Genomic DNA, 48,162 nt, shown 5'->3' on the forward strand with positions numbered 1-48,162 from the left:
GTCGTCGCCCCCACCGTGCCGCTGCCGGCGAGCGTCGCGCCGGACTGGACCGTCACCGCCGAGCCGGCGAGCGAGCCGTTCACCGAAAGCGTGCCCGCGATCACATTGGTCGGGCCGGTGAAGCTGCCAATGCCGGTCAGCGTCCAGGTGCTCGTGCCGGTTTTCTCGAGAATGTCGAAGTTCTGGTACTGAGCGGCCGGGCCGATGGCCGAGACGTCGAAGCTGGCGTTCGCCGAGCCACCGAGCCGCAGGACGTCGAGACTGCCCGTGGCACTTGCGATGACGTCACCGATGATCTGCGAACCGGCCTGAAGTTCCAGCGCGGCGATGCTCGAAGAACTTGTCCCGAACGCGATCGCCGTGGTCGAGCCGGTGCCGGCCTGGATCGTGCCTGAATTGACGAGGGAGACGATATTTGTGGCGCCTACGCTGGAGATCGCAGCCATGCCGTTTCCGCCGATCAGCAGGCCGGAGTTGTTGATGGTCGCCGCGTAGGTTGAACCGCCTTGAACAATAATCGCGGAGTTGCCGACGCCCGTGGCGACCGAGCCGCCACGGACCGTGCCGAAATTGGTGAAGGTCGCCGGTGCGGTCGACGATCGTATGTATACACCTGCACCGGCGGAACCCGTTCCCTGGCCACTGCCGCCCAGAATGGTGCCGCTGGCATTGTTGATGACCGTGCTGCCGGCGGTCTGATTGACGCCTGCGCCGTTACTTGACCCGCTCGTGCTTATTCCGGCTCCGCCGCTGACCGTGCCGTTATTGACGAAGGTTGCGGGGTTCCCAAGCGAGACGCCCACGGCGCCGCGGAGTCCGGTTGTCGCGGCACCGCCCGTGATCGAGCCATCGTTGACGAGCTGCGCGGTGCTTCCGCCACCAGCGTTCCAGGAGAGTCCGTTACCGGGGGCTATGCCGCCGCCCTGAGCCGCACCGACAAGGCTGCCGTTGATGGTCAGCGTGCCGCTTAAAGGAGCACCGCCAAACAAAACGCTGCCTGGAGAAGGGGCGTTAGGCGTCCCCGACAAAACGAAGCCCTGCGTATCGATCGTCAGGTTCTTGGTCGGCGTGGGCAGACTGGTGCTGCCGAGCACGCCGAAGCTGCCGGTCAGGCGGATTGTCGAGCTGACATCCGGGCTCGCATTCGCAGCGTTGATTGCGGCGATGAGGCTCGCCTCGTCCGAGGCCGTGAAATCCGCCGCCGAAGCCGACATTGGGAGCCAGTTCGCGACGGCGAGCGCGGCACAGCTGACGCCCGCCAGCAACGTACCCTTCCGCCGATGCCTGGGGCCACGAGGTTCGACCGCACGCGATTTCATAAGCCCTCCCTCGGGCATAGGCCGATCCGGGCACAGAATGACGGGATTCGATCGAATCCGACAATGGCGAAATCTGCAACACCGAGAACAAAACGTTACTGTGCGTCGATTGTAACAACGCCATGACGCCGGTTGGATGCAGAAGGTCCTCAACGGTGACGACGGAGAATAATTTTCACCACCCCGGAACCCGACATTCTCGCACCAGTTCAATGCGTGCGGCCGTCGCGGCACCCCTTCAACGGTCGCGGTGCAATCCTTGCCAGGGTGACCACCAGAAGCGAGCCGGCGTCATTCCCTCTCAGCCGGCTCGCTTCTTTCGCCTTCGATCGGAGCGAGCCGCGGATCTACCGGTAGCTCGCGATCGGGACCTTGGCGCTCACTTGAAGGAGAGCGACATGTGCTTTCGCGCCAGTGTCTTCGTCCTTGCGCTTTGCTGTTCGGCACAAGCTCAGATTTCGCCGACTGGACCGCCACAGAATGCGCCGCCGGCAGAGACCATACAGCCCGCGCCGGCTCAGTCTGAGGATCAGGCGAGGCAAAAGCTGGCAGACAGCGGCTATCCCGATGTCCGCGAGCTCGCACGTACCTCGGACGGTGGATGAACCGCCAAAGCGCTCGTGAATGGCCGCACCTCGACGGTTGATCTGAATCCCAAGGGCGAGGTTAGGAGCCGGGATTGATGTGCTCCGCAAAGCTGACGCTGCTGACGGCGAGCCACGGCCGATCGACTGGCGCCTAACCCGATCGTTCCCTTCGGCACTTATCGATCTGCTCATAGAACTCGTGCGTATCGTCCCGGCTCATGAGGTTCTTCGAGCCGCAGCGAGAGCAGACATAGCGGAGGTAAATATCCGGGATCGGCGTTTCGGGCGGCAGGTCGCTTACGTCGATGTCGTTCTTGTGGTGCTTGCACTCGTTGCAGAAAATCTCGACACAGTGCAGGCCCAAAGCGAGGCGGCTACCAACGGTGGCGGGTGGAATTTCCCGGCCATCCTTGTCATAGGCGCGCCGCCGGTTTCGCTTCATGGCTTGACTCTCCGGCCTTATGTTCTCATTCTGTTCTCATGTTCGGGAACAAGAACGATGTCAGCCCAGCCAGCCGATCAGCACGTCGAAGACACCACGCTGGACGCGGAAATCACGGGCGTTGTTTCCATGCTGATGGAGGAGCACGGCACCGAGGCCGCCGCTCTGCGCGCGTTGGCTCATGACTTCATCGTCCTGCTGGCCGATGCCGACCGCTCGACATCGCGAGGCTATCTCCGGGGGCTGTTTTCGCAGGGAGCGCGGCCTGTCCGCGATCCAGAATGAGCCTTGGAGCACCAAGCAGGACATTTGGTTCGCTTTCGGCGAGAGCGGTCAACGGCGTTCTTCGCCGGCATCTGGGCGCCGCAATGGACCAGCGTGCGCGAGATCAAGACAGGCGAGGAGACGATCGACCTCTACGCCTTTCTCACGACCGATCCGAATGCGGAGGTCGGTGCCGTCCACCCAAAGGCAATGCCGGTGATCCTGACGACGCCGGAAGAATGCGAGACTTGGATGACGGCACCGTTGGAGCAGGCGAGGGCGCTGCAAAGGCTCCAACCGGATGGCTCCCTCGATATCGTTGCGCGCGGCGTGAAGAAGGATAGCGACAGCAGCGAAGAGGACCGGCCGGCGCAAGCTTCGCTCCTGTAGATCAACCCGCGAACCGACCAAAGACGCACGAGCGACCGCTGGCTTGGCCAACCCGCGCTTGATATCAGCGACGTGACACGCCTGGGGGATTCGCCGAATGTTCCGATTTCCACCGCCACGGTGCTTATGCTCAGCGTCTCTGGTTGCGTGAGCACCCGCAGGTCTGGATCGTGGTGAACAGGCCCGATGGCGGGCTAAGATCGGCAGATCGACCAGGTGCGCACAGAAGACTCGTCTTGGCGCTTCGCATTCAGTCTAGGGCCGGCTAGATTGTCTAAAATCTGAGATTCAGATGATGCGTCAGATGGGGGCGGGTCGATGGCAATCCGGTTCGAAGAAATCGGTGAGCGGCTGAAAGCCTACCGCTTGGGGCGCGGGCTGCTGGCCGAGGACGTCGCCGAACGTCTCGGGATCTCGCGGGCGGCGGTCTACCGGATAGAAGCCGGGGGCGTGGTCAAGATCGAGACCCTGGAGCGGCTGGCGACGCTGCTGGAGACGACCGTCGCCTCGCTGCTCGGGGCAGGGGTCGAGTATTACTCCAGTCCGCTCAGCTATTTCGAGCGCATGCGGCAGATCGAGGAACAGGCGGATCAGGTCGTCGCGCATTTTCCGCCGCTGTCCTATCTGCTGACCTCGGACGGCTACTCCGCGCACCTACGGCAGACCCTGGTCGAGGCGCTTCCGCCCCATATCGGGCGCGATCAGGCCGTGGCCGAGATCGATGCCATCATCGCGATCCTCGACGAGCGCAAGAGTGCCCGCAAGCGCCGCCGCTTGAGCGTCGTCAATTTCGTCAACGTCCTCGAGATCGAGCGCTGGCTCAAGCTGGGCGTGGTCGGACGCTTCAACCTGCCGGCCGCCGAGCAGGCCCGGCGGCGTCTGGCGGCGCGCATGGAGGTCGAGCATCTGATCGGGCTGATCGAGAGCGAGCCGATGGGTGTGCAGATCGGCCTGATCGAAGAGGCGGTGCCGAACATCACCTTCCAGCTCTTCCGGACCGCGGAGAAGACGCTGCTGGGGCTAAGTCCGTTCCGCTTGGGTGGCGAATTGCCAAATCTCCGGTCCGGCATTGCCATGCTGACCGCGGATGAGGAACCGGTACGCCTCTACGAGGAGATCGCCGACGGACTTTGGCGCCGCGCCCTCAAGGGCAGCGAAGCCGGGGCGGTGCTGCGGGCGGCAGTCGATCGCTCGGGGATCGCGCAGCCACCGTTGAAGGAGGCGTCCTCGGAGCTGGTCTGATGTCGGCTCAAGCTTTGTCTCAAAATTGATATTCTTCTTGCAATTGAGATTTCCGCGTGACATAGGGGGGTGACACGATGGTACCGGATGTCCGGTGCCTTGGTGCATTTCTCGCGGTCGACCTCGATGTTCCGGCCGTCAAGCGGCGCAGCTAAGCGCCCTGAGAATGTGGGCGAGGGCCCAAACTCTGAGGAGATCAAGCCGGCCGGCAGCCGCGCGCGCAGGCGCGCGCTGGTGCTTTGGCGTTTTTGGTGCGCATCGCAAAGAAAAACAGAGACGGGGAACTTCGCCGTGAGTGACAACCAAGCCGCCATGGGCGGCTCCATCGCCCTATCGTCTCCGAGCGAGGTCGACAGCAAGGCCCGCAAGGCGCTCTGGGGCGCCGCCATCGGTTACGCCATGGACGGCTTCGACCTCCTGATCCTCGGCTTCATGCTGCGGGCGATCTCAGCCGACCTGCAATTGACCCAGGGCCAGGCCGCCTCGCTCGTTACCGCCACGCTGGTCGGCGCCGTGTTGGGGGGCATCGGCTTCGGCATGCTCTCCGACCGGATCGGCCGCGTCCGCGTCCTGACCTGGACGATCGTTCTCTTCGCCGTCTTCACCGGCATGTGCGCGCTCGCGCAGGGCTATTGGGACCTCCTGATCTACCGCACCATTGCCGGCCTCGGCCTCGGCGGCGAATTCGGCATCGGCATGGCGCTGGTCGCCGAAGCCTGGCCGGCCTCGAAGCGGGCGCGCGCCTCCTCCTATGTCGGCCTCGGCTGGCAGGTTGGCGTGCTCGCGGCAGCGATCGCCACCCCGATCCTGCTGCCGACGATCGGCTGGCGGGGCATGTTCGCGATCGGCATCCTGCCGGCGGTCGCAGCCTATTTCATCCGCCATTCGCTGCATGAGCCCGAGGTTTTCGTTGCCCGCAGCAAGGACCGGCCGAAGGAATCGGCGCTGCGCCTCCTGGTCAAGGATTGGGATACCACCAAGCTAAGCCTCGGCATGGTCGTGCTCTGCTCGGTCCAGAACTTCTGCTATTACGGCGTGATGATCTGGTTGCCGAACTATCTGGCGACCCGCTTCGGCTTCGCCCTGACGCAGTCCGCCGTCTGGACCTCGGTGACCATCGCCGGCATGGCGGTCGGCATCTACGCCTTCGGCCATATCGCCGACCGGATCGGGCGGCGCCCGGCCTTCTTCGGCTACATGCTCGGCGCCGCGGTGATGGTCGTGGTCTATTCGCGGTTGACCGACCCGTTCCAGCTCCTCGTCGCAGGCGCGGTGATGGGCTTCTTCGTCAATGGCATGCTCGGCGGCTATGGCGCGCTGATCAGCGAGCTCTTTCCGACAGCCGCTCGTGCGACGGCGCAGAACGTGCTGTTCAATATCGGGCGCGGTGTCGGCGGCTTCGGTCCGCTCGTCGTCGGGACGATCGCGGCAGCTTACAGCTTCGAGATGGCGATCGCGCTGCTGGCGACGCTCTACGTGCTCGACATCCTCGCCATGTGGTTCCTGATCCCGGAGCGGTGTGGCGCCGAACTCGCCTGAGCGCAGGAGCTTCGTGATGTCGATCCAACCCGATCAGTCCCTGGCGACACCCGTCGCCGCCATCGGCGGCGGGAGCTCTCCGGCGCCGTGGAAGGCGAGCGTCGTCGCCGAGCTCGCCGAGGTCGTCCGCAATGAGTTTGTGAACGCCGAATATCGGCATCTCGTGGTCAATTGCAGCGAGGAGGCCGCGGCGGCCCAGCCGGGGCAGTTCTTCCAGCTGCTCTGCCCGCAACCGGCGGGCGAGCAGCCCTTCCTGCGCCGGCCGATGAGCCTTTACGGGGCCGATCCCGGCAAGCGCCAGGTCGAGTTCCTCTACAAGGTGACCGGCGCCGGCACGCGCGGGCTCGACATGCTGAAGCCGGGCGACCGGCTCGACATCATGGGGCCGCTCGGCGTCGGCTTCGCGCTTGACCCGGACTGGCGCCATATCGTCGCCGTCGGGCGCGGCGCGGGGCTGGCGACGCTGGCTCCGCTCGCCAGAGCGGCGAAGGCCAATGGCACGCGGGTGACCGCGGTCTTCAGCGCCCGGCGGCCTGAGCTGCTGGTCTCGGTCGAGCTCTTCCAGCGCCATGGCGCCGACGTCATCGCCGTCACAGATGCTGAAGCGACCAGCGGCCCTGCCAATGTCGAGCGCATTCTGCGCCGCCAGATCGCCGAGGGGCGCTGCGACGCCTTCTTCACCTGCGGCTCAAGCCGGCTGATGCGGGTTCAGCAGCGCCTGGCGCGCGAGTTCGAGCTGCCCGGCCAGGTTGCGATGGAGCAGCAAATGGCCTGCGGAATCGGGCTTTGCTACTGCTGCGTGCGCGACTTCAACGTCAATGGCGAGATCGTCAATCGGCGCGTCTGCTGGGACGGTCCGGTCTTCGACCTGATGGAGGCGCTGCCATGAGCGCGGCCGGCAAAGTCGACCTCTCCGTCCGGATCGGCGGCCTCACTTTGCGCAATCCGGTCATGCCGGCCTCCGGCACCTTCGCCGAGGGGCTGGAGAAGGTGATGGACTTCAACCGGCTCGGCGCCTTCGTCACCAAGACGATCACGCGCGAACTGCGCGCCGGTAATCCGCTGCCGCGGGTGGTCGAGCGGCCGGGCGGGCTGATCAACGCCATCGGCATCCCCTCGAAGGGCGTACCCTATTTCATCGAGACGACCATGCCGCATTACGCGGCCTATGACACGCCGCTGGTCATCTCGATCTCGGCGCCGACGGCGGAAGGCTTCGCCAGCCTGGCGGCCGAGCTCTCGATCCCCGGCATCGCCGCGATCGAGGCCAACATCTCCTGTCCGAACATCGAGGAGGACGGCAAGGCCTTCGCCATGCGGGCAGAATCCACCGAAAACGTGACGCGCGAATTGCGCGAGGCGACCAAGCTGCCGCTCTGGGTCAAGCTCACGCCCAATACCGGCGACATGCCCGAGGTCGCGCGCGCTGCCGAGGCAGCCGGGGCCGACGCGGTCGTGGTCGCCAACACCATCCTGTCGATGGCGATCGACCTGAAGAGCTTCAAGCCCTGCCTCGGCAACATCATGGGGGGGCTGTCGGGTCCGGCGATCAAGCCGATCGTGCTGCGCCAGGTCTTCCAATGCGCCAAAGCGGTGAAAATCCCGGTGATCGGCTGCGGCGGCATCTCCACCGCCGATGACGCGATCGAGTACATGCTGGCCGGCGCCAGCGCCGTGCAGGTCGGCACCGCGACCTTCCTGCAGCCGGCGGCGATGACGACGATCATCGACGGGCTCGAGGCCTTTTGTCTCCGCCACGAGATCCCGCGCGTCGCCGACCTGATCCATGGTGTCGTGATCGAGGAGGCTGACGAGCCCGACCTCGCCTGGCTGGACCCGGTCTCGTGAACGCGCAACCTGCCGAGATGCGCAATATCTTCAGCGGCGACGCGGGCGACCGCGCCCTCGCAGAGGCACTGTTCGATGCCTTGCGCGAGGCGACGAGTGACGGCGTCGGCATCACCCGCGAGGCCTATAGCGAGCGCGAGTCGCTGGCGCTCGACATCGTCGAGGCAAAGGCGCACGAACTCGGCTTTGCGACGGAGCGCGATGCCGGCGCCAATCTCGTCGTCACGCTGGCGGGGAGGGAGCCGGAGCTGCCCTTCCTCGCTTGCGGCTCGCATCTCGATTCCGTGCCGCAAGGCGGCAATTTCGACGGGGCAGCCGGCGTCATCGCCGGGCTCGCCATCATTGCCCGCTTCAGGGAAGAGGGTTTCGTCCCGCGCCGAACGATCAAGGTCTACGGCCTGCGCGGCGAGGAAAGCTCCCGTTTCGGCCGGGCCTATATGGGCTCCAGCGCCCTGTTCGGGAAACTCTCGGCTGCCGATCTTGCGGTGTGCGACCATGCCAGCGGGCAGAGCCTGGCGGAGTGCATGGCTTCCGTTGGCGTCAACACGGCCCGCGTCGAGATGGCTGAGCCGCTGCTCGATCCGGCTGATGTCGCCGCCTGGATCGAATTGCATATCGAGCAAGGGCCGGTGCTGGTCGCCCGCGACCTGCCGATCGGCATCGTCACCGGCATCCGCGGCAATATCCGGCATCGGCAGGTCGAATGCCTCGGCGAGGCCGGCCATTCCGGTGCGGTGCCACGCTGGCTCCGGCGCGACGCGGTCTTCGCCACCGCCGAACTGATAACCCATCTCGACCGGCACTGGCGCACCTTGCTGGAGCGCGGCCGCGACGTGGTCGTGACCGCCGGCGTGCTCGGCACCGATCCGCAGGAGCACGCCATCGCGCGCATTCCCGGCACGGTGCGCTTCTCCTTCGAGGTGCGCAGCCAGAGCTGCGAGACGCTGGAAGCCTTCTACGATCTCTTCCTCTCGGAATGTGGCCTGATCGGCGAGGAGAGGGGGGTCGAGTTCCGCGTCGACCGCCGACTCGAATCCACTCCCGCCGTGATGGATGCCGGCTGGATCGCAAGGCTCAAGGCCGCCGCCCGCGATCTCGGCCTGCCCGACGAGGACATTCCAAGCGGGGCCGGCCATGACGCCGCTGTTTTCGCCAATGCCGGCATCCCCAGCGCGATGATCTTCGTGCGCAACCAGAACGGATCGCATAATCCGCAGGAGGCGATGGCGATCGATGACTTCCTCGCCGGGATTGCGGTGATGCGGGACGCCATCAGGGAGGCGGTGCGATGAGCGCGAACGAGATCGGCCGCGAGGTTGCAGAGCTGCTATTCAAGGCCGGCGCCATCCATGTCAGCCGCCAGCAGCCCTTTATCCTCGCTGCCGGCTGGGCGAGCCCGGTCTATGTCGATGTTCGCCTGCTGCTCGGCGATCCCGATCTGCGCCAGGCGGTCAGCGAGCTCGCCGTGCGCTATGCGGCCGCGACTTTTCCACCGGGGAGTTTCGACGCGATCGCCGGCGCCGAGACGGCCGGCATACCCTTCGCCGCCTGGCTCGCCGACAGGCTGGCGCTGAAGCTGCGCTATGTCCGCAAGCGCCCGCTCGGCATCGGCCGCAACGCCCAGGTCGAGGGCGGGCCGGTCGAGGGCTTGCGTGTGCTGCTGATGGACGATCTGACCACCGATGGCGGCAGCAAGCTCAACTTCGCGCGCGGCCTGCGCGCGGCGGGAGCCGAGGTCGAGCATGTCCTGACGATCTTCTATCACGACGCCTTCCCCGGCGCCGGTGAGCGGCTCAAGGAAGCGGGCTTGACGCTCCATGCTCTCGCGAACTGGGGCGACGTGCTGCGTGCTGAAGGCAGTGGCGGCCTCGCGCCGGAGGACCGCGCCGAGATCGAGCGCTTCCTGGCCGATCCTGTCGTCTGGTCGACCCGTCATGGCGGGCGTGCCCGCCTCGCCCCGCGCAGCTGAGCTGTATCCACTCCACCCACCACCAACAAGGCCGCGACTTGGCGGAAATGACATGAACGAGCTTCTGAACTGGCTGCTGCAGCAGAAGGGCAGCCTCCGTACCTATGTCGAGTTCCAGGACCGGGCGCTGGCCCTGCGCGCTGACGCGCCAGAGCAGGCCGCGCTGCTGCGCCTTCTCGCCGATCTCGCCGGCCGTTTCGTCGAGGCCTATGACCGCCAGCCGCTCTCCGCCGAGATCGCAGGCCGTGCGCTGGACCGGCTCGCCAGTCTTCTCGGCAAGGCGGCCGCGGGAAGTCCTGCGGACCCGAAGGCTCAGCTTGCACTGCTCAATGAGGTCGGGGTCAGCGAGCTTGTCTGATTGCGCCAGGCCGGGCTTCACGGGCATGTCGACGGGCCGTAGCTCGCTCCCGTGATGAGCGCGACCTTTCCTTTGAGACGATCGCTTCGCGGATAGCGCGGCTCCAGTGCGGCTTCGGTGTCCGGGCGGATTCATGCCACGGAAGATCGTCTTCGTCGATCATGGCATTTTGACGGACATTCGACATTCCTTGGCTCGGGCCGCGGCGCTGCCGCCAGCCAATCGCCCCAGCGCTTTGTCGTCGAACCGTCTCTGCCAGGACTAGTTCCCCGGATGCTTTGCGGCCGAGAATGGGCGTCAGGACACGACCCTGGCGAGGTCGGCTTGAGGATCCTCACCCGCTTCGACAGGCATTGCGGCATCCATGATCCGCGTTGCCAGCGCGACGTCGGGCTCCTCGACGCGCACAGAGACCACAGACCGACCCAGCGCGTGTTCGCTGGCGTGACGTTCGGCGTCATTCGCCGGTACGCCGGCATCGACCAGCGCGCCCATAACGCCTCCTGCCAATGCGCCGGTCACCGCGCCCGACAGGAACCAGCCGGTCGCAATGATCGGTCCGACGCCCGGAATGGTCAGGGCGCCCAAGCCAAGCGCGAGCCCCGTTGCCGCACCAGCAGCGCCTCCGACACCCGCCGCTGCAGCCGTATTGTCGTCTCCGCCGGCTTGCTGTCCGAGAAGGCCGATCCTCTCTGGCTGAATGCCAGCCTCGGCCAAGCGGACCGCGACATTCCGTGCATCTTCGAACGTCTCATAGGCTCTGGTAATCGTCTGGACTTGAAGCATGCTGGCCTCCCTGCTGCGAAAAGGGCGAGCCCCGAAGGACCCGCCCACCCAATTCGCACTACGACGGTGACTAGTGCTGGCCGCCCTTGCGACCTGCTTCCGACGCGCGCTCGCGGTCATTGGCAAAGTTGCCCGATCCGCCACGCTCGGTACCGTGCGAACCGCTTTGCTGGCGGTCGCCGTTTGACGCGGACTGCTGCCCGCGCTCGTTCTGGTGGCTGTGCTCGCCTCCCTTCTTTCCCGCCTCGCGGCCCTTGTTGGGATTGTTGGCGAAGCCTTGGTTATGAGCCATCACTCGCTCCATAGGTTGCTCTCCGGAGAGCCGGAGAATCTCGGTTTGAGGTGAGTTGACCGACTGAGCGGTCTTGGAGTGAACGACCCAGGCGATGGGCTGTTCCAACTTCTTTTCAGTGGTTAGCTCTGTGCTCGGCATTGCGCTTTCGCGTCGCCGCCGCCTTCTTTGCCGATGCCGATCGATCGGCGGCGCTCCGCTCGGCGGAAGCCTTGCCGCCCTTCTCGCCGCCCCTGTGCGCGGCGGGATGGCCGGTTTCCTTCCCCCGCCCGGAGCCGCCCGCCTCTTCCCACCGCCATCATCCTTGTTGACGGTCGCCCACGCCCGCCGCTCGGCCTCCTTCTCGGAAACTCCGCGCTTCTCGTAGCCCTCGGCGATGTGGTCGGCCTTGCGCTCCTGCTTGTCGGTGTATTTGGATTTATCACCCCGTGGCATGCCTGCCTCCACAGTTTGGGTGGTTAAACCCTGCGAACAGCAGACAACGGCAAAGGTTCCAGCCTACCGCAGGCTCTGCGCTTGTCGCTGGAGGCTTGCCTCCGCGCTTGGCAGCGGCACCAAAGATGCCCTCCTCGCGCAGCTGCACATAGCCTTCCGGCCAAGCCTTGCATTTGGCTCTGAGGCGCCGGATCTCGACCCTTCCCATCCCGGAAAACTGCTTCTTCCAGCGGTAGAGGGTTGGTTCCGAGACACCTATCTTCCGGCAGTTCTCCGCCACCGTCGTGCCGTTCTTCGCATGCCGAAGGGCAAAGGCGATTTGCTCATTCGTGCATGGATCGCGTGGCATGGCATCTGTCCTCTAGGAGGCTCAGAGTGCCCAAAAATTGCACGACAACAGGGTCTGTTTCCAGGGTCAGGACCACAGGGTTCAAATGCTTACTTCACGGAGGGACACCTTTCAGGGGGCGGGCCAGGAGCACGCTGAACCTGATACCGTTCTAAGTGTGAGCTTGCCCTTCAAGATGAGAGGTGTCGCTTTACGCACCTAGTCGATCTTCTTGGAGAGCTCCACGCCAGCCGCAACCCACTCATAATACCTTTTCGGGCAAATCTCTCGCGCAGCGCGGAAGTTCGTGGCAGCTTCGGCAGGGTCATGTGCGAGAAGATTTTCGCCGATATAGAAGTTGGCTTCGCACCGTTGGTTTTGATCGCGGACGGCATCCTTGCTCGCTGCAAGTGACCGCAGGGCTGCCACATCGATTTCACTGCGAAGATAGCGCATCACGGGACCAGGCCATTTGGCCAGGTCGAGTTGCTGCGCAACCAGATCGATGCGAGGGCCCAGACCCGCCCGCAGTGACGCCAGATGAACCCAGATTGCCGCGTAATGGTCTTTGGGATCGAGTTCCCGCGCCTTCTCCAGCTCGACCAACGCCCTCTCATAACGGCCGTCGAGATAAGAGAACCAGCCGCGCTGCCGATGGGCACTGAAACTTTTCGGATCGTGGAGCAGCGCGATGCTGCTGAAATTGATCGCAGCAGCCTGGTCACCGGTCGCCGACATCACAAACGCAAGTGCTATCCAGCCGGGCACGTTTCCAGGTAAGGCTGCTAAAAGCTTCTGCAAGTCATCCTTGGCGGCAGACCATTCTCCAAGCCCTTGCTCGGCGTCAGCGCGCAGATAGAGCAGTTCGGGATCGAGCGGGAGTTGGAAGGCCAATGCCTCGGTCAGCTTCAGCTTGGCTTCAACGAAATCATAGGCCGCTATGCGGGATCGTCCGACAGCCTTCAGCGCATTACGGTAAATCGTCAGCGCGAAGGTCTGGTCATTCCGCCTCAGCGCCGCGGCTGTGACTTTTACCCCCTGAAGAGCGCGATCTCTTGCAGAAACATCCGAGCCGGCGGCCAGGGCCAGCGCCATCTGCACTCTCGGATCACGTGGATAGCGTCTTGCGAGCTCGTTCGCCCGGGCCCCCCATTCCGCGTCGCTCTTCGGCATGACTTGCGCAGGCACGAGAAGACGATCCAGCGAGAAGTCGCCAAATCCTGCACTTGGGATCGATGCGGCTGTGGCAGCAGAGGCGAGAACAGCAGCCCCGACGGCGAATCTCCCGAGTGCTGGAAGGCGGTCCGATCTGTAAAAGAGCATAAAAATCGCGCCAACGGCGCTTCCTGCCAAGGCGCCGCCCAGATGCGAAGCATGATCTGAACCTAAATCCGGAAGCCCACTGCCTTGAGCCAGGGAGCCTCCGAGAACCACGATGCTGACAGCTTGCAACCAAAGCCGACGCGGTCCCTCAGCCAGCCGAAACGAGAGGATCAAGCCGGCGGCCATGAGGCCGAGGATGGCTCCCGAGGCTCCCATGCTCATCGTGTTGGGCAGGTTTTGCATGATCGAGAGGCCGGCTCCCGCTAGGCCGCTCAGCAGAAAAATCGCAACGAACCACGCAGCGCCGATGATGGGCTCCAGCAAGACCCCGATCGCAAGGAGCGCGACGAGGTTGGTGGCGAGATGGTTCAGGCTCCAATGCAGGAATGAGGACGTCGCGAGCCTGTACCACTGCCCGCCTTGGGCGGTTGCCTCATAGGACACGCCGCCGAACAGACCTCCTGTCTGCCAATCGACCGAAAAGCCCTGCACCCGCCCGGCCAAACGCGCATTTACGAGCTCCGCCGCGAATATCAGCACCAGCAACAGCGCCAACCCCAACGCGGCCTTAGAGGTGATTGCTGAAGTTCTCAATGAAAATGGGACGCTCTTCGTTGATGGCGGCTCTGTCGACCGTGCCTCGACAGACTGCGGATCGACGACCATCACGACGCGCGTCCTAGCCGCCTGATCGTAAAAGCTGTCACGCCGTTTGAAGATCGCGATCACTGCGGCAACGAGTGCGATCGTCGGCAGCCAGCCGGCGATACTCAACAGCCCCATCATGACATCGCTCGGTTTTAAGAAGCCCAGCCAAGCCGCGCAGACCGCAACGGCGGCGAAGCCGACTGCTGGCAATCCAGCCGCGGCGAACAGCAGATATCGTATGGTCAGGTCTTTGCCACTAACGATCTCAGGAACCTCACGCCGCCATGACACGACCTGGAGACCCGCCGCCAGTCTTCCAGGTGATCTCCAGCCGTGGCGCTCTAAGGCCCATCGCAAGAATGCGAGCAGCGGCCATTGCATCAGCGTGAAGTCGAAGGCTCTGATCGGTGTATCGGTCGTGTCGAGGGTGAACCCGACGGTCTGCCTCAACGGCGAATCCGGCATCTTGCGCTCGAAGACGTAAGATCGCGCGACCGGCTTGCTGAAGAAATATGAGATGCATATCGCTTCGCCCGTTGGAGTAAATCCAGCCGGTAGAGACACGCCGACCGGACGCTCCTTGGCCATCGAACATTGTTTCTGAAAGGCGCCGCTGTCCTGAATCCGTCCGCCTGTCAGGTCAAAAACGCTCGCCACGAGTGCCTGCGTTAGCACCATGATGATCAGGTAGTCGATGAGAAGTGCGGCGCCACGTCTTGTGATGCCTGCTCTGACCCAGAACGGATTTTCCGTCATGCGAACGCCCCCGGCCGGTTCGGCACCAGCGTCGAAACGACTAGGCAAGCGAACCGCGTGCAAAATGGCATAAGTAATGTCGTAACGTCGCGTAGACCGTCATCACCAATTCGTTGAGGTAGCATCGATCGATGACCGGCTGCTGCCATGGCTAAGCCGACGTTCGCCTGAGGTCGCGTGTTTCCGGCACATGCGCCCCACGGCGTCTTGGCAGATCGATCGAATTGCGCCAATAGCGGAAGCTGGGCCATGGCCAGCAAGCGGACATTCAGTTCGGCGCTTCCCGCCTCCACTCGTCAATCATTGCAGTTGGCTCGGACCGCGTTCAAACGATCAGGGGCGGCTGAAATGTCAAAGCGCGGCTGACGCCGGCCATCTGCGTTCCAAGATCAGCCAATTCCAAATCGTCGGTCGCGAGGTCGCAGTCAGCACGCACCCTATTACGGCGACCTCGCAGCCTCACGGTTAAAACCTATAACTTGGTGTGGCTCGCCCTATTCCTTGACCCAATCGACCGAAAAACGGGCTCCCAATAGCGTCTCCGGTGCCGTGAGCAGAGCGGCGTCATTAGGAGACAGTCATGAGCCTGGACATCGCCTCACGCCCCAGCAGGACAGGACCCGAGGAGCTCGTTCCATCGCGCTATGCGGTGCAGATCGGCGACATCGAGGTGCTGATCATCAGCGATGGCGTATTGCCGCTTCCGACCAAGATGCTGGGTCACAACGTCGCCGCGACCGAGCGGGCGACGTGGCTGAACGAGATGTTCCTGCCGCAGGACGCGTTCGACTGGTCGCTGAACGTGGTCGTGGTCCGCAGCGGCGACCAGACCATTCTGGTCGATGCGGGACTGGGACTGGACCCGAACCTGAACCTGCCCAAGGCAGGCCAGCTGATCAAGCGATTGGCGGCTGCTGGTATCGACCTCGCATCGGTCACCGATGTCGTGCTGACGCATATGCATATGGACCATGTCGGCGGGCTGCTCGTCGAAGGGGTGAAGGAGCAGCTTCGTCCGGATCTGCGGATCCATGTCGCCGCCGCCGAGGTCAAGTTCTGGGAAGCGCCTGACTTCAGCCAAGTCAACATGCCCGAGGGCTTCCCGGATGCGCTCCGCACCGCGGCAAAACGGTTCGCGCAGGAGTATCGCAGCCATCTGCGGCTGTTCGACGAGGAGCATGAAGTCGCGCCGGGCGTGATCGTCCGCCGCACCGGCGGCCACACCCCCGGCCACAGCGTGGTCCGCCTGGCGTCCGGCGGCGATCGGCTGACCTTCGCCGGCGACGCCGTCTTCACCGTCGGTTTCGACCACCCTGATTGGCACAACGGCTTCGAACACGACCCCGAGGAGGCGGCCCGTGTCCGTGTCCGTCTTTTGACGGAGCTTGCAGCGTCCGGCGAACAGCTGGTGGCGACCCATCTGCCGTTCCCGTCCGTCGGCCGCGTGGCCGTCGACGGCGATGCCTTCCGCTGGGTCCCGGCTTTCTGGGACTATTGAACCCTTATGAGGGCCGGGCCTGGATGCCTTCGAGACCGTATCCGGTTCGGCTCACAGGGCTCGCCCGGGAGCGCGTTCGCTCAGGGATCCGGCGAACGCGCCGCACGGCTGACAGCCAATGGAGACAGCAAATGAAAATCGTGATCATCGGCGGGACCGGCCTGATCGGTTCCAAGACCGCGGTGCGCCTGCGCCAGAAAGGGCATGAGGTCGTTGCCGCCTCGCCCAATACCGGCGTCAACACGATCACGGGCGAAGGTCTGGCGGAGGCGCTGAAGGATGCTACAGTCGTGATCGACCTCGCGAATTCGCCGTCCTTCGAGGACAAGGCCGTGCTCGAATTTTTCCAGACCTCGGGCAAGAACCTGATGGCGGCGGAGAAGAAGGCCGGCGTGAAGCACCATGTCGCGCTCTCCATCGTCGGCACGGATCGGCTGCCGGACAGCGGCTATCTTCGTGCCAAGGTGGCGCAGGAAATGATCATCCGCGACGCCGGCATCCCGTATACGATCGTGCGGTCGACGCAGTTCATGGAGTTCCTCGGCGGCATCGCCCAGGAAGGCACGGTCGGCGACACCACCCATCTGTCGACGGGCAATCTTCAGCCGATCGCCTCGGACGACGTCGCCGATTTCGTCGCGGAGGCCGCTCTGGCCGCACCGGCCAACGGCATCATCGAAATCGCCGGCCCCGAACGCGCGCGCCTTTGCGATTTCGTCGCGCGCTACCTCAAGGCCATCGGAGACTCTCGCACCGTCGTCGCCGATCCGGATGCCCGGTATTTCGGGACCAGGCTGGAGGCCGGTTCGCTCGTCTCCGACAACAATCCCCGCGTCGGCCGCATCGATTTCGATCGCTGGTTCGCGACCGCTCCCCGGAAATAGCGGCTCATCCCAATCCTCCACGAAAGGACGATCGACATGGCCAAATCATGGGCGTGCATTGTATTGACGGCTCTCCTGTCGGCCTCGGCGATGGCGCATGACACGCCCGGCGGCGGCGAAGGCGCAAAGGTTACCCTGGTCTACGACCACGAGCTGCCGAATGTGCCGGGCAAGAGCATGAGGGGCGTTCTCGTCGAATATGCTCCGGGCGGTTTCTCGGAGGGCCACACCCATCCGACATCGGCCTTCATCTACGCGACCGTGCTGGAAGGGGCGATCCGCAGCCAGGTCAATGATGGCCCGGTCATGGTCTACAAGGCCGGCGAAAGCTTTTCGGAGCTGCCGGGCGACCGCCACGGCGTCAGCGAGAACGCCAGCAAGACGCATCCGGCCAAGCTGCTGGCCGTCTTCGTCGTCGACACCGCCCAGCAGGAACTGACCTTCCCGCTCAAGAAGTAGGGGAGCAAGCCGGGTTTCAGCCCGGCACAGCCCTTCTCCAGCCTGGACGATCCCGATCGAGGCCCTTCATGTTCGGCGATGCCCCCACCCCCGCTCTGGTTCTGATCAACGTCCTGGGAATTGCCGGTATCGTCATCTGGCACATTCAGGGCTGCGAGCGCCCGACTGGTCGCCTGATCGTCCAGATCCTGTTCTTCGCCGGCATGAGCTTCGTGCTCTACATGGGCGGCATCGCTCCGCATCAGTCCGACGACGTCTATGCCGAGGGGTTGACCGCGCTGCTCTCCAAATCCGCCAGGATCCTCTGGTGGACCCATCTCGCCTGGACGATCATCGGCTTCATCCACATCTATGTCAGGCTCAACCGCAAGCCGCAGGAAGCGCATCTGATCCTGGATATGGCCGTCGCCGCCATCTATCTCGGCGTGGCGCTGTCGGTGATGGGCTTCGTCTTCGGCCTGCCGATCGCCACGCTGGTGACGACCTCGGGCGTCGTCGCGCTGATCCTCGGCCTGGCCTTGCAGAATACGCTCGGCGACGTTTTTTCCGGCATCGCGCTGACGCTCGGCAAGGCCTACGCCATCGGGGACTGGGTGCAATTGAGCGACGGCACCGCGGGGCGCGTCACCGAAACCAACTGGCGCTCCACCAATCTGCTGACGGGCCTGAACAACATCGTCGTGCTGCCGAACAGCCTGCTGGCCAAGCAGAGCCTGACCAGCCTGAGCCGTCCCGACGAGTCCCATCTCATCACATTGGGCGTCCGCTTTACCGCCGGGCAAAGGCCGCGCATCGTCGAGGACGCCATGCGATCCGTGCTGGAAGCGAGCACCCGGATCGTCAAGGAGCCGCCGCCGGCCGTAGCGCTGAAGGGGATCGACGCGGCAGCCATCGAGGTGGAACTGCAGTTCCGCGTCGCGAGCCTCGCGACAGGGACCTCCGCCAGGAACGAGATCATCGACCTCATCCATGATCGTTGCGAAGCACAAGGCCTTTCGCTGGCCGAGCCCGCCTAGCTCCTCTCTTCCCGGCTCGAGCTCCCGGCAAGTCATGGATTTCCATAAGTGCGGCTGCGGCCTCCCGGCGCTAGCTTCAGATGAGTTTGTCAGTCGCGTCTTCGAGGACTGGTGCTAGACGAAGCTGTGACGGTTTCCAGGCATGCCGTCTCCGAAAGGAGCAGCCGATCATGATAGCAGCGCTTCGTCGAACGCCGGCGGCGTTGATGGTCGTCACATTGGCTGTCGGTCTCGCGGCATGCTGGTCGACCGGGACACTCTTCGGCGTCCTGGCGCCGCTCGGTGCTCTGTTTCTCTATGCGCGGGGATATTGGCTCCTGCCGCTCTGGATCGGGCTGCTGATCGCCTTCGCCGCGTCGGCGTTTGTTGCCCTGCTCTATCCGGGCGCGATCCGGGACGCCGCGCTTTCGCTCGGGGCATTTGTCGCGGTCGCCGCTTGTATCGGCCTGCTCCTTTTGCCCGACCCGTCCCGGAGCGGCAGGTGGCCCGCAGCGGTGCAGCGACGAGAGCCTGGACAGCAGGACGGTCTCGGGCCTGTTTCCGAGCACAGCGCGATCCATCCGGATGACCGGCCTGCGATCGCGCAGGCCGCTGCCTACGCGTTCTGGACGGGCGTGCCGCAAGTGACGAGCTATCGGCTGCGTCAGCCGGACGGCAGCTATCACTGGACCGAATTGCGCGCGGAGCCGGGCTATGGCGTCAGCGTCGATGTCGACGCGATGGTGTCCAGACCGGACGACCGCTGGACCGTCGCGGAATCCCTTGGCGCGACCGTGGAGGCGGTCAAGGCCGCCAAGGTGATCGAAAGCCTGCACGGCAAGGCCTGGGCCTTCGATGCGATGGGCAAGTTCACCTATGTCACGCCGGCCGCCCAGGTCGCGATCGACATGGCCCTCGAGGATCTCAATCGCCGCCTCAGCGAACGCGAATTCATCGACGGCGGCGAAGCCGGCTGGATGCGCGGCGTCCATCCGGACGATGTCGACAGGGCCGCGTCGACCCTGCGCCATTGCCTCAGGACGGGCGAGCCGTGGAACATCGAGTACCGGATGCTGCGCGCGACGGGCCAGTATGTCTGGCACCGCATCTCGGCGCGGCCGACGCGGGATGATGAAGGCCGCATCACGGGCTGGTTCGGCACCTCGATCGATATCGACGTCTACAAGAAGACCGAGGCCGCTCTGCGGGCCAGGGAACAGCATCTCGAGCAGTTGATCGACACGGTTCCGGCCATGATCTGGAGCATGACGGGGGCAGGCCATCCCGTCTATCTCAACAGGCGGATGATGGAAGTGACCGGCGCCACGACCGAGACCGTTACGGCGCCGGATGGATCACTCACGCTCAAGAAGATGATCCATCCCGATTTCCTGGATCTGGCGGAGCGGACCTTCGCCAAATCCGTCATGACCGGCGTGCCCTACGCCATCAAATACCTTCAGCGTCGGGCCGATGGCAGCTATCGCTGGACCGAAACGCGGGCGGAGGCGCTGCGCGACGAAGCGGGCAAGATCATTCGCTGGTACGGCGTTTCCGTCGACATCCACGATCTGATCACCACGCAGACGGAGCTGCATCTCCGCAAGCAGGAACTGACGCGGCTCGTCGATCTGGTGCCGAGCTTCCTTTGGCGCTTGACCCCAGCTGGGGCGCCGAATTTCTTCAACCGCCGCTTCATCGATTTCCTTGGCCTTGACGAAGGCAACCATGAACAGTCCCAGACGGAGCAATATGCGGCGGCGCTGAAGACCGCGCTCCATCCGGACGATGCCGGTCGCGTTTGGACCGAGCTCCACGATTGCCTGAACAGCGGCCGGCCTTTCGCGATGCGCTATCGCTTGCGCCGCCACGACGGCGTCTATCGCTGGATGGATGGGCGCGCCGAGCCGCTCCTGGACGAGGATGGCAGCATCATCCAGTGGCACGGCCTGTCCCACGACATCGACGATCAGCTGCGGGTGGAGGAGGCTCTCCGGGAGAGCGAGCAATCGCTGCGCCAACTGGTCGAGACGCTGCCCGCCCTCATCTACTGCGCCGCACCGAACGGGGACCCGATCTATCGCAGCGAGAAGCTGCGGGAATTCCTCGGATTCGGGCTGGGAGACAAGGATGAGGACGGCAGCACACGCCTGGCCGGCACCCTCGAAGCGATCATCCACCCGGACGATCTCCCCGACGTCAAGGAGAGGTATGGGCGCTCGCTGGCCACGGGCTCTCCCTACGCGATGAAGCATCGCCTGCGACGGGCGGATGGCGCGTTTCGCTGGGTCGAGACGCGAACCGCCCCGATGCGCAATGCCGAGGGCGAGATCGTTCAATGGAACGGCATCTGCTTCGAGATCGAAGATCAGGTGCGTGCGCAGGAAGCGCTGACATTGACGCAGGAGCGCCTCGCACGCGCGGCACAGGCTGCGAGCCTGGCGGAGCTCTCTGCGTCGATCGCCCACGAGGTCAACCAGCCGCTCGCGGCCGTGGTCGCCAACTCGCATGCCTGCCAACGCTGGCTCACCTCCGACCCTCCCAATCTCGAGCGGGCGCAGAAGACCGTCGAGCGCATCATACGCGACGCAAATTCCGCAGCCGACGTCGTCGGCAGGGTTCGTGCCCTGTTCAGGCAAACGGTCGAAGCGCGAAGCCTGTGCCAGCTCGACACCATTCTTTACGAAGCCCGCGACCTGATGTCGGAAGAAGCGACCCGGCGGCGCATTCGCATCGAGATCAATGTCGAGGCCGGGCTTCCGCCGTTGGCGCTGGATCGGATCCAGATCCAGCAGGTTCTCGTCAACCTGATCCGCAACGGCATGGAGGCGATGGAATCCGCGCAGCGCGGAGCGCTCCACATCCAGACCATGCGCTCTGGCGCGTTCGTCCGGACCGAGGTCCGGGACATGGGCGAGGGAATCGGCGCTCCGGACAAGGTCTTCGAACCGTTCTTCTCGACCAAATCCAATGGAATGGGCATGGGGCTGGCGATCTCGCGCACCATCGTCGAAGCCCATGGCGGGCGCCTATGGGCCGAGAACAATGAGGATGGCGGGGCGACATTCCTCTTCACCCTGCCTGTCGAAGCGAAAGCGGACCATGACCGCTGACGGCACCATCGTGTTCGTCGTCGACGACGACGAGGCTCTGCGCGAAGCGCTGGGCGAGCTGCTGGCGGCAAACGGCGTCGAATCCGCCCTGTTCCGATCGGCCGGCGATTACATCGCTGCGGACAAGCCCGATCTTCCCGCCTGCCTCATTCTCGATGTCGAGCTTCCCGACATCAACGGCCTCGAACTGCAGCGGCAGATCGCGAGCGATGACCATCCGCCCATCGTGTTCATTACCGGGCATGGCGACATTCCGTCATCGGTCCGCGCCATCAAGCATGGCGCCGTCGATTTCCTGACCAAGCCGTTCAGCGACACGGCGCTTCTGGGGGCGATCCGCTCGGCGATCGCGCAGGACCGGGAAACGAAGGCGAAACGCGCCGAGCTCGCCCTGCTCCGAAGGCGCTACCTGGAGCTGTCTCCGCGGGAGCGGGAGGTCCTTCCTCTCGTAGTGAGCGGGCTCCTCAACAAGCAGGCTGCGGCCGAACTCGGCATCAGCGAAGTCACCCTGCAGATCCATAGAAGAAACGTCATGCAGAAAATGGCCGCGTCATCGCTGGCCGACCTGGTGCGAATTGCGGAGCGGTTGGAAATTCCGATCCAGCATTCGCGCCGGACGGGAGGAGTCTGAGTGTGAGCATGCATAAATACGTCGTCGCCGTGGTCGATGACGATCCGAGATTGCTCGAATCGCTCGAGGATCTGCTTGAATCGGCGGGCTATGCGGTTCGCGGCTTCCCCTCGGCGACAGCGTTGACCGGGGCAGGCCTCTCCGGGCTGGATCTTCTCATCACGGATATCGGCCTGCCCGGATTCGACGGCTTCGAGCTGCGGGACCTCGTGAACAGGGAGCGCCCGGACCTCCCGGTCTTCCTCATCACCGGCCGCCATGAAATCGCCGACCAGATCCGGGCGCGCGCGGTTGAGTCCTTCTTCTGCAAGCCCTTCGACGGCCAGGCCCTGCTGGCCGCGATCGCAAGAGCCCTGCATCAATAGGTAGTGTGGAAGGTGAACATGATCATGGATCGCTCACTCTCGCGGAGACCGATTCCGCTTCCGGTACAACGCCAGGCCGAGGCGAAGCAGCCCCTCGTCATCATTGTCGATGACGATGCCTCGGTCCGGGAAGCCTTGTCCGAGCTGATGCTGTCGGCCGGCTTCGAAGCGGTTTCGTTCAGCTCGACGCAAGCGCTGCTCGAAACCGACGCGCTCGACTGGCCCGGATGCCTGATCCTCGACGTTCGTATGCCCGGCTCCAGCGGGCTCGACCTCCAGCGTCACTTGACGACCACCGGAAATCCCAAGCCGATCATCTTCCTGACCGGGCACGGCGACATCCCCATGACCGTCCAGGCCATGAAAGCCGGCGCCGTGGACTTCCTGACGAAGCCGGTGCGCGACCAGACGCTGCTGGATGCCGTCAACGCCGCGATCGGGTTGGATGCGGCACGACGGGCGGAAGCCGCGAAGATCAAGGGCTATGTCGAGCGCCTGCAGACGCTGACGCCCCGGGAGCGAGAGATCATGCATGAGGTGACGCGGGGGCGTCTCAACAAACAGATCGCCTTCGATCTCGGCATCAGCGAGGTCACGGTCAAGCTGCACAGAGGCAATCTGATGCGGAAGATGGAGGTCGCCTCGATCGGCGAGCTGATCCGGGCCTGGGAAGCCCTGCCGGTCAGGATGCGCGAGACCAACGCGGCCTAAACCCATCGGGCCGGACCGCCCTTTCGCATCCGATGGGACGCATGACGATCCAGTGCGCGGCCCCCGTCCCCGCACTGGATCGGCTGGAAAGTCGGGATAGTACCGACGATCAGGTGAGCGTCATGCCACCGTCGACTGCGAGATTGACGCCCGTCACGAATTCGCTTGCGGCCGAGCAGAGGAAAAGGGCGGCTTGAGCAAGTTCGTCGGCCTCGCCCATCCTCCCGAACGGGATCGCCTGCGCGGCCTGTTCCTCGACCTGTGATAGCGCTTCGGTCGCGATGCCGAGCTTTCCGATGATCGGCGTATCGGTCGGGCCGGGGCTGAGCACGTTCACGCGGATGCGCCGGTCCTTGAATTCCAGCGCCCAGTTGCGTGCGAAGGCCTCGATCGCAGCCTTGCTGCCGGCGTAGACGGCGTGACCGTCCAGCACCTTGCGACTGGCGATTGAGCTCGTCAGCAGGATGGCGCCGCCATCATGCAGCAAGGGGGCAATCTTCTGCACGCCGAAGAACATGCCACGCGCATTGGCGAGAAACTGCGCGTCATAGTCGCCCGGCGTCACGGCGAGGCTGGGCTGAATGCGAATGCCACCCGCATTCGCCATATAAATATCGGCTTTGCCGAACCGTTCAGCCACGAGCGCGGCAACACGATCATGGGTGCCGAGATCGGCGACGTCGCCCGCCAGACCGGTCGCTGCTGACCCCAAGGCCTCGACGGCTGCGCCGACCGCATCCTGGCGGCGCCCGACGATCAGGACCTTCGCGCCTTCGGCGACGAAGCGCTGTGCCGTCGCGAAGCCGATGCCGCTGTTGCCGCCGGTGATCACGGCGACCTTGTTCGACAGTTTCTGCATGCGGACCTCCATTCTGAGATTCGAGAATGAGAAGTTCGTCACTGGAATCAAAATATACCGAAGTAGAGATATCCTATACTTCCGAATAGATCGCTGCGACATCGATCGTATTGATCGCGGTGGTGAGAAACGCATGATCGTCGAGCTTTGCGGAGGCGGTCAAATATTGCCGCGCCCCCTGAGCCGAGACCTGAGGAGACGCCTGATCAAGGCGCCGTCCAAAGATTTCGATCGCAACCCCATAGTCGCGCCCCGGAGGCGCCGATGCCGAACGAAACCCTATCCAGAGCGACTGACCTCAGTCGGCGGGACTTCCTGTGCGGCGGTGCCGGCATGGCGGCGGCTGGCACGCTTCCGCTCCAGTCTCTCGCGCAACCCGCCACCGTTTCCTCTCAGAAAAGCAGAAGGAGCCAACGCATGAACTATGTGACGACCCGTGATGGCGTCGAGATCTTCTACAAGGATTGGGGCCCGAAATCGGCGCAGCCGCTGGTCTTCCACCATGGCTGGCCGCTCAGCTCGGATGACTGGGATGCGCAGATGCTGTTTTTCCTGGCGCAGGGTTTCCGGGTCGTCGCGCATGACCGGCGCGGGCATGGCCGTTCCAGCCAAGTCTCCGAGGGTCATGACATGGACCATTACGCCGCCGACGTTGCGGCTGTCGTCGAGCATCTCGACCTGCGCAACGCCGTCCATATCGGCCATTCGACCGGCGGCGGCGAGGCCACGCGCTATGTCGCCCGTCAGGGCAAAAAGCGCACGGCAAAGCTCGTCCTCATCGGCGCGGTACCGCCGATCATGGTCAAGACCGACAAGAATCCCGGCGGCCTCCCGATCGAGGTCTTCGACGGCTTTCGCAAAAGCCTCGCCGCCAATCGCAGCAAATTCTACACTGATCTCGCGGCGGGCCCGTTCTACGGCTTCAACCGACCGGGGGTCGAAGCGGATCCGAGCCTCGTCCAGAACTGGTGGCGCCAGGGCATGATGGGTGCGGCCAAGGCCCATCATGACGGCATCAAGGCCTTTTCCGAGACCGATTTCACCGAAGACCTCAAGGTGATCGAGGTCCCGACCCTCGTGATGCATGGCGATGACGATCAGGTCGTCCCGATCGGCGACAGCGCTCCGCTCACCGCCAAGCTGCTCAAGCGAGCGACGCTGAACATCTACAACAAGCTACCCCACGGCATGGCGACCACCCACGCGGACGTCGTGAACAGGGATATCCTGGCCTTCGTCCGAGGCTGAACCGCGAGGACGAGGCGACCATCAAAGCTGCCTCGTTCATGTTCGCGTCACGGACGCGACGAAACGATAAAACATACCCCATGACGCGGCGTAAAGCAGTGCCGGCGCTCGCAATAATGCAACCGGAACGCGCCAGGCACTGTCATACTCCGCCAAGCTCAGCAAAAGGACTAATCCCAAAAGGGGCATTCCGAATGTCAGCAAAGGCCAAAGATGCGCGTTGAGCAGCAGCAGGCTGGCCGCTGCCGCCATGGCGGAGATGGCCAGTTTGAGAGGGGAGGGTGTCCGAAATCACTCGAAACGGCGTTCTACGAGCTGCACGCAGGGATTAGATGCGCCAATGATCGACGCAGCACGCTTCTCGGAAACCGAGGACCGGATCAAGCGCCTGCGTGCATAAAGTCTCCCGCATTTCCAACCTGCGCCGGACATGCGATGCTGGTTCGCGCGTCTTACAATATCGCGACAGCGTGACTGCGACATCCGGGGCGAGCCGCAGCGCGCTGGCTGAAAGGTTTTTTTGGTCAGGCAGTGGCGCCTGTGACGGCCTTGAATTCGAGGTGATCCTCGATCCCGTATATGCCGTACTCCCGACCAATTCCCGACTGTTTGAAGCCGCCGAAGGGAGCCATCGGTTCGTGCGCCATCCCGTTGATCGCGACGCGTCCGGCATCGAGACGCGCCGCGATGGCCCTCGCGCCTGCGATATCGTTGCCGAGGATGTAGGCGTGCAGCCCGTAGGGGGTGTCATTGGCAATGCGGATCGCGCCTTCGTCGTCGTCATAGGCGATGATGCACAGCATCGGTCCAAAGACTTCCTCGCGCGCGATCGTCATGTCGTTGCTGACGTCGGCGAAAACCGTCGGTCGCACGAAGTACCCCCGGTCAAGGCCTTCCGGCCGGCCTTCTCCTCCGATGACGGGGCGTGCCCCCTCGGCGATGCCCTGCGAAATGTAGCGCAACACGCGCTCGAACTGGCGACGGTTGACCAGGGGTCCAAGGGTCGTCCGTGGATCGCGCGGATCGCCTTGGACAACCGTTCGTGCAGCATCGGCGATCGCCTCGCAAAATGCATCCAGGCGATCGCGCCGCACGAGGATACGTGTACCCGCGATGCAAGCCTGGGCGTTATTGGCGAAGCCGATGGCAAGTGCCTGGCGCGCCGCCTCAGCGAGGTCGGCGTCGTCCATGATGATCGTGGGGGCCTTGCCACCCAACTCGAGAGTGACGCGCTGCATTCGTTCCGCGCTACCCTGCAGGATCATCTTGCCGACGGCGGTCGAGCCCGTGAACGAGATCTTGCGCACGTCGGGATCGGTGGTCAGTGCCGTGCCGACCTCGTTGCCCAGCCCTGTCACGACATTGATCACGCCTGCCGGGACATCGGCAGCGTGCAGGCATTGCGTGAAGAGCTCGACCTGCCAAGGGCTGAACTCGCTCGGCTTGACGACGACCGGACAACCAGCGGCCAGCGCGCCTGCCATCTTGACGCTGATGGAGTTGTACACACTGTTCCAGGGCACGATGTGCAAGGCGACACCGGCCGCCTGAGCGATCACTTCGGTCCCGTTCAAGCGACGGGTGAAGGTGAAGTCCTTCAGGAGATTCGCTGCGATGCGAAAGTTCGTAGCGGCGAGGCCGGCGCGCCACCTCGCTTGGGCGATCGGCCCGCCGTATTCTGCGACGGTCGCCTCCGTCAGCGCATCCGCACGCGCTTCCACGGCATCCGCCATAGCATTCAGCAAATCGATGCGCTCATGCCGGCTCGATTGCGACCATCTCGGCAGAGCACGGCTCGCGCTTTCGACGGCCCATCGAGCATCCTCGGCACCTGCCAGGACAAGAACACCACTCTGCTCTTCAGTGGTCGGGTCGAAGAGCGGCATTTCCGCGCTCCCTAGAGTCCGCCGGAAGGCTCCGTCGATATATGTCTGATCGTACCTGCGCATCAGGGTCTCCTTGCGTCGGTTACCAACGGCGCTCGGCCAGCAGCGACCAGCAGCGATGGACAGATGGGGCGCTTCGGCTTGGTTCGCTCGAGCCGTAGCAAGGCCCAGTCTGGGTCTGGCGAGGAGAAATCGCTCGTTAGGACTTGCTAGAGCCTGTCAGCGTGGGACGAGCGTCGGAGCTCCTGGGGCGGGCAGGAGCTTCGGCCGACGAGCTATCGCAACTCGGGCAGGATCGGTTTGCGGCAAGCAGGCCATCGAGATCAGCTGTTATCCGCAGCTCCCATGCGCGCGAACCCTGCTCCCGGGCAAGATCAAGGGCTTCTTTCAGAAGAGTTTCACTGGCGCTGACGTCGCCATCGACGCGGCATAGAAGCTGGGCCTTCACGCGCAGCAACTCCGGCAACGCGAACCGCTCGCCGTTGCCGTTGCATCGAGCGACCGTCGCTTCGATCAGCTCGCGCGCTTCCTGGTAACGCGTACACTGCATCAGTCCGCGCGCCAGCGCGAGGGAGAACGGAGTGGTCAGCAGCTCATAGCGAATGGCGCGAAGCCGGGACAAGCTTTCCTCGATCGCCTCGATCGCCCCCAGCGCTTCACCCGGGCCGCCCCGCTGGATCGCCAGCTCACCGCGAAATCCGCCGGCAGCCGCGATGTATGGACCGAGTGCGTTGACCTCGGCGCATTCGGTGAAGGCGTCCAATGCGTCTTGGGCGGAATCAAGCTCGTCCATCCAGAGGTACACGGCGAGCGACCAGATCAGGGCGATACAATGGGTGACGGGATGATCGAGCTGCGCCGCCTCGCGGACGGTCTGCCGCGCCACCGCGCTTGCACGCGCCGAATGCCCCGTCAGCCACAATGCGCGCGCCAGGGCGATCGCGCTCCGGTTCCGGTGATCGAACCCGTATCGGGTCGTGCGACTGCGCTGCGAGGGCGGACTTGTCTCCAGGGCGAGTTCAAGTTCGAGGCGAGCCCGAAGCTGGTCGCCAGCCAGGTGATGGGAGATGCCCGACAGTGAATTGGCAACGCCGATCGCCTCGGGCTCTCCGATCGCCTCGGCGACCTCCACAGCACGCCGCGCATGCAACATGGCGGTTTGGTACTCGCCAATTCGTTCATGGAAGATGTGTAAGCCGCCGAGCATTCTCAGCTGGCTCCAGTGGTCTTCCAGGTCCGTCGCTATTTCAAGCGCCCGGGCGAGCGCGTTGCCGGCAGCGGCGCTGTTGCCGCGCGTGAACATGAGCGAGATGCCAAGTGCACCCTGGAGTTCCAGTTCGATGGCGGTTCCGCGCTGCGGATCGGCCAATTCGGAAAGCGCGCGGGCGCACCAGGAGCGGCATTCAAGCAGGTGAGACAGGTTCTGGAAAACGGGGGCACTGGCTGCAGCCAGACGGACCCCGATCTTGATGTCTCCGGTTCGGCTGAAACACCAATCCAGCGCACTCCGGATGTTGCCAAGCTGAAGCCGCAGTGGCCGGGGATCCTGCAGCAAATCCTCATCCGACCTGCCGATCGCTTCAAGCTCGCCGAGGAAATAGCTGGCGTGACGTCGCGCGGCGGCGACATATGGGTCGCGTCCGCGCGCATGCAGCTTTTCCCGTGCATAAGCACGGGTCATCTCGAGCAGACGATAGGTTCCAGACACACGCGATCGATTTGGAGAGATCAATGACTTCGACGTGAGCTCGTCGAGAGCCACCGCCACTTCGTTGGATCCGATTTCGGTGTCCGCGGCGACATCGAGCGCCGCGTCTATCGAGAACGGCCCGACAAAAATGGCGAGCCGTTCGAGAACAACCTGTTCGGTTCGGGACAGGAGGTCGTAACTCCAGTCCAATGTGGCCTGGAGCGTCTGCTGACGCGGCTGCGCGGTTCTTCGACCGGACCATCCAAGACTGAAGCGCTCGCCGAGCTGACGGGCCGTTGCCGAGATGCCATGGGTCGCGACGCGGACCGCGGCGAGCTCGATCGGCAGCGCCATGCCGTCCAATCGATGACACATGCCGCCGATCAGGCGTGCGGATTCCTCGTCGATCTCCAGCGAGCTGTCCGCGGCAGCCGCTCTCTCGCAGAAGAGCTGGACTGCAGGAAATTCCAGGAGCTGTTCGAGGGACAGATCCGCTGGATTTTCCGGGTAAGCCAGAGCGTCAAGACGATGGACGTGCTCGCTACGAATGCGCAACGGCTCCCGGGATGTCGCAAGGACGCGGGTGTTCGGTGCTTCGTCGACAATCCGTTCGATGATGTTGGCGGTCGGCTCGATGACGTGCTCGCAATTGTCGAGCACGAGGAGGAAGCGACGATCACGAATATGGCCCAGGATGACGGCGAGAGGATCCTCGCTCTGGACCGTGATACCCATCGCTCCGGCGATCATGGACGGAACGACGGTGGGATTTTCGAGCATGCTGAAATCGACGAAGGCGATCTTCCCGTCGAAATGGGGTGACAGCTGGTGCCCGATCTCGACGGCGAGCGACGTCTTGCCGACACCCGCGGAACCAACGATCGTGAAAAGGGGTGTATCTGCCACGCGTTCCACGAGAATCCGCACGTCGCGCTCCCGACCGATGAGGCGCGGCAGACGCGGCGGCAGATTGGTCGTGTCCGCGGAAATTCTCTCCGTGGCCTCGTCCGGAATTGACGGCGGCACGGACACGCCCAGGGGATCGACCCGCTCCACCGGCGCCACGAACGCATAACCAACGCCAACCTGCGTGGCGATGTAGCGGGCGCCACCCTCCCCATCGCCCAGAAGCTTGCGCAGGCCGGCCATGTGAAACCGGAGGCTTCCGTCCTCAACGACCACGTCGGACCAAACGCGCTTGAGTAGCTCGCGTTTCGACAGAACCCGTCCGGGCTGCTCCGTCAGGACCACGAGCAGGTCGAAAGATCGGCCGCCCATGTCCACAGGCCTGCCGTCGCGCGTCAGCAGTCGTTCCGTCGGAGAGAGACAGAAAGGGCCGAAGTTGCGACGTTCGCCATTTTGCCGGTTGCCCAAATCAGCCACTGTCGCCTCGTTTCCAGCTCTGGTAGACGCATACCAAACGTGAGGGCGACAGATAACGGCAACAGGCGAAGCCGGTCTCTGAAACGCTCCTCCTGTCTGCACACCACCCGAATTTGAAACGACTAGTGGAGAGCTGGCACGCCGGTTTCAAGGGCTCGTTCGCGAAGCCGTGTCCGAAACCGCCCTGCATCGATCCGACGCAGTGCGGGCGGTTCAGGGCCTTCGTCAACATACGAGGCGAAGGCCCGGCGGTTCTGGGGGGATCAGCCGAACGTGAAGGCGTAGGCTCGAGCGCCCGGCCGCTTGAACTCGATGGAAACAGTGCGGTCGATCACTTTGCTCGATTGCCGGACGAGCTGATACAGCCGGTCCTCCTTGATCTCGCCCCAGCCATCCGCATCAACATCGGCGCCGTGATCGGCGCCCGGTGCGATGCCGTCAATGGTGATGCGATACCGGATCGACTTGCCGTCACCCGCGCCGCCCAGGACGAGATGTGCGTCCCGCGCGTGGAACCGGAAACGGATGGTGCCGCTGTTGCCGTCGAACGACGCGAATTCCCGTCCTATCGTCCATTGCCCGGCAAGGTCCCAGCGATTGAGCGCGAGCCCGGGAGCAGCAGCATAGTTCCGGGAGGAATCGCGCGCGGCGCCGCCGGGGGACGCGAAGCCCTCCGCCTTGCCGTATCCCAAATAGGATTCCGGCGAGCGAAGATTGTTCCAGTCGGCCTCGGCTTCTATGCCGGTGCCGTTGACGGGAACAAGAGGCATTCCGGACAGGTCCTGACCTGCCTCGACCAGAAGGCTGCGAATGAACTGCTCCGCTTCCGCATATTTCCCTTCGCCGACGCGGTAGCCTCGGATGCGGCCTTGGGCATCAATGAAATAGAAGCCGGGCCAGCCTTCATTGGCGAAGCCGCGCCAAACGGAATAATCATTGTCCTGCAGGTTCGGATAGTTGACACCGAGCTGCCCTGAAGCGAGCTGCACCTTCGCGGCATCATGCTCGAACTGGAACTCGGGCGCGTGAACGCCGACCACGACGAGCCCCTTTCTCGCATAGCGTTCCTGCCATGAGCGCAGATAGGGCAGCGCCCGGAGCGAATTGATGCAGGAATACGTCCAGAAATTCACGATGACGACCTTGCCGCGCAGTGCCTGTGGACCACCCGCAACCGCCGTGAGCCAGGGCTTTGCGCCTTGCAGAACCGGCAGCGGGCTCGCGGTGGCGCCGATGGGCGCGGAAGCGATGGCGGCGAAGCCGACCGGCGCAAATCCGAAACCCGGGCCGATGATCGCGCCCGTCAGTCCGACTGCCGCCGAGGCACCGACGGCCAGGAGGGCGGCTGTCACAAATCCGATTGCGTGTGTCGTGGCCATGATGGTCAACCTTCGTACGAAGCCAGAGTCCCGCCCTGCAATCTGGCGGTTGAGCCACGTCGCTTCATGTTATGCGGCGATGATCCCTGTTAGTTCGTGACAGAGCGAGCTGTTCGCATGTCGCGGGCGGGCGCCGCACCGGCTCAAGCGGCTCCATGACACGCTAACGCTCCATCATCGAACCTAACGGGCGCAGCGCTGCCGCTTCCCTAATCTGGGACCGACCAATTCGGATCCCCGATCGAGGAGAAGGCAAGTGCAGGAGACACTTTCGGCATCGCGTCGCCAGTTCATTGCAGGCGCAACGCTTGCGGGAGCCATAGGCGTGTTGCCTTCGATCGCAGGTGCCCATGCAACCGCCGGCAACGCGATCACGCCGTTCAAGGTCGCGGTTCCGGATGCCGCCCTTGCGGCAATGAAGCGTCGCATCGCCGAGACGCGGTGGGCTGATGTCGAGCCGACCCCCGACGACAACCAGGGCGTCCGCCGCCAGACCCTCGAGCCGTTGTTACGGTATTGGGCGACCGACTATGACTGGCGCGGGGTCGAGGCGAAGCTCAATTCGCTGCCGATGTTCCTGACCGAGATCGACGGGCTGGACATCCACTTCATCCATGTCCGCTCGCGGCATGAGAATGCGCTGCCAATGATCCTGACACATGGCTGGCCGGGATCGGTGCTCGAATTCCTGAAGGTTGTCGACCCGCTGACGAATCCGACAGCGCATGGCGGCACTGCAGACGACGCCTTCCATCTGGTCATCCCTTCAATCCCAGGCTTCGGCTTCTCGGCGAAGCCGACGAAGCTGGGTTGGGGATCGGATCAGATCGGGCGCGCCTGGTCGTCCCTGATGCGCCGTCTGGGCTACGACGCGTATGTCAGCCAGGGCGGCGACTGCGGCTCGGTGATCTCCCAGCGCATGGCGCTGCAGCATGTGCCGGGGCTGCTGGCCATTCACCTGAACATGCCCGCGGTGGTGCCTGCGGATATCGCGAAGGTCCTGGCGGCAGGCGATCCGGCTCCTGCAGGTCTGTCTCTCAAGGAGCGCGCGGCCTTCGACCAGTTGGAGGCGTTCTACCGCGACAATGCCGCCTATGCGGCGATGATGAACACGCGGCCCCAGACCATCGGTTACTCGCTGGTCGACTCGCCTGTCGGCTTGGCGGCCTGGATGTACGAGAAGATCGCCAGTGGACCTATAGCGGCGGCCAGCCGGAGCGCGTTCTGACCCGCGACGAGATCGTCGACGACATCGCGCTGTACTGGCTGACAGGCACCGGCGCATCGGCCGCCCGGATCTACTGGGAAGACCACTCCAACAACTTCAACGCACGCGGGGTCATCGACCTCCCGGTCGCCGTCAGCGTGTTTCCCGGCGAGATCTTCCGTGCTCCGAAGAGCTGGGCGGAGCGCTGCTACAAGCACCTCTTCTACTTCAACGAGGCAAGCAATGGCGGTCATTTCGCCGCTTGGGAGCAGCCTCAGATCTTCGCGCAGGAGTTGCGCGCCGCGTTCCGCCGGTTCCGCTGATCGACCACAACCACCTGAAGGAAAAGCAACATGTCCGATACCAAGACCCTGTACACCGCCAAGGTGCATGTCGTTGGCGGCCGCGAAGGCAGCGCGCGCAGCGCGGATGGCCGCCTTGACGTCAAGCTTGCGCCGCCCGGCGGCCGTGGTGAGGGTACCAACCCCGAACAGCTCTTCGCCGCCGGCTGGTCCGCCTGCTTCGAGGGTGCGATGGCGATTGCCGCCAAGGCCAAGGGTGTGACCCTTCCGGTTGGTCTCGCCATCGATGCCGAGGTCGAATTGCGCCACGGCGATGAAGGCTATTCGCTCGCCGCGCGCCTGAACGTCAGCGTTCCCGGCGTTGATCCCGAAATCGCCCGCCAGATCATCGAGGCCGCCCACCGGACCTGCCCTTACTCGAAAGCGATCAAGGGCAACATCGACGCGGTCGTTACCCTCGTCTGAGCAACTCGTCCAAAGGAGATCGATATGAACAGACTCATCGCCGGCGGGCTGGTGCTCGCCGCCCAGCTTGTGGCCCCGATGGCGCAGGCACAGCCAGCCAAGCCGACAGTCGTGCTCGTCCACGGAGCGTTTGCCGACTCGTCGAGCTGGAATGGCGTGATCGCCATCCTCGAACGCGACGGCTACAAGGTCGTCGCAGCCGCGAACCCGCTCCGTGGCGTCCGCGCCGATGCCGATGCCGTCGCAGGCGTCGTGAAAAGCATCGAAGGCCCGGTCGTTCTCGTGGGTCACTCCTATGGCGGCTCCGTGATCAGCGCGGCGGCCGAGGGACGCCCGAACGTGAAGGCGCTCGTCTACGTTGCCGCCTTCGCGCCCGAGGCTGGAGAGACGGCTCTCGGACTGACCGGGAAGTTCCCCGGAAGCACGCTCGGCGGCGCGCTCGCTCCGCCGGTCAAGCTGACCTCGGGCGGGAACGACCTTTACATCCAACAGCCGCGCTTTCCCCAGCAATTCGCTGCGGACGTGCCTGTCGCACAGGCGCGCCTCATGGCCGCCGGCCAGCGCCCGGTCGCCGAAGCCGCACTTTCGGAAGCCTCGACGGCGCCGGCCTGGAAGAGCGTGCCCTCGTGGTTCATCTACGGTTCGAAGGACAGGAACATTCCGGCCGCAGCGATGAGCTTCATGGCAGAGCGCGCCACGTCGCGCCAGACGGTGGAGGTCAAGGGGGCGTCGCACGTCGTGATGGTCTCGCACGCGCCCGCCGTGGCAACCCTGATCGAGAAGGCGGCGACTTCACAGTGAGGTGATCGGCGTCGCGGGGCACATCCCCCGGGCAATGACGACAATCTGCGGCCGGCTACGCTGTCGTGTAGCCGGCCGCAGCGGTTTGAAGCTCTTTGGAACAAACGAGCCGGCCCGGATGCAGGCCGCGCGATGAAGGCCTCAGGGCGGGCGCCGAACCCGGCGACATGGCTGCAATCGAGGCGCCGCCCGAGCGTCCGAAAGACAAAGGGCCAGACCACGAAATGCGCGAGCTGGCCCTTTGCCGTATCAGGTGACTTCCGCCGGACGGCCAGAGGCCGCCCAGCGGAAGTCAGTGCGAGTAATCAGTGAAGACGTAGTCGGCGTTGGCTTCGAGCTTCTGCAGCTTCGAATGGCAGGCGAAGCAAGACTGCACGACGGCGGGATTCTTCGTTGGCAAGCCGTTCTCGAACTGACCATAGCCCCAGCCGGCGGTCTGCGCGTAGCGCTTGGAATCCTTCACACTGACTTGCACATTCGTCGGCGGACCCGCGACAAATGATTGCGGAGACGGAAAGACGGAGTCATTGCGCGCGGACGGCTCGTACCGCCAAGCCAGCCGCGCAATCACCGCGCCATCCGGGAAGGGCCGCATGTTCTCCCGATATGCCTTGATCGCGATCTCGTTGCCGAGGATAGCGCGGATATCGTTGTTCTGCCCGTTCTCCTGGGCGACGCTGATGAGCTTCCAGTCCCGGTAGCCTTCCGGAAGCTTCACACCGTAGATCGGCGAGCCCTGTTCATCCGGGGACTGGGCCGAGACATAGGCTGCGACGCCCACCGAAACCGTGACGATTGCGAGGGCGCAGGCGATTGTTTTCTTCATGGCATTCTCCTGAAAGCCGGCGTGGCGCGCGCAGCATCGCTGCCACGCGCGCCACGCGCTCATCCCGCCAGCTTGTCGACGTCGAGGATCGCCTGGGCAAAGGCCGCGGGGGCCTCCTGCGGCAGGTTGTGACCAATCCCGCCGGTGATGAGCCGATGTTCGTAGGGGCCGGTGAACTTCGCCCGATACGCCGCCGGATCAGGATGCGGTGCGCCGTTTGCATCGCCTTCCATGGTAATGGAAGGGATCGTCACTGGCGGAGCCGCCGCCAGCTTGGCTTCAAGCTCGTCGTACTTCCTCTCGCCTTCGGCGAGGCCCAGCCTCCAGCGATAGTTGTGGATCACGATGGCAACGTGGTCGGGATTCACGAAGGACGCTGCAGTGCGCTCGAACGTCGCGCCATCGAACTTCCATTGCGGCGAGGCGAGTTGCCAGATCAGGCGGTTGAAGGCGTCGGTGTTCGCCGCATAGCCGGCCTTGCCGCGCTCGGTAGCGAAGTAGAACTGGTACCACCACTGCAGCTCCGCCTCGGGCGGCAGGGGCTTAACGTTTCCCGCCTGGCTGCCGATCAGGTAGCCGCTGACCGAGACGAGCGCCTTGCAACGCTCCGGCCACTGGACAGCCATGATGTCGGCGGTCCGAGCGCCCCAGTCGAAGCCGGCCACGACCGCCTTCCGGATGCCGAGCGCATCCATCAGCTCGATCCCGTCGGCCGCCAGGGCCGCCTGCTGCGCGTTGCGCGGGGTCGAAGCGGAGCGAAAGACGGTCGAGCCATAGCCGCGCAGATGCGGAATGATCACGCGATAACCCTTGGCGGCCAGGCGCGGGGCGACCTCGGTGAAGGCGTGAATGTCATAGGGCCAACCGTGGAACAGCAGGATAGGCGCTCCGGAAGCCGGCCCAACCTCGACATAGCCGATGCTGAGAACGCCGGCATCCACCTGCTTGATTGGTCCGAGCCCTCCGCCCAAGTGCGACGGCGCCGGATGTGGGCTGGGTGTCTGTGCGTAGGCCCTGCCCGCGACGAGCGTCGCTGCCGCGGCCGCTGCCGCAAACCGCACGAATTCGCGGCGCTGAGGATCGGCGATACCAGGCTGTTCGTTCATGACTTCACTCCTTTGCTAGGTGATCAGCAATGAAGAACCGATACGTCCGACGCCTCGCGCACGCCCGTTAATCGCTGTGAGGTCGCGCGAGCGCAGCTCGGTACGTGCGCCATTGCTGTAACGAACGGACGACCCCGCGCTTGGAGGATCTAACAACAGCTAACTGGAGGAGCCCCCGCGACGCGCCATCATGGCGAAATGAGCGCCAATGACCTTGAGATTGTCCGGAGGCCGGGGGGAGCGTTCGACGCGAAGGTCCGATGGAAGCCGAGATGTTGCGACCAATCCGGCGGTGCAGCGGCGGGTCCGCGACGCGGAGACCGCCTGGAACGCAGATGATGCCGACACGCTCGTCCTGAGCAACACGATCGACTGCCAATGGCGTCATCGCGTCGATTTTCTGTGGGGCCGCGAGCAGATTCGGATCCATATCGAGCCCCAGCTCAGGCGCGAGGTCGACCGGCGGCTGATCCTGGAGCCATGGGCGGAAACGGGTTGATGCCTATCGCTTCGCTTCGCCGCCGAATTCCGGGACGATAGCGGCTCCTGGCTCAGGGTGCTTGGCACCGAGGCGATGGAGTTCGATGAAGCGGGCCTTGTCGCCCGCCGCTTCACCTTGGCCAACGAGTATGCGATCCAGGAACGCGACCGATCGTTGCGCTGGGCTGCGGGGGGCCCAGCCCGGAGACCATCCATCGCTCTTCGAGCTAGACTTCTGATCGAGCCCCGACTGCGAGGATGGTTCGGTTCGAGCCTTGGCTTTCCCAGCCCTCGGTTGTCAGTAGATCGATGCCGCGCGTTTCCCGCATCAGAGCCGTGGCGATCAGAACCAACGCGTATGAGCCAGCCACATAGAGGCCGATCGCCTGGCTGAAACCAAGCGACGCGACGCTACCTCCAACCGCGACCGGCGTAATTCCGGCGAGGCCACGCCCGACATTGTAGCAGAAGCCCAACCCGGATCCGCGCAGGGACGTCGGGTAGAGTTCGGTGAGCGCCGGGCCGACCGTACTGTAGAGCCCCAGGGCGAACAGGCCCAAAACAGGGGTAAGGGCCAGAAGAGCCGTGGCCGAAAGCTGAAACTGGGTGGCGGCCAGGACGATCACGATTCCACCAAGAGCAAATGCACTTAGAGTCGCACGCCGGCCGGCGTAGTCACTGAGCCAGGCGCCGAGCGCGTATCCCAGAAGGGAGCCGCCGATCAGTGCCGCCGTGTGAAGCCCGGTATCGGCCGCGGTCAGTCCACGTTCCACGCGCAGCATGGTCGGCCACCAGGTCGCGATAGCCCAGTAGCCGCCATGCATGCCCGTTGCGAGCATGCTGCCCTTCAAAGTGCTGGGCCAGACATCCCGCGAGAAGATCCCGTGCCAGGCCTGCCGCTTTCGCTCGGCAGCAAAAGCCGGAGATTCGTTCATGGTCTTCCGAACCAGGAACAGCAGCAGAGCGGGCAGGAGAGCCACGAAGAAGACCACACGCCAACCGATGTCGGGCGGCAGCAACGCGATCGCGATTCCCGTCGTCGCCGCGGCCAGCCCCCAGCCGACGGCCCAGGCGCTCTGCAGCGTGCCAAGGACGCGACCTCGCGTGGCGGAGGGCGCAATCTCGCTCATGAACACGACACCGACGGCCCATTCCGCGCCAAAGCCTATGCCCTGGATCAGCCGTGCGAGGAGAAGCTCGTCATAATCGCGAGCAAAACCGCACAGAAGCGTGGACGCCGCCACCCAAATAATGGTGACGCGCAGGACCTGGATGCGGCCGATGCGGTCGGACAAGGAACCTGCAAGCCAGCCGCCAATGGCACCGGAGATCAAGGCCGCCGATGCCAGAAGTCCGGCGCCCGAAGGCGTCAGCCCCCAGAACGCAAGGAGAGTCGGCAGGATGAACGCGTAGAGTTGAACGTTCATCGCATCGATTGTAAGGCCCGAATAGGAGCTCCAGAACGCCCTGCGCCCGGTTGCATCGAGCGATCGATACCAGACAGGTCGCATCATCTGGGCTTCTCCTCGGCGGCTGCGCAATCGCCGCTCATCGCATCGAGGTCGATGATGCGCTGGACGGCGATGATGCGGAGGAAGGTCTCGTCATGGCTGACGACGAGCAGCGCGCCGTCATAAGCCTCGAGGGCCGCCTCGACCGCATCCACGGACTCGATATCCAGATGGTTGGTTGGCTCGTCGAGAATGAGAAGCTGCGGCGGCCGTGGGCCACCCAGGCGGCAGGCGAGGCCCGCCCGCAGCTTCTGCCCTCCGCTCAGCGTACCGACCGTCTGCAAAGCGGCGTCGGCACGAAACAGGAAGCCGGCCAGGGCCGATCTGCACATGTTCTCGTTCGCGTCTGGGTTGAGGACGCGGAAGTTTTCGAGGATCGACCGCGTGGGATCGAGGAAGGATACCTGCTGATCGATCATGGCCGCCGAAACACAAAGCCTCACCTGGCCGGAGAGCGGCGCGAGAGCGCCGGAAACGACCTTGAGGACGGTGCTCTTGCCAATACCGTTGCGGCCGGCAAGGGCGACGCGTTCCGGGCCCACGATCGTGAAGTCGAGGCCGTCGATGAGAGGGCGATCCGGGGCGTGGCCTACGGCGACCGCGAGCGTCTCGAGGACTTGCCGATCGGCATGCAGCCCCGTCGACGGCAGGACGATCGAAAGCCGCTGAAGCACCTCCACCTTCGCTTGCGCCTCGGCGACGGCTTCCGCGGCCCGCGCGGCAAGTCTTTCGTTGAGGCGAGCGCCGCTGCCGCCGCTGTGTTCCGCCGCGTTCTTGCGCGCACCCAGCAGAATGCGGGGCGTGCCGCCACGGACCGCCTTGCGCGAACCGGAGGAATCCCGCCTGGCTTTGCGTTCGTTCGCGAGCTGGGCTTTTCGCTCGGTGTCCGCGCGCTGCTTGTGCGCATGGGCGAGGTCCTGCTCGGCGGCTTCGAGCTCGACGGCCTTGCGCGCCCGGTACTGGCTCCAGTTGCCGCCGTATCGGGAAGCCCCGAGCGTGGTCAATTCGACAATCGCGTCCATCATTTCGAGCAACTCGCGATCATGACTCACCACGATCATCCCCATCGTCCACTCGCCGACGAAGCGGAGCAGGGCTTGCCGTCCTTCACGGTCGAGATTGTTGGTGGGCTCGTCCAGCAAGACGAAATCAGGTTGCTCGAAAATGGCTGCCGCAAGCGCCGCGCGCGTCCGCTGGCCGCCGGACAGCGCGCTGAGGACAGTCGATCCGTCGACGTCCAGTTCGACCCTGGCGAGCGCTTGCCTCATGCGCTCCTCAAGCGCCCAATCGGCCCCGCCGAGCTCCTCGACGCTTGCCTCCCCCGCTTCAGCCCGGCGCAACACTGCGAGCGCGCCGCTGACCCCGAAGAGATCCGCTACCGCTGCCCCGGCCTCGATCTGGACCTCCTGCTGCATGAGAGCGATCCGGCCGTCTACTGTCACGCTGCCGGTCGCACCGGCACCCCTGCCGGCAAGAAGCCGGAGCAGCGTGGTCTTGCCAACGCCATTGCGGCCGACAAGCCCGACCTTTTCGCGGCCGAACTGAAGATCGAGCCCTCTGAGCACGGGGCACCCGTCGGGGGCCGTCCAGCTCAGCCCGGATACGTGAATTGAAACCATTGCTGCGAGATCACTTGCATAAATAGCACGAAATCGTGCTATTATATCTTGAGGCCTGACGCAACCGCGTGGTTGTTGAGGGCACGAATGTGAGTGTGCGGAATGGTGGCAGGGCGACCGACGAAGGCACAGGCGACGGCAAAGACCGAAGCCCTTCTCGATACCGCGAGAGCCCTCTTCAGCGCGCGCGGTTACGCCGGCGTGTCGATCGACGAGATCGCAGATGCGCTGAAATGGTCGAAGCACACCGTCTACAAGCGCTTTCCCAACAAGCTGGCCTTGCTCGAAGCGGTCGTCGACCGGGACGTTGAGCGCTTCAAACAAGCGCTGCTCGCTGCCGGCGAAGCGTCCGAGAATCCAATGTGCGCATTGCGAGCGATAGCCCACACCTATTTCGGCTTCTCCGCCTCTCCGGGGTATTCGGCCCTCTATGCGGCCGTCGCGCTGGAGGCGACGACGTCGCCGCATCTGCGGCGAAAGCTCATGCAGTGGGCGATGACCTCCCTCGAACCGTTGCATCGCGCAATGGAAGCAGTCACGCCGAACTCGGGCTGGAACGCTGCGACAACCGAAGAAGCCTCTGCCATCCTCATCGACCTGCTCGATGGCGAAGCTAACCGGCTGAAATGGTCGGGAGACTTCGAACATCCCGCTGCGGTGGAGCGAGCCTTTGGGCGGCGATGGCAGGTTTTCCTTCTGGTCGCCCTCCCGCAGCAGCCGAAGCTCTGCTGAGTGGCCCGAACCACCGGCCTCGCACGCTGCCCCAATGGATCTGGCAGAACTGCAGTTTGGTCGTAATGCTGTTCCGTGAACACGATCGAGCGCGGGTGCCGGGACCGTACGGCCACGGTCGCCCTTTGGGCTCAGGCCAGACATGTCGTGACAGAGGCATTGCCGAGCGGTTCAGGGTGCGGATGACTGCACCTTGGGGATCGCAAAATGGGGCTGGCGACGCAGTCTTGCTGCGGTCTCCCGGGACAGGCCGAGATTGGTCGCCAGAACATCGACGGGATTCGCAGCAAGCCAGTTCGAGAGATCGTTCGCTGCGAATGTAGTGACCCGCGCCCATGGGGGCGTAGCCGACATCGCCGGCCTCGAACTGCTCGGTCACGACCTGTCCCTCGGCCAGGAAGACCGACATCTCCGCGCTGCCCTCCAGATAGTACTGCCACTCGTCGGCGTTCGGATGCCAGTGCAGCTCCCTCATGGCGCCCGGTTCGATTTCAGGCAACGAGCCGGCCATGCTCGTCGAGATCGAGCCGGGAGCCAGCCGCATGGAGACGCCGGCAATCCCGATGCTGGCCGGAAACTGCCGCACCGACGCGCCGCGCGTCACGCCGCCCGCTCCAACGTGCGGAGCGGCCTTTTCGAGTTGATATCTGAAGGAGAGCGTCGGTTCGGTCATGGAGCGATCCTTTCGCAAGGGGGCATGTCGCTGCGGCGGTCGAGATCGCCCGCGTCCGATCGGGCGCGAAATGGCGACCTGCCTCACGGTTCAAGCATAGGACTCTGCCGATGCTCCGGCGGCGCAGGCCGGAGATCATCGTGGCTCAGCGGCCGCTGCGTGTCGTTTCGTACAGGAACCAGCTCCGGCGCTCAGCCTCGTCGATCCAAATCTCGATCAGACTGGTCGAGGCGACATCGCCATGGTTATCGCAGACACCGTGGGCTGAACGCAGAAAGCCGGTCAGGCGCCGGTTGTCGTCAGCAAGTTCGGACAGCATGTCCTCCGGCGTGACGTAGTCGGCATCGTTGTCAGGCAGGCGCTGCATCCGGCTGATGTGGCCAATCGAACGCAATGTCGTGCCACCGACCTTGCGGGCGCGCTCGGCCAGCGCGTGGGTCGTCGCGAAGATCTGCCCGCCCTGCTCGTCGAGCATCAGGTGATAGTCGCGGAAATGGGGGCCGGACATGTGCCAGTGAAAATTCTTGGTCTTGAGGTAAAGCGCGAACATGTCGGCGAGGACACCGGTCAGCGCGGCGGCGATATCGGCCGTAGCGTTCGCGCCGAGATCGGTCGGCGTGCGCAGCGCGGCGTCGCGGATGGCATGACGGGACAGGGCGGACATGGCGGATCTCCGGTTCGGGATGAGAGGAAGCCGCGCGAATCCCGTTCGGTGCCGCTCCTCCGCCAGGTTCGTTCAGGCCCGGCAACCGGACGCTAGGCTATGCCTCCGCGCGGCTGAATCGAACGAAGGCATGCCGGCCTCATACCTTCGTTTGTACCGGCAGCCCCGGCCGGGCGCCGACCTAAACGCGTGTATGATTTCATTGCAGCAGCCTTCGCCACAGTGGCGTTGCGGATCGAGGATCCGCATCCAACCACGGGGGGCAAGATGAGCGTTCAGATCCCGATCTCAGGACAGGCAGAGGAGGCCAGGGAGGCCGCCGAGACCTCGCGACGGGCGATGGCGCGCCTGATGGCGGTCGCGGGGCACGATCTCAGGCAGCCGATCCAGGTTGCGATGCTGTCGATCGCCATGGCGAACCTTGTCGATCTTGGTCATGGAACGCTCCATCTGTGGCGCCGCCATGAGCGGCGGCGGGTGATGAAGCGTTTCCCAGGCAGAGTTGTCGGGATTGTTTTGCGAACCGACCGATTTGTAACGCAGCGTATGTGCAGGGCGTTTCGACATGTTGCGCCACGGGGAGGCGTTCGCGGTTCGCGCCGGGCCGCGGATTGTATCGGCCTGTATCGTCGCTCCTCCAGGCGAGCGAACGCTTACAATTCCCGCCATCGCCGAAACAGCGGGGACACAGCCTCCGGGCTTATCGCGGTCTCTCGCCACTAAGGACGAAACTCATGTCAGAACAGATCGATCAGCCCCGCCGCAGCCTCCTGAGTGCCTTCGCATTGGGAGCAACGCTTCTTCCCTTCGCGGGAACCGGCGCTGCCCATGCCCAGGCGCGTCCGCCGTCCTCGTCCGCTTCGCCGGCTGCAGGGCAAGGCGGCCACGCAACCTTCGCCGCGCTCAAGCAGGTGAAGGCTGGCGTGCTCGATATCGGCTATGCCGAGGACGGCCCGGCCGATGGCCCGCCAGTTCTGCTGCTGCATGGCTGGCCCTACGACATCCACAGCTATGTCGATGTCGCGCCGATCCTGGCCCAGGCCGGCTATCGCGTGCTCGTGCCCCATCTGCGCGGCTACGGCACCACCCGCTTTCTCTCCGCGGATACCCCACGCAACGGCCAGCAGGGGGCGCTCGCCATCGACATCATCGCCTTCATGGACGCGCTGAAGATCGAGAAGGCCGTCATCGGCGGCTATGACTGGGGCGCGCGCACAGCCGACATCATCGCCGCGCTCTGGCCGGAGCGCGTCAAGGCGCTGGTCTCGGTCAGCGGCTATCTCATCGGCAGCCAGGACGCGAACAAGCCGCCGCTGCCGCCCAAGGCCGAATTGCAGTGGTGGTACCAGTTCTATTTTGCCACCGAGCGAGGCGCGGCCGGCTATGCCGAGTACACCCATGACTTCGCCCGGCTGATCTGGGAGCTCGCCTCGCCGCAATGGAAGTTCGACGACGCGACCTTCGCTCGTTCGGCCGTCGCCCTCGACAATCCCGACCATGTCGCGATCTCGATCCATAATTACCGCTGGCGCCTCGGCCTGGCGCAGGGCGAGCCGCAATACGACGCGCTGGAAAAGAAGCTCGCCGCCTTCCCGAGCATCGGCGTGCCCGCCATCACCATCGAGGGCGATGCCAATGGCGCCCCCCATCCGGAGCCGGCGGCCTATGCCAAGCGCTTCACCGGAAAGTACGAGCACCGGCTGTTCAAGGGCGGCATCGGCCACAACCCGCCTCAGGAGGCGCCGCGCGAGTTCGCGCAGGCGATCATCGACGCTGACAGGCTCTGAAGCCGAAACCTCGACGCGAAGAAAGGCGCCCGGGCGAGAGCCCAGGCGCCTTTTTGATGGCCGGCTGTGCCGTCGGGACAGCGTTCACCCGAAGGTGAACGCATAGGCGTCCGCACCGGCATCCAGGAAGCGGATCTCGAAGACGCGCTCTCGAACCTCCCCGGCTTGGCGAACGAGCTGATAGAGCCGGGTTTCCGAGAGCGTGCCGTTTCCGGCCGCGTCGATATCGGCTCCGTGGTCGGCGGCGGGCGGCGCCCCATCGACCGTGACCTGGAAGCGGATCGACTTTCCTGCCGGGCCCGACCCGAGCACGAGATGCAGGTCGCGCGCGCTGAAGCGGAGGGCGATGCCGCCACCGGCGCGGGAAAGTCGGGCGCTTTCCGCGCCGACCGTCCAGTTGCCGTCGAGCCCCCATTGATTGAGGCTGAGCTTGCCCACGCTGTAATCCTGCGGCCGGTCGCTCGTGATCCCTTCCGGCGAAGCGAAGCCCGACGCCTTGGAAAAGCCGAGATAGGCTTCGCCCGAGCGGATATTGGCCAGGTCAGGCGCAGCCTGGGCGCCGGATGCCTGCGGCGTCACGAAGTTCGACGCCGCTTTGCGATGGCCGGCAGCCTCGGCGAGGAGATCCTGGATGGCCCGATCCGAGAGCGCTTCGGCGCCCTCACCGAACTGGGTGTGGCGGATCCGGCCCTGCGCATCGACGAGATAGATCGCCGGCCAGTAGCTGTTGCGGAAGGCGCGCCAGATCCGGAAATCATTGTCGACGGCGATCGGATAGTTGATCCCGAACCGAGCTGCCGCCTGCCGAATGTTCTCAACCTTCTTCTCGAAGGCGAATTCCGGGGTATGGACGCCCACCACGACGAGACCGTGATCCCGGTACTCCTCTGCCCAGGCGCGGACATAGGGCAGGGTGCGGATGCAGTTGATGCAGGAATAGGTCCAGAAATTCACGAGGACGACCTTGCCCCGCAGCTCCTGCGCTTTCAGCGGAGCGGTATTGAGCCAGCTCACCGCGCCGTCGAAGCCTGGTGCCGCGCCGAGATCGGGCAGCCTGCTGCGATAGGGCTGGGCCGGCATTCCGGAGCCGCTCGACGCACCATTCTCGGCGACGCGCAACGCGGCTGCACGATCGTGACCGAGACCGTCGAGGAGGCTCTGCTCGATGCCGGTGGTTGCCGCGAAGGAAAGCCTCGTGAGCAGCCCGGTGTCGAATCCGAAGCCGATCGCCAGCACGCTTGCCAGCACCGCGACGCCGACGCCCCGGCGGACGCGCTCGCCGAGACCCAGCGCGCGCTTCATCGCCGCCAAGACCTTGCCACCGACCAGCACGGCGAGCGCGAGCGAGGTCGCTGCTCCCGCCGCATAGGCGGCCAAAAGGAGGACCGTTCCGGCATTGGCGCCGTGCAAGGCGGCGCCGGTCAGCACGAGGCCGAGGATCGGGCCCGCGCAGGGCGCCCAGAGCAGTCCAGTCGCGACGCCGAGCAGGGAGCCGCCGATGGATTGCGGTCCGGCGGTGTTGCCATCGGACAGCCGCTGTCCGAGCGCGACGAGGGGCCGATGGAAAAATTCCGCTGCGCGGGTCGAGATCAGGGTTACGCCGAAGACGCCCAGCAGCAGGAGCGCCATGTAGCGCCCGGCTTCGTTGGCTTGCACCACCCAGCTGCCTCCGATTGCGGCGAGGCTGGCGACGGCCGCAAAGGTCAAGGCCATCGCGAGCAGCATCGGCAATGCACTTCGCCGGAAAGGGGGGCCGGAGCGGGAGAAGACGAGGGGAAGGATCGGAAGGATACAGGGGCTGAGGATGGTCAGCACGCCGGCAAGATAGGAGGCGACGAACAAGGTCATGGCAGGTCCTCTTGAAGGCGGGACCGCTGCTTGTCGCGCTCGCCGCCGCTATGCCTGCACTTGAACCCTCAACGTATCCTCATTGTTTTTTCCGCGGGCCGGTCTGTAACCCTGTGTAGTCCGCAGCCGGCGTGGCGCGATGCGGCGAAATCACCATTGGGCTTGCCGCCTTTTCACAGCCGCGCTCTCCTGACCGGCACCATTCGGCAAATGGCGGGTTTCGAGCGGATGCGAGTTTTCTGATCTGACGGAGATCAGCGACAAATGCGTCGTAAGCCTGTGTTCGATCCTTTTCCTGCGGCAGTCGCAACAGGAAGGAGGGGTGAACCGTGATGAAGCCCAGCCGCTCCCCGAAATGGGTCGCGCCGCGATTGCGCGAGATCGGCAAGGCCTTCCCGGCCAAGGCCAGGACGGCGGTCGCACCCAAGGCGACGACGAGATGCGGGTTCACGAAATCCAGCTCCCGCTCGAGCCACCAGCGATAGTGCCTGACCTCCGCGGTTGTCGGCCGCTGGCTTGGCCAACCGCACTTGATATCAGCGACGTGACACGCCTTGGGGGATTCGCCGAATATTCCGATTTGCCGCAGCCGCGGCACTTATGCTCAGCGTCTCTGGTTGCGTGAGCACTCCGCAGGACCGCATACCCGACACAGCCGATACGCCAAAGATCCGCAAGGCGATCGCCATCAACTTCATGAACTCGATCGGCCACAACTGGGCCATCGGCACTCTGCCGCTCAGGGCCCCCAGCATCGCCGGTCCATTTCAAATCAGCAGCACTTCTGCATAACCGACTGGAACCGGTAAGGCGCTGACAGGATGACGAGGGAGGGTTTGCACCGTCGCTACGATATGCAGAACCGTCGTCGCAAACCGGGCTCACCCCCAAAGAGAGGACAAAGGCGCCGCCGCCAACCTGTCGCCGAACGGCACGACATCCGCGCTGTCATATAGGACGACGCCGAAGGCAAAGCGATCTCCGCAAGCCTCGGCCAGCGCCCGCAGGCCCCCAAAGTCGCCGGCCTTGACTGTGGCGCTCGCCTTCACCTCGATCCCGACGATCATCCCATCATCGCGCTCCAGCACGATGTCCACCTCGCGCATGTCACGATCCCGAAAATGATGAGGTGTCAGCCGCAGGTCCGAGGCCGTCATGAGCTTCAGCACCTCCGAGAACACGAAGCTCTCCAGCAGCGCGCCGAACGTCCCGCGATCCGCCTTCATCCTGTCGAAGGTGAGTCCGCGCACGCTGGCCAGCAGGCCGGAATCGAGGAAGTGCAGTTTCGGTGTCTTGACGATCCGCTTCACCGCATTAGTGAACCAGGGCTGCACCGTTGCGATCAGGAAGACCTGTTCGAGCAGCCCCACATAGCGCTGCCCTGTCTTGTGGCTGACGTTGATGCCGGCGCCTAACTGCGAATAGTTAGCTAACTGGCCCGAGTGCTCGGCCAGCAGCCGCGCGAATTTTGGAAGCTCGGTCAGCTTCTCCACGTCGGCGATGTCCCGCAGATCACGCGTCAGAATCGAGCTGAGATAAGATCGCGTCCAGTCCTGCCGCCGCCGCTCGCTGCCGCGGCTGATCGCTTCGGGGAAGCCGCCAAGCAAGACAATCTGGGCAAGATCATCGCCGACGATCGCGTCCCGCTGGCTCTGGAGCTTCCTCTCGAAAAGGCGCTCCAGAAAGGTCGGCGTCCGGCCTTCGATCTCGGCCCTGGCCAGCGGCAGCATCTGGATGGTTTCCATCCGGCCGGCCAAGCTGTCCGAGATCCGCGGAAGGGTCAGCACGTTCGCCGAGCCGGTGAGCAGGAATCGACCCGGACGATAATCCTCGTCGATCGTCTTCTTGATCGCCAGCAGCAGGTCAGGCGCACGTTGGATCTCGTCGATGATGGCTCGGTCCAGACCCCTGATGAAGCCTGCCGGATCGGACTGGGCGGCTGCCAGAACCGTCTGATCGTCGAGCGTGATATAGGCTCGACCCGCTTCCCCCATCTTTCGAACAAGCGTGGTCTTGCCAGCCCGTCGCGGTCCCACGATCAGGACCACCGGGGTATCCGAAAGGGCTTCCTCCGCCCGCCGCTCTACAAACCGCTGAAACATGCCATTTCTGAATCTCGGACAATTGGAACTATTGATCTCGGCTAATTGGGAGTCAACGGTCCGCCAATTGGAAGCCCAAAAGTCGCATTTCGGAAGCGTGGGAGAGGAAGGCCTTCCCCTGCGGCCGAGCCAATGGCTCGGTCGACCCCTTCTGCGGGAAGACCCTGTAACCCTGTGTAGTCCGCAGCGGCGTGGCGCGATGCGGCGAAATCACCATTGGGCTTGCCGCCTTTTCACAGCCGCGCTCTCCTGACCGGCACCATTCGGCAAATGGCGGGTTTCGAGCGGATGCGAGTTTTCGGATCTGACGGAGATCAGCGACAAATGCGTCGTAAGCCTGTGTTCGATCCTTTTCCTGCGGCAGTCGCAACAGGGAGGAGGGGTGAACCGTGATGAAGCCCAGCCGCTCCCC

40 protein-coding genes and 7 pseudogenes are annotated in these 48,162 nt (G+C 64.3%); 25 read left to right on the forward strand and 22 right to left on the reverse strand.

What is annotated here, in order from left to right; all coding sequences use genetic code 11:
- A partial coding sequence (locus GGC47_RS26620; RefSeq protein ID WP_429069720.1) for an autotransporter-associated beta strand repeat-containing protein occupies positions 1-1,265 on the reverse strand: 1,265 nt, incomplete at its 3' end.
- A 792-nt stretch (positions 1,266-2,057) separates the two neighbouring features.
- Positions 2,058-2,348 carry a hypothetical protein gene (locus GGC47_RS26625; protein ID WP_429069721.1) on the reverse strand — a complete coding sequence of 97 codons (291 nt, stop codon included), beginning with the start codon at positions 2,346-2,348 and terminating at the stop codon, positions 2,058-2,060.
- Between the two features lie 57 nt (positions 2,349-2,405).
- On the opposite strand from GGC47_RS26625, the gene GGC47_RS26630 reads away from it, so the two are divergent.
- From GGC47_RS26630 to GGC47_RS26670, 9 genes and pseudogenes are all read left to right on the forward strand, one after another.
- Entirely contained in the window at positions 2,406-2,633 is a 228-nt protein-coding gene (locus tag GGC47_RS26630; protein WP_429069765.1) for a hypothetical protein, read from the forward strand.
- Positions 2,634-2,652: 19 nt separating this feature from the next.
- Positions 2,653-3,002: pseudogene (locus GGC47_RS26635) on the forward strand (SOS response-associated peptidase family protein); the annotation flags it as partial.
- A gap of 318 nt (positions 3,003-3,320) precedes the next feature.
- Positions 3,321-4,244: a helix-turn-helix domain-containing protein gene (locus GGC47_RS26640; RefSeq protein ID WP_429069722.1), complete on the forward strand. Its 924-nt coding sequence runs from the start codon at positions 3,321-3,323 to the stop codon at positions 4,242-4,244.
- Positions 4,245-4,535: 291 nt separating this feature from the next.
- Positions 4,536-5,783, forward strand: coding sequence for an MFS transporter (locus tag GGC47_RS26645; RefSeq protein WP_429069723.1), 1,248 nt, complete (start codon positions 4,536-4,538; stop codon positions 5,781-5,783).
- A gap of 16 nt (positions 5,784-5,799) precedes the next feature.
- Entirely contained in the window at positions 5,800-6,672 is an 873-nt protein-coding gene (locus tag GGC47_RS26650; protein WP_429069724.1) for a dihydroorotate dehydrogenase electron transfer subunit, read from the forward strand.
- Positions 6,669-7,631, forward strand: coding sequence for a dihydroorotate dehydrogenase (locus GGC47_RS26655; protein ID WP_429069725.1), 963 nt, complete (start codon positions 6,669-6,671; stop codon positions 7,629-7,631). Before GGC47_RS26650 ends, GGC47_RS26655 begins: the two co-directional genes overlap by 4 nt.
- Positions 7,628-8,923 carry a Zn-dependent hydrolase gene (locus GGC47_RS26660; protein WP_429069726.1) on the forward strand — a complete coding sequence of 432 codons (1,296 nt, stop codon included), beginning with the start codon at positions 7,628-7,630 and terminating at the stop codon, positions 8,921-8,923. Before GGC47_RS26655 ends, GGC47_RS26660 begins: the two co-directional genes overlap by 4 nt.
- Positions 8,920-9,600 (forward strand): orotate phosphoribosyltransferase, encoded by a 681-nt coding sequence (locus GGC47_RS26665; protein ID WP_429069727.1) that lies wholly within the window; start codon positions 8,920-8,922, stop codon positions 9,598-9,600. The genes GGC47_RS26660 and GGC47_RS26665 overlap by 4 nt, the downstream gene beginning before the upstream one ends.
- Positions 9,601-9,652: 52 nt before the next feature.
- Positions 9,653-9,958 (forward strand): hypothetical protein, encoded by a 306-nt coding sequence (locus GGC47_RS26670; protein WP_429069728.1) that lies wholly within the window; start codon positions 9,653-9,655, stop codon positions 9,956-9,958.
- 297 nt (positions 9,959-10,255) lie between these two features.
- On the opposite strand, the gene GGC47_RS26675 is transcribed toward GGC47_RS26670, so the two are convergent.
- The 5 genes and pseudogenes from GGC47_RS26675 to GGC47_RS26695 form a co-directional block, all read right to left on the reverse strand.
- Positions 10,256-10,744, reverse strand: coding sequence for a hypothetical protein (locus GGC47_RS26675; RefSeq protein ID WP_142021213.1), 489 nt, complete (start codon positions 10,742-10,744; stop codon positions 10,256-10,258).
- A 70-nt stretch (positions 10,745-10,814) separates the two neighbouring features.
- A complete protein-coding gene (locus tag GGC47_RS26680) occupies positions 10,815-11,177 on the reverse strand; it encodes a con-10 family general stress protein (protein WP_429069729.1) in 363 nt (120 codons plus the stop codon).
- Positions 11,152-11,471 (reverse strand): annotated as a pseudogene (locus GGC47_RS26685) (plasmid stabilization protein). The gene GGC47_RS26680 and the pseudogene GGC47_RS26685 overlap by 26 nt, the downstream one beginning before the upstream one ends.
- 178 nt (positions 11,472-11,649) lie before the next feature.
- A pseudogene (locus GGC47_RS26690) lies at positions 11,650-11,820 on the reverse strand (transposase); the annotation flags it as partial.
- A 198-nt stretch (positions 11,821-12,018) separates the two neighbouring features.
- Positions 12,019-14,526 carry a rhomboid family intramembrane serine protease gene (locus GGC47_RS26695; protein ID WP_429069730.1) on the reverse strand — a complete coding sequence of 836 codons (2,508 nt, stop codon included), beginning with the start codon at positions 14,524-14,526 and terminating at the stop codon, positions 12,019-12,021.
- A gap of 580 nt (positions 14,527-15,106) precedes the next feature.
- Between GGC47_RS26695 and GGC47_RS26700 the strand changes: the two genes are divergently transcribed.
- The 8 genes from GGC47_RS26700 (at position 15,107) to GGC47_RS26735 (ending at position 23,182) form a co-directional block, all read left to right on the forward strand.
- On the forward strand, positions 15,107-16,024 hold the full coding sequence (locus GGC47_RS26700) for an MBL fold metallo-hydrolase (protein ID WP_429069731.1): 918 nt from the start codon (positions 15,107-15,109) through the stop codon (positions 16,022-16,024).
- A gap of 131 nt (positions 16,025-16,155) precedes the next feature.
- The gene (locus tag GGC47_RS26705; RefSeq protein WP_429069732.1) at positions 16,156-16,908 is read left to right on the forward strand and encodes an SDR family oxidoreductase; all 753 of its coding nucleotides are present in this window, start codon (positions 16,156-16,158) and stop codon (positions 16,906-16,908) included.
- 36 nt (positions 16,909-16,944) lie between these two features.
- Positions 16,945-17,367 (forward strand): cupin domain-containing protein, encoded by a 423-nt coding sequence (locus tag GGC47_RS26710; protein WP_429069733.1) that lies wholly within the window; start codon positions 16,945-16,947, stop codon positions 17,365-17,367.
- 68 nt (positions 17,368-17,435) lie between these two features.
- The gene (locus GGC47_RS26715; RefSeq protein ID WP_429069734.1) at positions 17,436-18,383 is read left to right on the forward strand and encodes a mechanosensitive ion channel family protein; all 948 of its coding nucleotides are present in this window, start codon (positions 17,436-17,438) and stop codon (positions 18,381-18,383) included.
- 170 nt (positions 18,384-18,553) lie between these two features.
- The gene (locus GGC47_RS26720; protein ID WP_429069736.1) at positions 18,554-21,475 is read left to right on the forward strand and encodes a PAS domain-containing protein; all 2,922 of its coding nucleotides are present in this window, start codon (positions 18,554-18,556) and stop codon (positions 21,473-21,475) included.
- Positions 21,465-22,106: a response regulator transcription factor gene (locus tag GGC47_RS26725; protein ID WP_429069738.1), complete on the forward strand. Its 642-nt coding sequence runs from the start codon at positions 21,465-21,467 to the stop codon at positions 22,104-22,106. The genes GGC47_RS26720 and GGC47_RS26725 overlap by 11 nt, the downstream gene beginning before the upstream one ends.
- 8 nt (positions 22,107-22,114) lie before the next feature.
- A complete protein-coding gene (locus GGC47_RS26730; RefSeq protein WP_429069760.1) occupies positions 22,115-22,471 on the forward strand; it encodes a response regulator in 357 nt (118 codons plus the stop codon).
- A gap of 18 nt (positions 22,472-22,489) precedes the next feature.
- Complete coding sequence (locus tag GGC47_RS26735; RefSeq protein WP_429069739.1) at positions 22,490-23,182, forward strand: response regulator transcription factor; 693 nt, start codon at positions 22,490-22,492, stop codon at positions 23,180-23,182.
- A 109-nt stretch (positions 23,183-23,291) separates the two neighbouring features.
- On the opposite strand, the gene GGC47_RS26740 is transcribed toward GGC47_RS26735, so the two are convergent.
- The gene (locus GGC47_RS26740) at positions 23,292-24,041 is read right to left on the reverse strand and encodes an SDR family NAD(P)-dependent oxidoreductase (RefSeq protein ID WP_429069761.1); all 750 of its coding nucleotides are present in this window, start codon (positions 24,039-24,041) and stop codon (positions 23,292-23,294) included.
- Between the two features lie 417 nt (positions 24,042-24,458).
- Between GGC47_RS26740 and GGC47_RS26745 the strand changes: the two genes are divergently transcribed.
- Positions 24,459-25,289 (forward strand): alpha/beta fold hydrolase, encoded by an 831-nt coding sequence (locus GGC47_RS26745; protein ID WP_429069741.1) that lies wholly within the window; start codon positions 24,459-24,461, stop codon positions 25,287-25,289.
- 524 nt (positions 25,290-25,813) lie between these two features.
- Here GGC47_RS26745 and GGC47_RS26750 read toward each other — a convergent pair.
- From GGC47_RS26750 to GGC47_RS26760, 3 genes are all read right to left on the reverse strand, one after another.
- Positions 25,814-27,175: an aldehyde dehydrogenase family protein gene (locus tag GGC47_RS26750; protein WP_429069742.1), complete on the reverse strand. Its 1,362-nt coding sequence runs from the start codon at positions 27,173-27,175 to the stop codon at positions 25,814-25,816.
- Between the two features lie 199 nt (positions 27,176-27,374).
- Entirely contained in the window at positions 27,375-30,248 is a 2,874-nt protein-coding gene (locus GGC47_RS26755) for an ATP-binding protein (RefSeq protein WP_429069744.1), read from the reverse strand.
- Positions 30,249-30,511: 263 nt separating this feature from the next.
- The gene (locus GGC47_RS26760) at positions 30,512-31,627 is read right to left on the reverse strand and encodes a redoxin domain-containing protein (RefSeq protein ID WP_429069745.1); all 1,116 of its coding nucleotides are present in this window, start codon (positions 31,625-31,627) and stop codon (positions 30,512-30,514) included.
- Positions 31,628-31,883: 256 nt separating this feature from the next.
- On the opposite strand from GGC47_RS26760, the pseudogene GGC47_RS26765 reads away from it, so the two are divergent.
- The 3 genes and pseudogenes from GGC47_RS26765 (at position 31,884) to GGC47_RS26775 (ending at position 34,402) form a co-directional block, all read left to right on the forward strand.
- Positions 31,884-33,157 (forward strand): annotated as a pseudogene (locus tag GGC47_RS26765) (epoxide hydrolase family protein).
- 30 nt (positions 33,158-33,187) lie between these two features.
- Complete coding sequence (locus GGC47_RS26770; protein WP_429069747.1) at positions 33,188-33,601, forward strand: organic hydroperoxide resistance protein; 414 nt, start codon at positions 33,188-33,190, stop codon at positions 33,599-33,601.
- A 24-nt stretch (positions 33,602-33,625) separates the two neighbouring features.
- A complete protein-coding gene (locus GGC47_RS26775; RefSeq protein ID WP_429069748.1) occupies positions 33,626-34,402 on the forward strand; it encodes an alpha/beta fold hydrolase in 777 nt (258 codons plus the stop codon).
- A gap of 292 nt (positions 34,403-34,694) precedes the next feature.
- Here the strand turns inward: GGC47_RS26775 and GGC47_RS26780 are convergent, their stop codons facing one another.
- The gene (locus GGC47_RS26780; RefSeq protein ID WP_429069749.1) at positions 34,695-35,228 is read right to left on the reverse strand and encodes a cytochrome P460 family protein; all 534 of its coding nucleotides are present in this window, start codon (positions 35,226-35,228) and stop codon (positions 34,695-34,697) included.
- Positions 35,229-35,287: 59 nt separating this feature from the next.
- A complete protein-coding gene (locus GGC47_RS26785) occupies positions 35,288-36,334 on the reverse strand; it encodes an alpha/beta fold hydrolase (RefSeq protein WP_429069750.1) in 1,047 nt (348 codons plus the stop codon).
- A gap of 292 nt (positions 36,335-36,626) precedes the next feature.
- On the opposite strand from GGC47_RS26785, the pseudogene GGC47_RS26790 reads away from it, so the two are divergent.
- Positions 36,627-36,980: pseudogene (locus GGC47_RS26790) on the forward strand (DUF1348 family protein); the annotation flags it as partial.
- A 61-nt stretch (positions 36,981-37,041) separates the two neighbouring features.
- Here GGC47_RS26790 and GGC47_RS26795 read toward each other — a convergent pair.
- Together GGC47_RS26795 and GGC47_RS26800 are read right to left on the reverse strand one after the other, a co-directional pair.
- Positions 37,042-38,328, reverse strand: coding sequence for an MFS transporter (locus GGC47_RS26795; protein WP_429069751.1), 1,287 nt, complete (start codon positions 38,326-38,328; stop codon positions 37,042-37,044).
- Entirely contained in the window at positions 38,325-39,944 is a 1,620-nt protein-coding gene (locus GGC47_RS26800; RefSeq protein ID WP_429069752.1) for an ABC-F family ATP-binding cassette domain-containing protein, read from the reverse strand. The genes GGC47_RS26795 and GGC47_RS26800 overlap by 4 nt, the downstream gene beginning before the upstream one ends.
- Before the next feature lie 102 nt (positions 39,945-40,046).
- Between GGC47_RS26800 and GGC47_RS26805 the strand changes: the two genes are divergently transcribed.
- Complete coding sequence (locus GGC47_RS26805) at positions 40,047-40,676, forward strand: TetR/AcrR family transcriptional regulator (RefSeq protein ID WP_429069753.1); 630 nt, start codon at positions 40,047-40,049, stop codon at positions 40,674-40,676.
- On the opposite strand, the gene GGC47_RS26810 is transcribed toward GGC47_RS26805, so the two are convergent.
- Complete coding sequence (locus GGC47_RS26810) at positions 40,558-41,220, reverse strand: cupin domain-containing protein (protein ID WP_429069763.1); 663 nt, start codon at positions 41,218-41,220, stop codon at positions 40,558-40,560. The two genes, GGC47_RS26805 and GGC47_RS26810, sit on opposite strands and share 119 nt — an antisense overlap.
- Between GGC47_RS26810 and GGC47_RS26815 the strand changes: the two genes are divergently transcribed.
- A complete protein-coding gene (locus tag GGC47_RS26815; RefSeq protein WP_429069767.1) occupies positions 41,186-41,320 on the forward strand; it encodes a hypothetical protein in 135 nt (44 codons plus the stop codon). The two genes, GGC47_RS26810 and GGC47_RS26815, sit on opposite strands and share 35 nt — an antisense overlap.
- Positions 41,321-41,494: 174 nt before the next feature.
- Here the strand turns inward: GGC47_RS26815 and GGC47_RS26820 are convergent, their stop codons facing one another.
- Both GGC47_RS26820 and GGC47_RS26825 read right to left on the reverse strand, forming a co-directional pair.
- Complete coding sequence (locus tag GGC47_RS26820; RefSeq protein ID WP_429069754.1) at positions 41,495-42,013, reverse strand: Dps family protein; 519 nt, start codon at positions 42,011-42,013, stop codon at positions 41,495-41,497.
- 288 nt (positions 42,014-42,301) lie between these two features.
- A complete protein-coding gene (locus GGC47_RS26825) occupies positions 42,302-42,451 on the reverse strand; it encodes a hypothetical protein (protein WP_429069755.1) in 150 nt (49 codons plus the stop codon).
- 296 nt (positions 42,452-42,747) lie between these two features.
- On the opposite strand from GGC47_RS26825, the gene GGC47_RS26830 reads away from it, so the two are divergent.
- The gene (locus GGC47_RS26830; protein ID WP_429069756.1) at positions 42,748-43,800 is read left to right on the forward strand and encodes an alpha/beta fold hydrolase; all 1,053 of its coding nucleotides are present in this window, start codon (positions 42,748-42,750) and stop codon (positions 43,798-43,800) included.
- Between the two features lie 84 nt (positions 43,801-43,884).
- Here GGC47_RS26830 and GGC47_RS26835 read toward each other — a convergent pair whose 3' ends face one another.
- From GGC47_RS26835 to GGC47_RS26850, 4 genes and pseudogenes are all read right to left on the reverse strand, one after another.
- Positions 43,885-45,648 (reverse strand): cytochrome c biogenesis protein DipZ, encoded by a 1,764-nt coding sequence (locus GGC47_RS26835; RefSeq protein ID WP_429069757.1) that lies wholly within the window; start codon positions 45,646-45,648, stop codon positions 43,885-43,887.
- Positions 45,649-45,874: 226 nt separating this feature from the next.
- Positions 45,875-46,162, reverse strand: a pseudogene (locus GGC47_RS26840) (uracil-DNA glycosylase family protein); the annotation flags it as partial.
- A 367-nt stretch (positions 46,163-46,529) separates the two neighbouring features.
- On the reverse strand, positions 46,530-47,750 hold the full coding sequence (locus GGC47_RS26845; RefSeq protein WP_429069758.1) for an ATP-binding protein: 1,221 nt from the start codon (positions 47,748-47,750) through the stop codon (positions 46,530-46,532).
- A gap of 52 nt (positions 47,751-47,802) precedes the next feature.
- A pseudogene (locus GGC47_RS26850) lies at positions 47,803-48,162 on the reverse strand (hypothetical protein); the annotation flags it as partial.

This window comes from Allobosea sp. OAE752 (genome assembly GCF_050433265.1).
GTDB lineage: Bacteria > Pseudomonadota > Alphaproteobacteria > Rhizobiales > Beijerinckiaceae > Allobosea > Allobosea spartocytisi.

Bases quoted from the DNA above. Each gene is read 5' to 3' on its own strand.
- GGC47_RS26670 (WP_429069728.1), top strand. From the start codon at position 9,653: ATGAACGAGCTTCTGAACTGGCTGCTGCAGCAGAAGGGCAGCCTCCGT.
- GGC47_RS26820 (WP_429069754.1), bottom strand. From the start codon at position 42,013: ATGTCCGCCCTGTCCCGTCATGCCATCCGCGACGCCGCGCTGCGCACG.
- GGC47_RS26740 (WP_429069761.1), bottom strand. From the start codon at position 24,041: ATGCAGAAACTGTCGAACAAGGTCGCCGTGATCACCGGCGGCAACAGC.
- GGC47_RS26680 (WP_429069729.1), bottom strand. From the start codon at position 11,177: ATGCCGAGCACAGAGCTAACCACTGAAAAGAAGTTGGAACAGCCCATC.
- GGC47_RS26775 (WP_429069748.1), top strand. From the start codon at position 33,626: ATGAACAGACTCATCGCCGGCGGGCTGGTGCTCGCCGCCCAGCTTGTG.
- GGC47_RS26715 (WP_429069734.1), top strand. From the start codon at position 17,436: ATGTTCGGCGATGCCCCCACCCCCGCTCTGGTTCTGATCAACGTCCTG.
- GGC47_RS26830 (WP_429069756.1), top strand. From the start codon at position 42,748: ATGTCAGAACAGATCGATCAGCCCCGCCGCAGCCTCCTGAGTGCCTTC.
- GGC47_RS26785 (WP_429069750.1), bottom strand. From the start codon at position 36,334: ATGAACGAACAGCCTGGTATCGCCGATCCTCAGCGCCGCGAATTCGTG.
- GGC47_RS26845 (WP_429069758.1), bottom strand. From the start codon at position 47,750: ATGTTTCAGCGGTTTGTAGAGCGGCGGGCGGAGGAAGCCCTTTCGGAT.
- GGC47_RS26800 (WP_429069752.1), bottom strand. From the start codon at position 39,944: ATGGTTTCAATTCACGTATCCGGGCTGAGCTGGACGGCCCCCGACGGG.
- GGC47_RS26835 (WP_429069757.1), bottom strand. From the start codon at position 45,648: ATGACCTTGTTCGTCGCCTCCTATCTTGCCGGCGTGCTGACCATCCTC.
- GGC47_RS26725 (WP_429069738.1), top strand. From the start codon at position 21,465: ATGACCGCTGACGGCACCATCGTGTTCGTCGTCGACGACGACGAGGCT.
- GGC47_RS26825 (WP_429069755.1), bottom strand. From the start codon at position 42,451: ATGACCAAGATCGACAAGGTTCGCCATGGCGATCGACAGCATCGCAAC.
- GGC47_RS26630 (WP_429069765.1), top strand. From the start codon at position 2,406: ATGTCAGCCCAGCCAGCCGATCAGCACGTCGAAGACACCACGCTGGAC.
- GGC47_RS26720 (WP_429069736.1), top strand. From the start codon at position 18,554: ATGATAGCAGCGCTTCGTCGAACGCCGGCGGCGTTGATGGTCGTCACA.
- GGC47_RS26675 (WP_142021213.1), bottom strand. From the start codon at position 10,744: ATGCTTCAAGTCCAGACGATTACCAGAGCCTATGAGACGTTCGAAGAT.
- GGC47_RS26770 (WP_429069747.1), top strand. From the start codon at position 33,188: ATGTCCGATACCAAGACCCTGTACACCGCCAAGGTGCATGTCGTTGGC.
- GGC47_RS26640 (WP_429069722.1), top strand. From the start codon at position 3,321: ATGGCAATCCGGTTCGAAGAAATCGGTGAGCGGCTGAAAGCCTACCGC.
- GGC47_RS26730 (WP_429069760.1), top strand. From the start codon at position 22,115: ATGCATAAATACGTCGTCGCCGTGGTCGATGACGATCCGAGATTGCTC.
- GGC47_RS26665 (WP_429069727.1), top strand. From the start codon at position 8,920: ATGAGCGCGAACGAGATCGGCCGCGAGGTTGCAGAGCTGCTATTCAAG.
- GGC47_RS26810 (WP_429069763.1), bottom strand. From the start codon at position 41,220: ATGCGGCTGGCTCCCGGCTCGATCTCGACGAGCATGGCCGGCTCGTTG.
- GGC47_RS26655 (WP_429069725.1), top strand. From the start codon at position 6,669: ATGAGCGCGGCCGGCAAAGTCGACCTCTCCGTCCGGATCGGCGGCCTC.
- GGC47_RS26745 (WP_429069741.1), top strand. From the start codon at position 24,459: ATGAACTATGTGACGACCCGTGATGGCGTCGAGATCTTCTACAAGGAT.
- GGC47_RS26815 (WP_429069767.1), top strand. From the start codon at position 41,186: ATGCTCGTCGAGATCGAGCCGGGAGCCAGCCGCATGGAGACGCCGGCA.
- GGC47_RS26780 (WP_429069749.1), bottom strand. From the start codon at position 35,228: ATGAAGAAAACAATCGCCTGCGCCCTCGCAATCGTCACGGTTTCGGTG.
- GGC47_RS26705 (WP_429069732.1), top strand. From the start codon at position 16,156: ATGAAAATCGTGATCATCGGCGGGACCGGCCTGATCGGTTCCAAGACC.
- GGC47_RS26795 (WP_429069751.1), bottom strand. From the start codon at position 38,328: ATGATGCGACCTGTCTGGTATCGATCGCTCGATGCAACCGGGCGCAGG.
- GGC47_RS26625 (WP_429069721.1), bottom strand. From the start codon at position 2,348: ATGAAGCGAAACCGGCGGCGCGCCTATGACAAGGATGGCCGGGAAATT.
- GGC47_RS26695 (WP_429069730.1), bottom strand. From the start codon at position 14,526: ATGACGGAAAATCCGTTCTGGGTCAGAGCAGGCATCACAAGACGTGGC.
- GGC47_RS26760 (WP_429069745.1), bottom strand. From the start codon at position 31,627: ATGGCCACGACACACGCAATCGGATTTGTGACAGCCGCCCTCCTGGCC.
- GGC47_RS26650 (WP_429069724.1), top strand. From the start codon at position 5,800: ATGTCGATCCAACCCGATCAGTCCCTGGCGACACCCGTCGCCGCCATC.
- GGC47_RS26750 (WP_429069742.1), bottom strand. From the start codon at position 27,175: ATGCCGCTCTTCGACCCGACCACTGAAGAGCAGAGTGGTGTTCTTGTC.
- GGC47_RS26805 (WP_429069753.1), top strand. From the start codon at position 40,047: ATGGTGGCAGGGCGACCGACGAAGGCACAGGCGACGGCAAAGACCGAA.
- GGC47_RS26700 (WP_429069731.1), top strand. From the start codon at position 15,107: ATGAGCCTGGACATCGCCTCACGCCCCAGCAGGACAGGACCCGAGGAG.
- GGC47_RS26735 (WP_429069739.1), top strand. From the start codon at position 22,490: ATGATCATGGATCGCTCACTCTCGCGGAGACCGATTCCGCTTCCGGTA.
- GGC47_RS26710 (WP_429069733.1), top strand. From the start codon at position 16,945: ATGGCCAAATCATGGGCGTGCATTGTATTGACGGCTCTCCTGTCGGCC.